Origin of the sequence: Roseovarius sp. AK1035, from assembly GCF_003288315.1 — a bacterium.
GTDB lineage: Bacteria > Pseudomonadota > Alphaproteobacteria > Rhodobacterales > Rhodobacteraceae > Roseovarius > Roseovarius mucosus_A.
Genome location: NZ_CP030099.1, coordinates 623,464 through 681,134, shown reverse-complemented (window position 1 = coordinate 681,134; position 57,671 = coordinate 623,464). Strand labels below are relative to the sequence as shown.

48 protein-coding genes and 1 pseudogene (2 of these 49 only partly in view) are annotated in these 57,671 nt (G+C 62.5%); 26 read left to right on the top strand and 23 right to left on the bottom strand.

The genetic code is table 11. The annotated features are described in order from the left end of the window. Window positions 1–248, bottom strand: the start of a protein-coding gene (locus tag RAK1035_RS03265; protein ID WP_008279488.1) for a sulfite exporter TauE/SafE family protein. 499 nt of this gene lie to the left of the window's left edge; 248 of the gene's 747 nt are visible here — the first part of the coding sequence; it begins with the start codon at window positions 246–248; its stop codon lies beyond the left edge, outside the window. A 157-nt stretch (window positions 249–405) separates the two neighbouring features. On the opposite strand from RAK1035_RS03265, the gene mdh reads away from it, so the two are divergent. From mdh to RAK1035_RS03220, 9 genes are all read left to right on the top strand, one after another. After that, entirely contained in the window at window positions 406–1,368 is a 963-nt protein-coding gene (mdh, locus tag RAK1035_RS03260; protein WP_008279487.1) for a malate dehydrogenase, read from the top strand. A gap of 225 nt (window positions 1,369–1,593) precedes the next feature. Next, window positions 1,594–2,787, top strand: coding sequence for an ADP-forming succinate--CoA ligase subunit beta (gene sucC, locus RAK1035_RS03255; protein ID WP_008279486.1), 1,194 nt, complete (start codon window positions 1,594–1,596; stop codon window positions 2,785–2,787). Between the two features lie 4 nt (window positions 2,788–2,791). Next, window positions 2,792–3,175: a hypothetical protein gene (locus tag RAK1035_RS03250; protein ID WP_037296776.1), complete on the top strand. Its 384-nt coding sequence runs from the start codon at window positions 2,792–2,794 to the stop codon at window positions 3,173–3,175. Between the two features lie 40 nt (window positions 3,176–3,215). Continuing rightward, window positions 3,216–4,097, top strand: a complete 882-nt coding sequence (gene sucD / locus RAK1035_RS03245; RefSeq protein ID WP_008279485.1) for a succinate--CoA ligase subunit alpha — start codon at window positions 3,216–3,218, stop codon at window positions 4,095–4,097. 98 nt (window positions 4,098–4,195) lie between these two features. Beyond that, window positions 4,196–7,156: a 2-oxoglutarate dehydrogenase E1 component gene (locus tag RAK1035_RS03240; RefSeq protein ID WP_008279484.1), complete on the top strand. Its 2,961-nt coding sequence runs from the start codon at window positions 4,196–4,198 to the stop codon at window positions 7,154–7,156. Between the two features lie 3 nt (window positions 7,157–7,159). Further along, the gene (gene odhB, locus RAK1035_RS03235) at window positions 7,160–8,674 is read left to right on the top strand and encodes a 2-oxoglutarate dehydrogenase complex dihydrolipoyllysine-residue succinyltransferase (RefSeq protein WP_008279483.1); all 1,515 of its coding nucleotides are present in this window, start codon (window positions 7,160–7,162) and stop codon (window positions 8,672–8,674) included. Between the two features lie 73 nt (window positions 8,675–8,747). After that, on the top strand, window positions 8,748–9,143 hold the full coding sequence (locus tag RAK1035_RS03230) for an MAPEG family protein (RefSeq protein WP_008279482.1): 396 nt from the start codon (window positions 8,748–8,750) through the stop codon (window positions 9,141–9,143). A gap of 142 nt (window positions 9,144–9,285) precedes the next feature. Further along, complete coding sequence (gene lpdA, locus RAK1035_RS03225) at window positions 9,286–10,674, top strand: dihydrolipoyl dehydrogenase (RefSeq protein WP_008279481.1); 1,389 nt, start codon at window positions 9,286–9,288, stop codon at window positions 10,672–10,674. A gap of 13 nt (window positions 10,675–10,687) precedes the next feature. Next, the gene (locus tag RAK1035_RS03220; protein ID WP_008279480.1) at window positions 10,688–11,491 is read left to right on the top strand and encodes a glycosyltransferase family 2 protein; all 804 of its coding nucleotides are present in this window, start codon (window positions 10,688–10,690) and stop codon (window positions 11,489–11,491) included. A gap of 27 nt (window positions 11,492–11,518) precedes the next feature. Here RAK1035_RS03220 and RAK1035_RS03215 read toward each other — a convergent pair whose 3' ends face one another. The 3 genes from RAK1035_RS03215 to RAK1035_RS03205 are packed head-to-tail and all read right to left on the bottom strand — an operon-like array spanning window position 11,519 to window position 13,841. Next, a complete protein-coding gene (locus RAK1035_RS03215) occupies window positions 11,519–12,265 on the bottom strand; it encodes a lysophospholipid acyltransferase family protein (protein ID WP_008279479.1) in 747 nt (248 codons plus the stop codon). Then, on the bottom strand, window positions 12,262–13,167 hold the full coding sequence (locus tag RAK1035_RS03210) for a cell division protein FtsX (RefSeq protein ID WP_008279478.1): 906 nt from the start codon (window positions 13,165–13,167) through the stop codon (window positions 12,262–12,264). The genes RAK1035_RS03215 and RAK1035_RS03210 overlap by 4 nt, the downstream gene beginning before the upstream one ends. Continuing rightward, window positions 13,164–13,841: a cell division ATP-binding protein FtsE gene (locus RAK1035_RS03205; RefSeq protein ID WP_037296773.1), complete on the bottom strand. Its 678-nt coding sequence runs from the start codon at window positions 13,839–13,841 to the stop codon at window positions 13,164–13,166. The genes RAK1035_RS03210 and RAK1035_RS03205 overlap by 4 nt, the downstream gene beginning before the upstream one ends. 162 nt (window positions 13,842–14,003) lie before the next feature. Here RAK1035_RS03205 and RAK1035_RS03200 point away from each other — a divergent pair, with 162 nt between their 5' ends. The 5 genes from RAK1035_RS03200 (at window position 14,004) to RAK1035_RS03180 (ending at window position 18,546) form a co-directional block, all read left to right on the top strand. Then, a complete protein-coding gene (locus RAK1035_RS03200; protein WP_037296770.1) occupies window positions 14,004–14,858 on the top strand; it encodes a zinc-ribbon domain-containing protein in 855 nt (284 codons plus the stop codon). Between the two features lie 63 nt (window positions 14,859–14,921). After that, window positions 14,922–15,623: a ribulose-phosphate 3-epimerase gene (gene rpe, locus RAK1035_RS03195; RefSeq protein WP_008279475.1), complete on the top strand. Its 702-nt coding sequence runs from the start codon at window positions 14,922–14,924 to the stop codon at window positions 15,621–15,623. After that, complete coding sequence (gene gph, locus RAK1035_RS03190) at window positions 15,620–16,276, top strand: phosphoglycolate phosphatase (protein WP_008279474.1); 657 nt, start codon at window positions 15,620–15,622, stop codon at window positions 16,274–16,276. The genes rpe and gph overlap by 4 nt, the downstream gene beginning before the upstream one ends. A gap of 27 nt (window positions 16,277–16,303) precedes the next feature. Further along, window positions 16,304–17,269 carry an NAD(P)H-dependent flavin oxidoreductase gene (locus tag RAK1035_RS03185; protein WP_008279473.1) on the top strand — a complete coding sequence of 322 codons (966 nt, stop codon included), beginning with the start codon at window positions 16,304–16,306 and terminating at the stop codon, window positions 17,267–17,269. Continuing rightward, the gene (locus RAK1035_RS03180) at window positions 17,266–18,546 is read left to right on the top strand and encodes an acetylornithine deacetylase/succinyl-diaminopimelate desuccinylase family protein (protein ID WP_008279472.1); all 1,281 of its coding nucleotides are present in this window, start codon (window positions 17,266–17,268) and stop codon (window positions 18,544–18,546) included. Before RAK1035_RS03185 ends, RAK1035_RS03180 begins: the two co-directional genes overlap by 4 nt. An 81-nt stretch (window positions 18,547–18,627) precedes the next feature. Here the strand turns inward: RAK1035_RS03180 and panC are convergent, their stop codons facing one another. Further along, window positions 18,628–19,476, bottom strand: a complete 849-nt coding sequence (gene panC / locus RAK1035_RS03175) for a pantoate--beta-alanine ligase (protein WP_008279471.1) — start codon at window positions 19,474–19,476, stop codon at window positions 18,628–18,630. Further along, the gene (gene panB / locus RAK1035_RS03170; protein WP_008279470.1) at window positions 19,473–20,300 is read right to left on the bottom strand and encodes a 3-methyl-2-oxobutanoate hydroxymethyltransferase; all 828 of its coding nucleotides are present in this window, start codon (window positions 20,298–20,300) and stop codon (window positions 19,473–19,475) included. The genes panC and panB overlap by 4 nt, the downstream gene beginning before the upstream one ends. 194 nt (window positions 20,301–20,494) lie before the next feature. Between panB and RAK1035_RS03165 the strand changes: the two genes are divergently transcribed. Beyond that, a complete protein-coding gene (locus tag RAK1035_RS03165; RefSeq protein ID WP_008279469.1) occupies window positions 20,495–23,002 on the top strand; it encodes a GcvT family protein in 2,508 nt (835 codons plus the stop codon). Window positions 23,003–23,030: 28 nt separating this feature from the next. Here RAK1035_RS03165 and RAK1035_RS03160 read toward each other — a convergent pair whose 3' ends face one another. The 4 genes from RAK1035_RS03160 to RAK1035_RS03145 form a co-directional block, all read right to left on the bottom strand. Continuing rightward, window positions 23,031–23,771, bottom strand: a complete 741-nt coding sequence (locus RAK1035_RS03160; protein WP_008279468.1) for a glycoside hydrolase family 25 protein — start codon at window positions 23,769–23,771, stop codon at window positions 23,031–23,033. A gap of 76 nt (window positions 23,772–23,847) precedes the next feature. Continuing rightward, on the bottom strand, window positions 23,848–24,189 hold the full coding sequence (locus tag RAK1035_RS03155) for a carboxymuconolactone decarboxylase family protein (protein WP_037296980.1): 342 nt from the start codon (window positions 24,187–24,189) through the stop codon (window positions 23,848–23,850). Window positions 24,190–24,259: 70 nt separating this feature from the next. Then, complete coding sequence (locus RAK1035_RS03150; protein WP_008279466.1) at window positions 24,260–24,916, bottom strand: DUF938 domain-containing protein; 657 nt, start codon at window positions 24,914–24,916, stop codon at window positions 24,260–24,262. 4 nt (window positions 24,917–24,920) lie between these two features. Then, window positions 24,921–25,856: an aldo/keto reductase gene (locus tag RAK1035_RS03145; RefSeq protein ID WP_037296976.1), complete on the bottom strand. Its 936-nt coding sequence runs from the start codon at window positions 25,854–25,856 to the stop codon at window positions 24,921–24,923. Between the two features lie 115 nt (window positions 25,857–25,971). On the opposite strand from RAK1035_RS03145, the gene RAK1035_RS03140 reads away from it, so the two are divergent. Both RAK1035_RS03140 and RAK1035_RS03135 read left to right on the top strand, forming a co-directional pair. Then, window positions 25,972–26,634 carry a phosphatidylserine decarboxylase gene (locus tag RAK1035_RS03140; protein WP_008279464.1) on the top strand — a complete coding sequence of 221 codons (663 nt, stop codon included), beginning with the start codon at window positions 25,972–25,974 and terminating at the stop codon, window positions 26,632–26,634. Next, window positions 26,631–27,380: a CDP-alcohol phosphatidyltransferase family protein gene (locus tag RAK1035_RS03135; protein ID WP_037296766.1), complete on the top strand. Its 750-nt coding sequence runs from the start codon at window positions 26,631–26,633 to the stop codon at window positions 27,378–27,380. The genes RAK1035_RS03140 and RAK1035_RS03135 overlap by 4 nt, the downstream gene beginning before the upstream one ends. Here the strand turns inward: RAK1035_RS03135 and RAK1035_RS03130 are convergent. From RAK1035_RS03130 to xdhA, 8 genes and pseudogenes are all read right to left on the bottom strand, one after another. Beyond that, a complete protein-coding gene (locus RAK1035_RS03130; RefSeq protein ID WP_008279462.1) occupies window positions 27,377–28,216 on the bottom strand; it encodes a HalD/BesD family halogenase in 840 nt (279 codons plus the stop codon). The two genes, RAK1035_RS03135 and RAK1035_RS03130, sit on opposite strands and share 4 nt — an antisense overlap. 163 nt (window positions 28,217–28,379) lie before the next feature. After that, a complete protein-coding gene (locus tag RAK1035_RS03125) occupies window positions 28,380–29,453 on the bottom strand; it encodes a BMP family ABC transporter substrate-binding protein (protein WP_008279461.1) in 1,074 nt (357 codons plus the stop codon). 34 nt (window positions 29,454–29,487) lie between these two features. Beyond that, window positions 29,488–30,408, bottom strand: a complete 921-nt coding sequence (locus RAK1035_RS03120) for an ABC transporter permease (protein WP_008279460.1) — start codon at window positions 30,406–30,408, stop codon at window positions 29,488–29,490. Next, entirely contained in the window at window positions 30,408–31,490 is a 1,083-nt protein-coding gene (locus RAK1035_RS03115) for an ABC transporter permease (protein ID WP_008279459.1), read from the bottom strand. Before RAK1035_RS03115 ends, RAK1035_RS03120 begins: the two co-directional genes overlap by 1 nt. A 60-nt stretch (window positions 31,491–31,550) precedes the next feature. Beyond that, entirely contained in the window at window positions 31,551–33,068 is a 1,518-nt protein-coding gene (locus RAK1035_RS03110; protein WP_008279458.1) for an ABC transporter ATP-binding protein, read from the bottom strand. After that, the gene (gene xdhC, locus RAK1035_RS03105; protein ID WP_008279457.1) at window positions 33,065–33,988 is read right to left on the bottom strand and encodes a xanthine dehydrogenase accessory protein XdhC; all 924 of its coding nucleotides are present in this window, start codon (window positions 33,986–33,988) and stop codon (window positions 33,065–33,067) included. The genes RAK1035_RS03110 and xdhC overlap by 4 nt, the downstream gene beginning before the upstream one ends. Continuing rightward, window positions 33,981–36,331 (bottom strand): annotated as a pseudogene (gene xdhB, locus RAK1035_RS03100) (xanthine dehydrogenase molybdopterin binding subunit). Before xdhB ends, xdhC begins: the two are co-directional and overlap by 8 nt. After that, window positions 36,328–37,734 carry a xanthine dehydrogenase small subunit gene (gene xdhA, locus RAK1035_RS03095; RefSeq protein WP_008279454.1) on the bottom strand — a complete coding sequence of 469 codons (1,407 nt, stop codon included), beginning with the start codon at window positions 37,732–37,734 and terminating at the stop codon, window positions 36,328–36,330. The pseudogene xdhB and the gene xdhA overlap by 4 nt, the downstream one beginning before the upstream one ends. A 159-nt stretch (window positions 37,735–37,893) precedes the next feature. Between xdhA and dnaE the strand changes: the two genes are divergently transcribed. Further along, window positions 37,894–41,394 (top strand): DNA polymerase III subunit alpha, encoded by a 3,501-nt coding sequence (gene dnaE, locus RAK1035_RS03090; protein WP_008279453.1) that lies wholly within the window; start codon window positions 37,894–37,896, stop codon window positions 41,392–41,394. Between the two features lie 61 nt (window positions 41,395–41,455). Here the strand turns inward: dnaE and RAK1035_RS03085 are convergent, their stop codons facing one another. Beyond that, window positions 41,456–41,650, bottom strand: a complete 195-nt coding sequence (locus RAK1035_RS03085) for a SlyX family protein (protein WP_008279452.1) — start codon at window positions 41,648–41,650, stop codon at window positions 41,456–41,458. A gap of 121 nt (window positions 41,651–41,771) precedes the next feature. Here RAK1035_RS03085 and hisS point away from each other — a divergent pair, with 121 nt between their 5' ends. The 3 genes from hisS to hisG are packed head-to-tail and all read left to right on the top strand — an operon-like array spanning window position 41,772 to window position 45,081. Next, window positions 41,772–43,304, top strand: coding sequence for a histidine--tRNA ligase (hisS, locus tag RAK1035_RS03080; RefSeq protein ID WP_037296763.1), 1,533 nt, complete (start codon window positions 41,772–41,774; stop codon window positions 43,302–43,304). After that, window positions 43,304–44,389: an ATP phosphoribosyltransferase regulatory subunit gene (locus RAK1035_RS03075; RefSeq protein ID WP_008279450.1), complete on the top strand. Its 1,086-nt coding sequence runs from the start codon at window positions 43,304–43,306 to the stop codon at window positions 44,387–44,389. The genes hisS and RAK1035_RS03075 overlap by 1 nt, the downstream gene beginning before the upstream one ends. After that, window positions 44,386–45,081, top strand: coding sequence for an ATP phosphoribosyltransferase (gene hisG / locus RAK1035_RS03070; protein WP_008279449.1), 696 nt, complete (start codon window positions 44,386–44,388; stop codon window positions 45,079–45,081). Before RAK1035_RS03075 ends, hisG begins: the two co-directional genes overlap by 4 nt. A gap of 45 nt (window positions 45,082–45,126) precedes the next feature. Here the strand turns inward: hisG and RAK1035_RS03065 are convergent, their stop codons facing one another. Together RAK1035_RS03065 and RAK1035_RS03060 are read right to left on the bottom strand one after the other, a co-directional pair. Further along, window positions 45,127–45,720 carry an outer membrane protein gene (locus RAK1035_RS03065; protein WP_008279448.1) on the bottom strand — a complete coding sequence of 198 codons (594 nt, stop codon included), beginning with the start codon at window positions 45,718–45,720 and terminating at the stop codon, window positions 45,127–45,129. A gap of 408 nt (window positions 45,721–46,128) precedes the next feature. Next, window positions 46,129–46,554, bottom strand: a complete 426-nt coding sequence (locus tag RAK1035_RS03060) for a DUF1489 family protein (RefSeq protein ID WP_008279447.1) — start codon at window positions 46,552–46,554, stop codon at window positions 46,129–46,131. A gap of 91 nt (window positions 46,555–46,645) precedes the next feature. Here RAK1035_RS03060 and RAK1035_RS03055 point away from each other — a divergent pair, with 91 nt between their 5' ends. Further along, window positions 46,646–48,922, top strand: a complete 2,277-nt coding sequence (locus tag RAK1035_RS03055) for an adenosylcobalamin-dependent ribonucleoside-diphosphate reductase (protein ID WP_037296973.1) — start codon at window positions 46,646–46,648, stop codon at window positions 48,920–48,922. A 102-nt stretch (window positions 48,923–49,024) separates the two neighbouring features. Here the strand turns inward: RAK1035_RS03055 and RAK1035_RS03050 are convergent, their stop codons facing one another. Together RAK1035_RS03050 and RAK1035_RS03045 are read right to left on the bottom strand one after the other, a co-directional pair. Next, window positions 49,025–49,996, bottom strand: a complete 972-nt coding sequence (locus RAK1035_RS03050; protein WP_050775718.1) for a pyridoxal-phosphate dependent enzyme — start codon at window positions 49,994–49,996, stop codon at window positions 49,025–49,027. Between the two features lie 250 nt (window positions 49,997–50,246). Next, window positions 50,247–52,085 (bottom strand): PHA/PHB synthase family protein, encoded by a 1,839-nt coding sequence (locus RAK1035_RS03045; protein WP_008279444.1) that lies wholly within the window; start codon window positions 52,083–52,085, stop codon window positions 50,247–50,249. Between the two features lie 393 nt (window positions 52,086–52,478). Between RAK1035_RS03045 and RAK1035_RS03040 the strand changes: the two genes are divergently transcribed. The 4 genes from RAK1035_RS03040 to RAK1035_RS03025 all read left to right on the top strand — a co-directional run. Continuing rightward, window positions 52,479–55,196, top strand: a complete 2,718-nt coding sequence (locus RAK1035_RS03040) for an HAD-IC family P-type ATPase (protein WP_008279443.1) — start codon at window positions 52,479–52,481, stop codon at window positions 55,194–55,196. A gap of 291 nt (window positions 55,197–55,487) precedes the next feature. Next, the gene (locus tag RAK1035_RS03035; protein ID WP_008279442.1) at window positions 55,488–56,063 is read left to right on the top strand and encodes an ANTAR domain-containing response regulator; all 576 of its coding nucleotides are present in this window, start codon (window positions 55,488–55,490) and stop codon (window positions 56,061–56,063) included. Further along, window positions 56,060–57,229: a CmpA/NrtA family ABC transporter substrate-binding protein gene (locus RAK1035_RS03030; RefSeq protein ID WP_008279441.1), complete on the top strand. Its 1,170-nt coding sequence runs from the start codon at window positions 56,060–56,062 to the stop codon at window positions 57,227–57,229. The genes RAK1035_RS03035 and RAK1035_RS03030 overlap by 4 nt, the downstream gene beginning before the upstream one ends. A 249-nt stretch (window positions 57,230–57,478) precedes the next feature. Beyond that, window positions 57,479–57,671: the start of a CmpA/NrtA family ABC transporter substrate-binding protein gene (locus tag RAK1035_RS03025; protein ID WP_008279439.1), read on the top strand. It continues 1,172 nt past the right edge of the window; the window shows 193 of its 1,365 coding nt (coding positions 1–193); it begins with the start codon at window positions 57,479–57,481; its stop codon lies beyond the right edge, outside the window.

Genomic DNA, 57,671 nt, shown 5'->3' with positions numbered 1-57,671 from the left:
ATCCCCGGCACCCCGCCAAGGATCAGCATGGTCACCTCAAGCCGTCCCCATTGCCGCCAATAGGGGCGCAGGGTGGCCACATCGATCAGCATCAGGACTGGCAGCATGATGCCCAAAGCCATCGCCGGCGGAACAAAGAGCGCCAGAATCGCCGCCCCCGCAAAGGACGCACCAGAGCCGAAACCGCCCTTGGACACCCCCGCCAACAGCGCCGCGAACACCCCGATTGCCACCACCTCGACGTTCATCGCTTCGGCTCCTAACCTATGTCTCTGTCTGTACTTTCACGGTATACGACCGCATCCCGCTGTCACGCCGAAAATCCGCCGCAGTGCAGCACCCTTGCAAGCGCGCAGATTTCGGACTACGCCCAAGCGCAACTTTTCAACCGATGGAGACTATCCAATGGCCAGACCCAAGATTGCGCTGATCGGCGCCGGACAGATCGGCGGCACCCTCGCCCATCTCGCCGCGCTCAAGGAACTGGGCGATATCGTCCTGTTCGACATCGCCGAAGGCACCCCCGAGGGCAAAGCGCTCGACATCGCGGAATCCGGCCCCTCTGAAGGGTTCGACGCGACGCTCAAAGGCACGCAATCCTATGCTGATATCGCGGGTGCCGATGTCTGCATCGTGACCGCCGGTGTGCCGCGCAAGCCGGGCATGAGCCGCGATGACCTGTTGGGGATCAACCTCAAGGTCATGAAATCCGTGGGCGAGGGCATTGCCGCCAACGCGCCTGACGCCTTTGTGATCTGCATCACCAACCCGCTTGATGCGATGGTCTGGGCACTTCAGAAATTCTCTGGCCTGCCCGCCAACAAGGTCTGTGGCATGGCCGGTGTGCTGGATAGCGCCCGCTTCCGCCATTTCCTCAGCGTGGAATTCAACGTCTCGATGAAGGATGTCACGGCCTTTGTTCTGGGCGGTCATGGCGATACGATGGTGCCCTCGGTGCGCTATTCCACCGTTGCTGGTATTCCCCTGCCGGACCTGATCGAGATGGGCTGGACCACCCAAGAGAAGCTGGATGCCATCGTGCAGCGCACCCGTGACGGCGGCGCGGAAATCGTGGGTCTCTTGAAGACCGGGTCTGCCTTTTACGCGCCCGCGACCTCTGCGATTGAGATGGCCGAGGCCTATCTCAAGGACCAAAAGCGCGTGCTGCCCTGTGCGGCCTATTGCGATGGCGAATTCGGCCTCAAGGACATGTATGTCGGCGTGCCGACCGTGATCGGCGCGGGCGGGATCGAGCGGATCGTCAACATCAAGCTCACCAAGGACGAGCAGGATATGTTCGACAAATCCGTCGATGCGGTCAAAGGTCTGGTCAAGGCCTGCAAGGAAATCGACCCCTCGCTGGTGTGATCGCCTGCTTTTAACGCTTCTGGATCAGGGCCGACATACGTTCGGCCCTGATTCTTTCTGGCACGGCGCTATGGCCAATTTCTGATTTGTGATCACACGATTTAGCCGTGTGATCACAAAATGACGATTTTCGCGCCAAAACCTGTCATTCCGCAAAAAACGATTTATAAATGCGCGGAATATATGCCACACCCTGTCCCAATCGCAGCAAAACGGGACAGTTTGATGAATATCCATGAGTATCAGGCGAAAGCCCTGCTTCGCTCTTACGGCGCCCCGGTGTCGGATGGCCGTGTGGTTCTGCGCGCCGAAGAGGCCAAGACCGCCGCTGGTGCGCTCGATGGCCCGATCTGGGTGGTCAAGGCGCAGATTCACGCTGGTGGCCGTGGCAAGGGCAAGTTCAAAGAGGCAGGTGCCGGTGAAGCCGGTGGTGTGCGTCTGGCCCGTTCCGTGGAAGACGCCGCCGAAGAGGCCAAGTGCATGCTTGGCCGCACTCTTGTTACCAAACAGACCGGCCCGGCGGGCAAGCAAGTGAACCGCATCTATATCGAGGATGGTTCCGGAATTCAGACAGAGATGTATCTGGCCCTCTTGGTGGATCGTCAGACCAGCCGCGTGTCTTTTGTCTGCTCGACCGAGGGCGGCATGGATATCGAGGAAGTCGCCGAAAAGACGCCTGAGAAAATCCTGTCCTTCAGCGTTGATCCCGCGACCGGCTATCAGCCGTTCCATGGTCGCCGCATCGCGTTCAACCTTGGTCTCACCGGCGGTCAGGTCAAGCAATGCGTCAACCTCATGGGTATCCTCTACAAGCTCTTTCTCGACAAAGATATGGAGATGCTCGAGATCAACCCGCTGATCGTGTCGGACAAGGGCGATCTGAAATGCCTCGACGCCAAGATGGGGTTTGATTCCAACGCCATTTACCGCCACGCCGATATCGCCGAGTTGCGCGACACGACCGAAGAAGACCCCAAAGAGCTTGAGGCCTCGAAATACGACCTCAACTATATCGCGCTCGATGGCGAGATCGGCTGCATGGTCAATGGCGCGGGTCTGGCGATGGCGACGATGGATATCATCAAGCTCTATGGGGCCGAGCCCGCCAATTTCCTCGACGTGGGCGGCGGGGCGACCAAGGAAAAGGTCACCGAGGCCTTCAAGATCATCACCTCTGATCCGCAAGTGAAGGGCATCCTCGTCAACATCTTTGGCGGCATCATGCGCTGCGATGTGATCGCCGAGGGCGTGGTGGCTGCGGTCAAAGAGGTAGGGCTGAAAGTGCCGCTCGTGGTCCGTCTCGAAGGCACAAACGTGGAAAAGGGTAAGGAGATCATCAACACCTCCGGCCTCGACGTGATTGCCGCCGATGATCTGAAGGACGGCGCGCAGAAGATCGTCAAGGCCGTCAAGGGGTAAACTGATGGGCGAAATGTTCGCGATATTGGTGTTCAGTTGTCTGGTAATAGGCGCTTTGGTTGTAGGGCAAAAAAAGCTTGAAAACCCAAACAATTCAGAAATCATTTACACGATGCAAATGGCTTCTGTTTGTCAACTCGGGGATGGACCCGTTGAAGCGGCTTTGGTCAGGCAGTCAGGCAATCTTTATCGCGAACTCGGTGTTTTTGACGACTGGCGCGATGCTATTGCCGAGATTGAGAAAGCATTCAATCGGGCGAAAATTGACTCAGTGGCAGTACAAAGCAACACCCCATTAAAATTCGAATGCACAAGGTTAGTCTATAATCATCGTGGACGGGCCGAAGGTAAAAAACTTGGAGGCGCAATAGTCGTCGCAGCAAGTTAACGTGAGACTATTCCGTCAATTAACTTAGGAGAACGCCAAAATGGCAGTCCTCGTCGACAAACATACCCGCGTGATCTGTCAGGGCCTTACCGGCTCGCAGGGCACATTCCACTCTGAACAGGCCATCGCCTATGGCACCCAGATGGTCGGCGGCGTGACCCCCGGCAAGGGTGGCACGACGCATCTCGACCTGCCCGTATTCAACTCAGTACATGAGGCCAAGCATGTGACAGAGGCCAATGCGAGCGTCATCTACGTGCCGCCGCCCTTTGCTGCGGATTCCATTCTCGAGGCGATTGATGCCGAGATGGAGCTGATTGTCTGCATCACCGAAGGCATCCCGGTTTTGGACATGATGCGCGTCAAGCGCGCGCTCGAAGGGTCGAAATCGCGCCTCATCGGCCCGAACTGCCCCGGCATCATCACGCCCGACGCCTGCAAGATCGGCATCATGCCCGGCCATATCCACCGGCGCGGCAGCGTCGGCGTGGTCAGCCGCTCGGGCACGCTGACCTATGAGGCGGTCAAGCAGACCTCGGATGTGGGCCTTGGCCAGTCGACTTGCGTCGGCATCGGCGGCGACCCGATCAAGGGCACCGAACATATCGACGTGCTGGAATGGTTCCTGGCCGATGACGAAACGCAGTCGATCATCATGATCGGCGAAATCGGCGGTAGCGCGGAAGAAGAGGCGGCGCAGTTCCTGAAAGACGAAGCCAAACGCGGGCGTAAAAAACCTGTCGCAGGCTTTATCGCCGGGCGCACAGCCCCGCCGGGCCGCCGCATGGGCCACGCCGGCGCCATCGTCGCGGGCGGCAAAGGCGACGCCGAGAGCAAGATCGAAGCCATGAAATCCGCCGGCATCACCGTGGCCGAAAGCCCCGCTGGCCTCGGCGAGGCCGTGCTCAAGGCGATTGGGTAAAGGCCGTTTCGCGCGCGCCCCGGGCCTGACCCGGGGCCGCCGCGCGGCTGGGTGGCTCCGGGTCAGGCCCGGAGCATGTTGCGAAAAGGACATCTGAAATGACCGACCAATCCCCCAACGACCTCTTTCATGCCTCCTCCTTCATGCAGGGGCATAATGCCGAGTATCTCGAGCAGCTTTATGCGCGCTATGCCAATGACCCGAACGCGGTCGATGCAGCGTGGAAGAGCTTTTTCGACGCGCTGGGCGATGGTGATGACGATGTAAAGGCCGAGGCCGCTGGCCCCTCTTGGGCGCGGGCCGATTGGCCCCCCATGCCGTCGGATGACCTGACCGCAGCCCTTACGGGCGAATGGCCTGCCGAGCCCGAGTTGAAGGATGCGGGCAAGAAGATCGCCGCCAAGGCCGCTGAGACGGGTGTGAACGTCAGCGACGAAGACGTGAAACGCGCCGTGCTTGATTCCGTGCGCGCGCTGATGCTCATTCGCGCCTACCGGATCCGGGGGCATCTGGCCGCCGATCTTGATCCGCTGGGCCTGCGCGAGACGCCGAACCGCCCCGAGCTTGACCCGAAATCCTACGGGTTTACCGAGATCGACATGGATCGCCCGATCTTTATCGACAATGTTCTGGGGCTTCAGATTGCCAGCCTGCGCGAGATTCTCGCCATTGTGAAACGCACCTATTGCGGCACTTTCGCGCTGCAATACATGCATATTTCCGATCCCGAGCAGTCTGCTTGGCTGAAAGAGCGGATCGAAGGCTATGACAAGGAAATCAGCTTTACCCGCAACGGGCGCAAGGCGATCCTGAACAAGCTGGTCGAGGCCGAAGGTTTCGAGAAATACCTGCATGTCAAATACATGGGCACCAAGCGCTTTGGTCTGGATGGCGGCGAGAGCCTCATTCCCGCGATGGAGCAGATCATCAAGCGCGGTGGGCAATTGGGCGTGCAGGATATCGTGATCGGCATGCCGCATCGTGGCCGCCTGTCGGTGTTGGCCAATGTGATGGGCAAGCCCTATCGCGCGATTTTCAACGAATTTCAGGGCGGCAGTTTCAAGCCCGAAGAGGTCGATGGCTCGGGCGATGTGAAATACCATCTTGGCGCGTCATCGGACCGTGAATTCGACGGCAACAAGGTGCACCTGTCGCTGACCGCCAACCCCAGTCACCTGGAGGCGGTCAATCCGGTGGTTCTGGGCAAGGTCCGCGCCAAGCAGGATCAGTTGAACGACATCGACCGCATCAAGGTGTTGCCGATCCTCCTGCATGGCGATGCGGCCTTTGCCGGTCAGGGCGTTGTGGCTGAGTGTTTCGGCCTGTCGGGCCTCAAGGGGCATCGCACCGGCGGCACCATTCATATCGTGGTGAACAATCAGATCGGTTTCACCACCGCGCCGCATTTCAGCCGCTCGTCGCCCTATCCCACGGATATCGCGCTGATGGTCGAGGCGCCGATTTTCCATGTCAACGGGGACGATCCCGAGGCTTGTGTGCATGCCGCCCGCGTCGCCACGGAATACCGCCAGAAATTCCACAAGGACGTGGTGATCGACATGATCTGCTATCGTCGGTTCGGGCATAACGAGGGCGACGAGCCCATGTTCACCAACCCGGTGATGTATAAGAAGATCAAACAGCAAAAAACCACGCTCAGCCTCTATACCGAGCGGCTGGTAAAGGATGGCCTCATCCCCGAGGGCGAGATCGAGGATATGAAGACCGCCTTTCAGGCCTATCTCGCGGATGAGTTCGAGGCGGGCAAGGATTACCGCCCGAACAAGGCCGACTGGCTGGATGGCAAATGGGCCGATCTTAATGCCCATCGCGGCAAGTATGAGCGCGGCGAGACCGCGATCAAGCCCGAGACCATGGCCGAAGTGGGCCGTGCGCTCAGCACGGCACCCGAAGGCGTACCGCTTCATAAAACGGTTGAGCGGCTGCTTGAATCCAAGGCAAACATGTTCGAGACCGGCAGCGGCTTTGACTGGGCCACCGCCGAGGCGCTGGCCTTTGGCTCGCTCCTGACCGAAGGCTACCGCGTCCGCCTCTCGGGGCAGGACTGTACGCGCGGCACCTTTAGCCAGCGGCATTCCGGCCTGATCAATCAGGACAACGAAGACCGCTATTACCCGCTGAACCATATCCGTGAAGGGCAGGCGCAATACGAGGTCATCGACTCGATGCTGTCGGAATATGCGGTGCTTGGTTTTGAATATGGCTACTCTCTGGCAGAACCCAACGCGCTGACCCTGTGGGAGGCACAGTTTGGCGATTTCGCCAATGGCGCGCAGATCATGTTTGATCAGTTCATCTCGTCGGGGGAATCGAAATGGTTGCGGATGTCCGGTCTCGTCTGCCTCTTGCCGCATGGCTATGAGGGGCAGGGGCCGGAACATTCCTCGGCCCGGCTCGAGCGGTTCCTGACCATGTGTGGCGGGGATAACTGGATCGTGGCCAATTGCACCACGCCGGCCAATTACTTCCACATTCTGCGCCGCCAGATGTATCGCACCTTCCGCAAGCCGCTCATCCTGATGACGCCGAAATCGCTTTTGCGGCACAAGATGGCGGTCAGCAAGGCCGAAGAGTTCACCACCGGGTCGTCCTTTCACCGGGTGCTCTGGGATGATGCGCAATACGGCAATTCCGAAACAAAACTGGTGGCGGATGACAAGATCCGTCGCGTCGTCATGTGCTCGGGCAAGGTCTATTACGACTTGCTCGAGGAACGCGATGCGCGCGGGATCAACGATGTCTATCTTCTGCGGCTCGAACAGTTCTACCCGTTCCCGGCCATGTCCATGGTCAAGGAGTTGGAGCGCTTCAAAGGTGCGGAAATGGTCTGGTGTCAGGAAGAGCCCAAGAACCAGGGGGCCTGGTCCTTTATCGAGCCCAATATCGAATGGGTTTTGACCCGCATCAAGGCCAAGCATCTGCGGCCCACCTATGCCGGGCGTCCAGCCTCGGCCTCGCCCGCCACGGGCCTCGCCAAACAGCACAAAGCACAACAAGAAGCGCTGGTTGATGCCGCGCTGACCATCGAAGGGAACTAACCCATGACCACCGAAGTCCGCGTCCCCACCCTTGGCGAATCCGTGACCGAGGCGACCGTCGCCACATGGTTCAAGAAACCCGGCGATCCCGTCGCCGCAGACGAGATGCTGTGCGAATTGGAAACCGACAAGGTAACGGTCGAGGTGCCAAGCCCCGCCGCTGGCACCATGGGCGAGATCGTGGCCCAAGAGGGCACGACCGTCGGCGTCGATGCACTGCTTGCCACCATTTCCGCAGGCGAGGCCAAAGCCGCCCCGGCCAAGGCCGACAAGGCCGAGAAACCCGCCAAGAGTGACAGCGCCGACACCGGCAGCAGTGTTGACGTGATGGTGCCCACCTTGGGCGAGAGCGTGACCGAGGCGACCGTGTCGACATGGTTCAAGAAGGTCGGCGATCAGGTGGCCGCCGACGAGATGCTCTGCGAGCTGGAAACCGACAAGGTGTCGGTCGAGGTGCCCGCCCCCGCCGCGGGCACGCTGACCGAAATCCTCGCCGCTGAGGGCACGACCGTGCAGGCTGGTGGCAAACTTGCGATCCTGTCGTCCGGGGCCGGTGCCGCCGCCCCTGCCGCCGCCCCCAAGACTGAAGAGGCCGCAGCGCCCGCCGCTGCAAGTGGCAAGGATGTCGAGGACGCCCCCGCCGCGAAAAAGGCCATGGCCGAGGCCGGTCTTAGCCGCGATCAGGTGCAGGGTTCGGGCCGTGATGGCCGCGTGATGAAAGAGGATGTGGCCCGCGCCGCAGCCGCTGCCACACAGGCCCCCGCCGCTGCTGCCGCCCCCGCCCAAGCGCCGCGCGCCCCCGCCCCGGCCGAGGATGTGGCCCGCGAAGAGCGCGTCAAGATGACCCGCCTGCGCCAGACCATTGCCCGCCGCCTCAAGGACAGCCAGAACACCGCCGCCATGCTCACCACCTATAATGAGGTGGACATGACCGAGGTGATGGCGCTGCGCAACCAGTACAAAGACGAGTTCTACAAGAAGCACGGCGTGCGCCTTGGCTTCATGTCGTTCTTTACCAAGGCCTGTGTGCATGCCCTCAAAGAAGTGCCCGAGGTCAATGCCGAGATCGACGGCACCGACATCGTTTACAAGAACTTCGTGCATATGGGCGTCGCCGCAGGCACGCCCACCGGCCTTGTCGTGCCGGTGATCCGAGATGTGGATCAGATGGGCTTTGCCGCGATTGAAAAGGCCATCGCCGAAAAAGGCGCCCGCGCCCGTGATGGCAAGCTCAGCATGGCGGAAATGCAGGGCGGCACGTTCACCATCTCGAATGGTGGCGTCTATGGCTCGCTGATGTCCTCGCCCATCCTCAACCCGCCGCAATCTGGCATTCTGGGTATGCACAAGATTCAGGACCGCCCCATGGCGATCAACGGTCAGGTGGTGATCCGCCCGATGATGTATCTGGCGCTCAGCTATGATCACCGCATCGTCGACGGCAAAGGCGCTGTCACCTTCCTCGTGCGCGTCAAAGAGGCGCTCGAAGATCCCCGCCGGTTGCTGATGGATTTGTGATCGGTGCGCAACACATGCGCACCCTTCCCGTAGGGCGCGCATTCATTGCGCGCCTTATCACATGAGGCTCTTCATGACCCCCGAACTCACCGCCCTCACCCTCGCTGCTCTGCTGCAAGCCGTGCAGTTCGTGCTTTACGCCATCCCGGCCAATCTCGAGCTTGGGCCGGGCTACACCATGTCCGCGCGCGACCGCGAGCCGTCCAAACAACTCTCGCCGAAAACCGCCCGCCTTGGCCGCGCGCTTTCCAACCATTTCGAGGGGCTGATCCTCTTTACCATCGCGGTTGTGGTCGTCACGCTCGGTGCAACATCGAGCCCCGTCACCGCCGCCTGCGCCTATACCTACCTTGCCGCCCGTGTGGCCTATATTCCCGCCTATTATTTCGGCCTGCGCCCGTGGCGCTCGCTCATTTGGGCGGTGGGCTTTGGGGCCACGCTGCTCATGCTGCTGGCGGCGGTCGTATGATGTTTCATCTGGCTCAAAATACCTCGGGGGAGGCGCGCGCAGCGCGACGGGGGCAGCGCCCCCTCTCTGCCCGGCCCGCACCGACGCAAGACCGATAGAATACCGACGCGGCCCCGCCGCGCAAAACGAAAGGATCTGACCCATGGCCTCTTACGACGTAATCATCATCGGCGCCGGCCCCGGCGGCTATGTCTGTGCCATCCGCTGCGCGCAACTGGGGCTGAAAACCGCCGTGGTCGAAGGGCGGGCCACTTTGGGCGGCACCTGTCTCAACGTGGGCTGCATCCCGTCCAAGGCGCTCTTGCACGCGAGCCACATGCTGCACGAGGCCGAGCATAATTTCGCCGCCATGGGCCTCAAGGGCAAGTCCCCCTCGGTTGATTGGAAACAGATGCTGGCCTATAAGGATGACGTCATCGGCCAGAATACCAAGGGCATCGAATTTCTGTTCAAAAAGAACAAGGTAGACTGGCTCAAGGGCTGGGGATCGATCCCCGAGGCGGGCAAGGTGAAGGTGGGTGATGATGTCCACGAGGCCAAGAAGATCGTCATCGCCTCCGGCTCTGTGCCTGCGTCCCTGCCGGGTGTCGAGGTTGATGAAAAGATCGTTGTCACCTCCACCGGCGCGCTGGAACTTGGCAAGATCCCGAAATCGCTGGTGGTGATCGGGGCAGGTGTGATTGGGCTTGAAATGGGGTCGGTCTATGCCCGTCTTGGGGCCGAGGTGACGGTGGTTGAATATCTTGACGCGATCACCCCCGGCATGGATGCTGAAGTGCAAAAGACCTTCCAGAGAATACTGAAAAAACAAGGCATTAACTTTGTCATGGGGGCCGCCGTGCAATCGGTCGAGACGCTCAAGACCAAGGCCAAGGTGCATTACAAGCTGCGCAAGGACGACAGCGCGCATCAGTTGGATGCCGACACCGTTCTGCTGGCTACGGGCCGCAAACCCTATACCGACGGGCTGGGGCTGGCGGATCTCGGCGTCGAGATAACCAAGCGCGGCCAGATCGCCACGGATGACCATTGGCAGACCTCGGTCAAGGGCATCTACGCCATTGGCGACGCCATCGAAGGCCCGATGCTGGCCCACAAGGCCGAGGATGAGGGCATGGCCGTGGCCGAGGTGCTGGCGGGCAAGCATGGGCATGTGAATTACGGCGTCATTCCCGGCGTGATCTACACGCACCCCGAGGTTGCCAATGTCGGCGCAACCGAAGAAAGCCTGAAAGACCAAGGGCGTGCCTACAAGGTTGGCAAATTCTCGTTCATGGGCAATGGCCGCGCCAAGGCGGTTTTTGCGGGCGATGGTTTCGTGAAAATCCTCGCTGACAAAGACACCGACCGCATCTTGGGCGCGCATATCATCGGGCCAGCGGCGGGCGATCTCATTCACGAGATTTGCGTGGCGATGGAATTCGGGGCCTCGGCGCAGGATCTGGCACTCACATGCCACGCGCATCCCACCTATTCCGAGGCGGTGCGCGAGGCAGCACTTGCCTGCGGCGACGGGGCGATCCACGCGTGAGCGGGGCGGCGCGATGACGCCCCTCGTTTCGGTCGTCATCCCCGCTTTTCAGGCGGGCGGCAGTTTGCCCGCCGCCCTTGCATCCATCGCGGCCTCTGGCCTGCCGCCAGAGCGTATAGAGGTAGTGATCGCCCCGGATGATGGGCAGGGCTATGACGATCTGCCTGATCTGGGGCTGCGCATCACCCGCTGCGCCACGCATCACATGGCCACCGGGGCGGGGCCTGCGCGCAATCGTGCTATCGCTTGCGCAACCGCGCCGATGATTGCCTTTCTCGATGCGGATGACACATGGGAGCCGGGCTATCTGGCGGCCCTGATGCCCTTGGCCTGGTCGCATGGGGCCGCCTTTGGGCGGACCCGTATTCTGCTTGGGACTGAGGCGCTGCTGCATTTGCCCGGCGGGGGGCAGACCGCCCTTGGCTTTGCCGATCTGGGGCGCACGGGGGCCAGTTTTCATCCGGTGGCGCGGCGCGGGTTGGTGGGACCGTTTCGCAATCGGCCCGCGCAGGATGTACTGCACGCCATGGAAATCCTCTCGCTGGTCGGCGGGCGCGCGCCCTTGGGCCAAACCAGCTATAATCTGCATCTCAGCGCGCAGAGTGCCACGGCGCAGGCCGCCTTTGCCCGCCGGGTTGAACAGGCGTACCGCGACCATATGCGCGCGATCGAGACGGGGCGCACCCGGATTGCGCCGCAGCATGGCCGCGCCGCGCACCACGCCTTTGAGGCCAAGTCGCGCCTCAACCGGGCCTATGCGCAGGCCGGCAAGGCCGAGTTCTTTTACCAGTTCATGAAGACCCGGTTGGCGGTCTAGAGGTCGGGCGCGCCGACCCGGAACGCCTTACTTGCGCGCGGGCTGTTCTGGATCAAATCCCGCCTCGCGCATCAGCGCGTTTGACGCACCTTCGATATCGTGCTCCAGCCGCGCCATAAAGCTGTTGCGGTCCAGACCCTGCGGGATAGGAGGCAGGAATTCCACCACCGCCAGCCCCGGCTTGCGATAAATGCCGCGCTTGGGCCAGAGCACGCCGACATTGGTCGCGGCGGGCACACAGGACACTCCCATCTGCTCATAAAGCACGGCAGTGCCGATCTTGTAGGGCATTTTGACCCCCGGTGCCACGCGGGTGCCTTGGGCGTAGATGATCAACTGGCCGGGGGTCTGCGCCCCGCGCGCCACATCCTCGACCATCTTCTTGATCGCAGCGCCCCGCTTGCCGCGATCCACAGCCACACAGCCGATCCGCATTCCGTAAAGGCCGATCACCGGCGTCCAGAGAATTTCGCGCTTCATGATGAAGCGGCCAGTGGGCAATTCGCTGAAAATCAACAGAATATCGAGAAAGGATTGATGTTTTGAGGCGATCAAAACTTGGCCATCCGGCGGCGTGCCGCGCACTTCGGTGCGCAGGCCCACCATCCAGGCTGCGGTCCACCGGACCCAGCGGCAATAGGCCTTGCATCCAGCCAGAGCCCCCTTGCGGCTGACAATCGCGGCGGGCATGTAAACCAGCCCGACCACGGGCAGCATCACATACATCTGCGTCACAAATAGCAGCGACCGCACCCATTGAACGGCAAACCTCATGGCATATCCTTCAAGGTACGCTGCGCGGCAAGCCGGGTGGCGGCAAAGGCCACTGCCGCCGCCAGCAGCGGAATGATCAAGGGCCAGACCCAGTGCCAGCCCTGAAATCCGAGACCAGTCAAAAAACCGCCCTCAATCTGCGCACTGGGTAAAAGCAGGATCGCGCCGCAGCCCAGAACCACGCCGACGCAGGCGCCGCTGAGTGCCCGAAGCGTGAAACGACGCACGAAGGCATGGGCGATATAGGTATCCTGCGCGCCCACAAGGCGCAGCACGCTGATCACCTGCGCATTGGCTGCAAGGGCCGCGTTGGCCGCCAGCGTGATCATCGCCCCGACCGCCGCCCCGATCAGGATCAGCGACACCCACCCCAAGAGGCGCAACCGGCTGGCCGCGCGCACCAGAGGTTGCCGCCAGCGGGTGTGATCGTCGAGCATGGCCCCCGGCACCTCGGCGCTCAGGCGCAGGCGCAGGCCCTCGGCGTCAAACCCATCGGAGGTTTCGATCACTTCGATCAGGCGTGGGATCGGAAGATCGGAAATAGGCAAGCCGGGGCCAAACCACGGTGCTAAAAGCGCCGCCTGCTCTTCATCGCTGAGGGCGCGGGCACGGTCCACCCCGGCGGTGGTTTCAAGCACGCGCAGCGCCGCTGCGGTCTGCGCTGCCATCTGGCCTTCGGGGGCCGAAATCCGCACCGTTGCTGTGCGCGCCAACTCGTCGCCCCAGCGATCCGCCAGCCGCCCGGTTGCCAGTGACAAGGCAAGGGCGAAAACTGCGAGAAAGGCCATGACGCCCGCGCTGAACAGCGTGAGCCAAGCGGTAAAGCCGGTCGGCGGCACCACGCGGTCGGCCTGTCCATCGCTGCGCAGCAGGGTCTTGACCTGCGTAAGATCGAGCTTCATAGATCCGCCCCCGCCAATTGCAGCTTGCGCGATGCAATCCGCAGGACGCGGGCCTGAACATGGCTTTTGGCGGCGCGGATCAGGGCAAGGTCGTGGGTGGCGATCAGGATCGTCTTGCCCATCCGGTTCAGCTCGATCAACAGGCGCAAGAGGCGCTGCGACATTTCCCAATCGACATTGCCGGTCGGTTCATCCGCCAGCACCACATCGGGCGACATGATGACCGCGCGCGCAAGGGCGGCGCGCTGGCGTTCGCCCCCCGACAATTCCGGCGGCAGGGCATTGGCGCGTTCCTTAAGACCGACCCAGCCGGTCAATTCGCGCAGATTGGCATCCTCAGCCAAAAGATCACGCCCCGATACGGCCAGCGGCAAGGCGATGTTCTCGGACACGCTCAGATGATCGAGAAACTGGCAATCCTGATGCACCACGCCGATCCGTCGCCGGATCATCGCGATATCGTCGCGCTCCATCGTGCGCCGTTCCTGTCCGAACAGGCGCACCTGTCCCGCCGTGGGCACAAGCGCCCCATAACACAGCTTGAGCAGCGTCGTTTTGCCCGATCCCGACGGTCCGGTCAGGAAATGAAACGAACCGGGGCTGAGCGCCAGCGATACATCTGCCAGCAATTCCCCGCCACCATAACTATAGGCCACATTTTCCAGCTCGATCACGGCTGTCCCCTTGTCACTCACAGCCCCTAAATGCCCCAGAGGCCACACATGTGCAATGATCCTGCGCGTGATTCGCTTTGGCCTTTTCCGAAAGCCGCGAACCGCCTATGCTGACGGCTAACGAGAGGGGCCGGACAACGGCGGCAAGAAGCAGGTGGCAGAATGAGGCTGATTTGCCCGAATTGCGGCGCACAATACGAGGTGCCCGACGAAGTGATCCCGTTGAGCGGGCGCGATGTGCAATGCTCCAACTGCGGGGACACGTGGTTTCAGCATCATGCGTCGCATGCGCCCGACGCCTCGGGCGACGATGATCTGGGGCCTCCGCCGCGTGAGGAAGATGTGCCGCCCCCCGCGCCGCCGGTCACTGAGGACCTATCCGACGCGCCCTATGAGGACGACGAGTACGACGACGATCTGTTGGACGAAGATTTTGCAGAGCCGGAGCCTGCGCCCGCCCGTCCTGCGCGGCGTGGCATTGATCCGGGCGTTGCCGATATCCTGAGGCAAGAGGCAGAGCGCGAGCGCCAGGTGCGCAGCGCGCCGGGGGGCATTGAAATGCAGCCCGACCTTGGCCTGACAGAGCCGGAGTTGACCGAGGATGAACGCACGCGTCAGGCCCGTGCCCGGATGGAGCGTCTGCGCGGCACCTCTGGCCCTTCGGCACCGACCGCGCCCGAGATGCCCGATGCCCATGCCAGCATAGATCCCTCATCCCGGCGCAATCTCTTGCCTGATATCGAAGAGATCAACTCGTCGCTCACCTCGACCGGCGACCGCGCAGACCCCGCGCAAAGCCCGATGCCCGAGGATATCGAATTGCCGGTTGGGCGTGGCGGTTTTCGCAGCGGCTTTCGGCTGGCGATCATTACCTTTGGCTTGGCGGCGCTTGTCTATGCTCTGGCGCCGCGTTTGGCCGCATCCATTCCCGCCGCCGAGGCACCGCTGACGCAATACGTCAGCGCGGTCAATATGGCGCGGGTTTGGCTTGATCAGTTGGTCGGGGGCTGGTTCTAGGGGTCTTGACCTCTGGCTATGGGCGGCGCATGTCCCGTGCATGCGCCCTAGTGGAGACCTGCCATGAGCTTTACTCGTTCGATCAAGATCGCCCCGTCCATCCTATCGGCGGATTTCGCCAACTTTGGCGCTGAAATCCGCGCCATCGAGGCCGAGGGCTGTGATTGGGTGCATGTCGATGTGATGGACGGGCATTTCGTGCCCAATCTGACCTTTGGTCCGCCGCTCTGTGCCGCCATCCGCCCGCATATCAAGACGGTGATGGACGTGCATCTGATGATCTCGCCGGTCGATCCCTATATCGACGCCTTTGCACAGGCGGGGGCTGATGTGCTGACCGCGCATCTTGAGGCGGGGCCGCATATCCACCGCACCTTGCAGGCCATTCGTGGGGCTGGATGCAAGGCGGGTCTGGCGCTTAATCCCGGCACGGGGATCGACGCGGTCGAGCATCTGCTTGATATGGTGGATCTCATTTGTGTGATGACGGTCAACCCCGGCTTTGGCGGGCAAAAGTTCATCCATAGCCAGATCGACAAAGTCAAACGGCTGCGCGCGATGATTGGCGACCGACCCATCCATATCGAGATTGACGGTGGCATCACCACGCAAACCGCCCCCCTGATGGCGGCGGCAGGGGCCGATGTGCTGGTGGCGGGCTCTGCGGTGTTCAAGGGCGGCAGCGTCGACAATCCGGGCGTCTATGGTGAGAATATCCGCGCGATCCGTCGCGCGGCAGAGGCGGCGACCGGTGCCATGGCATGAGCCGTGCGGTCATTTTTGATCTCGACGGCACGCTGATCGACAGCGCGCCGGATATCCATGCCGCCGCCAACCGCCTGATGGCACAACATGGGTTTGCGGCGTTCACGCCCGACGAAACCCGCAGTTTCATCGGCAGCGGCGTGCCGCATTTCATCACCTGTTGCCTGACGGCGCGTGGGCGGGCAGGGGATGGCGCGCTGCGCGCCCGAATGATCGAAGAGTTCATCGCCGATTACGAAACCGCCGTGACCCTGACACAGGTTTATCCGGGTGTCATGGGCGCGCTCGATGGGCTGGCGGAGGCCGGTCTTGCCCTTGGCCTCTGCACCAACAAGCCCAAAGGTCCTGCTCATGCGGTCTTGGCGCATCTGGGGCTGGATGGCTATTTCCCGGTGATCATCGGGGGTGACAGCCTGACCGTACGCAAGCCGGACCCGGCTCCGCTTCAGGCCACCGCCGCAGCGCTTGGTGCGCGGGACATGGTTTTTGTCGGCGATAGCGAGGTTGATGCGGAAACCGCAGCGCGGGCGGGCGTGCCTTTTGTTCTGTACACCGAGGGCTATCGCAAAGGGCCGGTCGAGCGGATCACCCATGACCGGGCGTTTTCGGATTTCACCGACCTGCCGGGGCTGATCACAGACCTCTTGTCCTGAGGGGGATTGCGCGGGCATACTCGCCCCATGCGAACCCGTTTGACCGAGGCCTTTGGCCTGACCCATCCCATTCTTTGCGCGCCAATGGCCTTTGCGGCCGGGGGGCGGCTTGCGGCTGCTGTGACCCATGCGGGCGGGTTGGGCCTGATTGGCGGGGGCTATGGCAAGGCCGACTGGCTGGATAGTGCCTTTGCCGAGGCTGGGAATGCGCGGGTTGGATGCGGGTTCATCACGTGGAAAATGGCCGAGAATCCAGCTGTTCTGGATCAGGTTCTGGCGCGCAAACCGGCGGCGCTCTGCCTGTCGTTTGGCGATCCAGCCCCCTTTGCGCCACGGATTGCCGATGCTGGCGTGCCGCTTGTCTGTCAGGTTCAGACCCTGCGTGATGCGCAACGCGCTGCGGACTGCGGCGCGCAGGTGATCGTGGCGCAGGGGGCCGAGGCCGGGGGCCATGGCGAGCGGCGCGGCACGATCACACTTGTGCCCGAGGTGGCCGATTGGCTGGCGGTTCACGCCCCCGAGGTGCTGCTCGTGGCGGCGGGGGGCATTGCCGATGGGCGGGGATTGGCCGCCGCCCTCATGCTGGGGGCAGAGGGCGTTCTGATCGGCTCACGCCTCTGGGCCTCGGCCGAGGCGCAGGTGTCTGAGGCGATGACCGATGCTGCGATTGCCGCCACCGGCGATCAGACGATCCGCTCCACGGTGATGGATGCCGCGCGCGATCTGCGGTGGCCCGCGCGTTATACGGCGCGGGTGCTGCGCAATGCGGTGACAGAGCGGTGGCATGATGATCCCGACGGTTTGCGCAAGGATGGGCCTGCGCGTGCCGATTGGGCGACGGGCTGGGCAGCGGGTGATCCTGACCGCGCCAATACCTTTGTCGGCGAGGCAACGGGGTTGATCCATGACCGCCCGCCGGTGGCCGAGATCATCGCACGCATGGTCGAGGATGCCGAAGCGCTGTTCCGGCGCGCGCCGGGCTGGGCACAATGACCCTGCCAGATCGCCTGCGCCAAGAAATCACTGCGCGGCGCGCCGACCTGATCGCGCTGACCCAAGACCTGATCCGTATTCCGACGCGCAATCCGCCGGGCGAGAATTATCGCGAGATTTGTGATTATCTCGACCGTCGTTTGCGTGCATCGGGGTTCACGACCGAATTGATCCGCGCCACAGGGGCCCCCGGCGACAGTGACCGGCACCCACGTTGGAACATCGTGGCGCGGCGTGAGGGCGCGCGCCCCGGCGCTTGCGTGCATTTCAACAGCCATATCGACGTGGTCGAGGTCGGCCATGGCTGGAGCGTGGACCCCTTTGGCGGGGCGGTGATCGACGGGAAAATCTATGGTCGCGGCGCCTGTGACATGAAGGGCGGACTTGCGGCAAGCATCATCGCCGCAGAGGCGTTCATCGCCACCTGCCCCGATTACGCCGGGGCCATCGAGATCAGCGGCACGGCGGATGAAGAATCGGGCGGCTTTGGCGGCGTGGCCTATCTGGCCGAGCGCGGCTATTTCAGCCCCGGCCGGGTGGATCACGTCATCATTCCGGAACCTTTGGGCAAGGATCGGATTTGCCTTGGGCATCGCGGTGTCTGGTGGGCCGAGATCGAGACCCACGGCGAGATTGCCCATGGCTCTATGCCGTTTCTGGGGGATTGCGCCGTGCGCCACATGGGCGCGGTCATCGCGCGGATGGAGGAACAGCTTTTCCCGGCACTGGCGGCCCGGCGCACCGAGATGCCCGTGGTTCCCGAGGGCGCGCGGCAATCGACGCTCAACATCAATTCCATCCATGGCGGAGAGCCAGAGCAAGACGCCGATTACACCGGCCTGCCCAGCCCTTGCGTGCCCGACCGTTGCCGGATGGTGATCGACCGGCGGTTCCTGATCGAAGAGGATATCGGCGCGGTCGAAACAGAAATTCGCGACCTGTTAGAGGCGTTGCGCCAAGGCAGGCCGGGGTTTGACTATACGATCCGGGAATTGCACCGCGTCCTGCCCACAATGACCGACCGCGATGCGCCGGTGGTAGGGGCGGTGGCGCGGGCGGTGGATCAGGTGTTCGGCCATGCCGCCGATTACGTGGTCAGCCCCGGCACCTATGACCAGAAACACATCGACCGGATCGGGCGGCTGAAGAACTGCATCGCCTATGGTCCGGGCATCCTCGATCTGGCGCATAAGCCGGATGAATATGTGGGGATCGACGATATGGAACACTCTGCACGCGTGATGGCGCTTGCCCTTGCAGAGTTGCTGGGGGTTTGAGTTCGCTGTTCTGCAAATACTCAAAGAGCGGCGCGTGTTGCGGGCGCCGGACTTTGAGGGTTTAGACACCGGTGAAACCGCTCAGCTTCCGATCGCGATATTGTCGATCAGGCGCACGCCCGCAAGCCATGCGGCCGCAAAAAGACGGGCCGGGCGCGTGGGGGCCGCCAAGGCCGATAGATCGTCCTGCGCGCGCAGATCAAGGTAATCGACCCCGGTAAAGCCCGCGCGTTCCAGCCGCGCCAGGGCCTTGGTGTGCAGCGCTTGGAACTCCGTGCCGGCGCGCAGCCCGTCGGCGATCTGCTCCATCACCTCATGCAGCACGGGGGCCGTGGTGCGGGCGCGGTCCGACAGCAAAAGGTTGCGCGAGGACATGGCCAGACCGTCGATTTCCCGGATCGTCGGGCAGCCATGCACGGTGATCGGAATATCGAGGTCCGCCGCCATCCGGCGCACGACCATCAGTTGCTGATAGTCCTTTTCGCCGAAAAAGGCGTCGGTGGCCGCCGTCTGGGTAAAAAGCTTGGTCACGACAGTGGCCATCCCGTCGAAATGGCCCGGTCGATAGACACCCTCCATCACATCGGTGAGGCCCGCGACAGAAACGGTGGTGGCGAAATGTGGCGGATACATCTGATCGCCCTCCGGCACCCAGAGGGCGTCTACCGCAAAGCGTTCCAGCTTGCGCGCATCCTCGGTCTCGGTGCGGGGATAGTTCTTGAGGTCTTCGGGATTGTTGAACTGCTTGGGATTGACAAAGATAGTCACGATCACCCGGTCGCAGATGGCCTTGGCTGCCGCTGCGAGTGACAGATGCCCGTCATGCAGTGCGCCCATGGTGGGCACGACGCCAATCGTCTCGCCCGCAAGAATCCAAGGCCGGGTGGCGGCACGCAGCGCGTCAAGGTCGCGCAGAATGGGCGCGCTCATCCGCGCGGGGCCTTGTCGGCAAAGGTATGTTCGGGTGCGGGGAATGTCCGGGCGCGCACCTCGGCGGCATAGGCGGCAATGGCCGCCTCTCCTTCTGCGCCCAAGCTGGCGTAGCGCTTGACGAATTTCGGTTTGAAGGCGGTGAAAAGCCCCAGCATGTCATCGACCACGAGGATTTGCCCGTCGCAGCCCACCGAGGCACCGATGCCGATGGTGGGAATGGGGATTTCAGCGGTGATCCGGTCGGCCAGCGTGGCTGTGACCTTTTCCAGCACCACCGAAAAGGCCCCTGCCGCGCTGACGGCGCGGGCATCGGCCAAGAGCGTCTCGGCGGCATCGCCGCGCCCCTGCACCTTATAACCGCCAAGCGTGTTGATGGACTGAGGGGTAAGGCCGATATGCGCCATCACCGGCACGCCACGCGCCACGAGAAAGGCGATGGTGTCGGCCATGTGCCGCCCACCTTCGAGCTTGACCGCCGCAGCGCCCGTTTCGCGCATGATGCGCGCGGCATTACGGAACGCCTGTTCCGGGCTTTCCTCGTACGAGCCAAAGGGCATGTCGATCACCAGCATGGCATGGCTCAGGCCGCGCGCGACCGCCTGACCGTGCAGGATCATCATCTCCATCGTGACCCCAAGGGTCGAGGGTAGGCCATGCACCACCATGCCCACGCTGTCGCCCACCAGCACGAAATCACAGGCGGCGTCCATCATTCGCGCCATCGGTGTTGTATAGGCCGTGAGGCTGACGATGGGCGTGCCGCCTTTCATCGCGCGGATATCCTCCGGCAGGGGGGCGGTCTTGTTGGCGGTGGCGCTCATAGGCTGAATTCCGGTCATTTCTGCATTGCGGCGCACGCTATCAATCCTCGCCAGAGAAATCCACACCTCTGTTTTCGCATACGATCCGGCGCGACGTCGCTTTCGTGCGGCGTTGCGTCGGATGGGCTGCGCGCGAATTGGCAGGATTGATAAACATCGCCCCAACTCAAGTCACCCTAAGGGAGTCGCTCGTCATGAAAACCCAGGTCAAAGCCCTCGTCGTTGGCGGTGGTGCCGTTGGCACCTCGATCGCCTATCATCTGGCCAAGGCCGGTTGGGAGGATGTCATGCTGCTGGAGCGGGACGAGCTGACCTCTGGCTCGACCTGGCATGCGGCGGGGCTGCTGCCGCTCTTCAACATGTCCTTTGCCACCACGCATATCCACAAGTATTCGGTGGAGTTCTACAAGACGCTGGAGGCCGAGACCGGGCTGAATGCGGGCTTTGCCGTCGTGGGGAACCTGCGCATGGCGCAGACCGACGAGCGGATGGACGAGTATATGCTCTATGCCTCGACCGCCGAAACCTGCGGCGTGCCCTATCAGTGGCTGACCCCCGACGAGATCAAAGAACGCTGGCCGTTGATCAATACGTCCGACCTCAAGGGTGCGCTTTATCACAACACCGACGGCTATATTAACCCCGCCGATGTGACGCAGGCCATGGCCAAGGGGGCGCGTCAGCGCGGCGTGATGATCGAGCGCAAGTGGCAGGCGGATGCGTTCCACTGGACCGGCACCGCGTGGGAGGTGACCTGCACCAAGATGGTGGAAAAGGGCGGCAATCTGGTGCCCTCGGACGAGCAGATCGTGATCACCGCCGAGCATGTCGTGACGGCGAGCGGCAACCATGCGCAAACCACCGCCAAGAAGCTGGGCATCAAGATCCCGGCAATCCCCGTCGAGCATCAGTTCGTCGTGATGGATCAGGACCCGGCGCTGGTCGAATTCCGCAGACAGGGCGGCAAAGAACACCCCGTCGTGCGCGACGCCGATGCGCAAAGCTACGTGCGCGAAGAGCGCGGCGGCTGGATTCTGGGTGTCTATGAGAAAAACGCGCCTGCCTGCTTTGAATATGGCGTGCCGGACAGTTTCCGTGCTGATCTCTTCCCGCTGGCGCTGGAGCGGATCGAAGAACAGTATATGGCGATGATCCACCGCATCCCGTCCTGCGAGGAATCGGGTCTCAAGGATGATTTCAACGGGCCGATCTGCTATACGCCCGATGGCAACCCGCTGGTCGGCCCCGCACCGGGGCTGCGCAACATGTGGCTGGCCGAGGGCTTTAGCTTTGGCATTACCGCCGCGGGCGGCACGGGCTATTACCTCGCGCAGTTGATGGTGAATGGCGAGGCCGAGATCGACATGGCAAGCCTTGATCCCAAGCGCTATTCCTCGAACTGGATGACGACCGAGTTTGCCGCGCGCAAGAACGAAGAATGCTACGATCACGTCTATATCCTGCACCACCCGGATGAAGAGCGCCCCGCGTGCCGCCCGCTGCGCACCTCGCCCGCCTATGACCGGCAAAAGAAGCGCGGCGCGCAGTTCGGGTTCGTCAATGGCTGGGAACGCCCCAACTATTACGGGCCACTCGACGCGCCGGAAAACTTTGACCATGACGCGCGCAGCTTCCGCCGGGGCGGTTGGTGGCAATATGCGGTGGAAGAGGCGCGCGCGATCCGTGAAGGCGTAGGCCTGATCGACGCCACGGCGTTTTCCAAGCATATGGTCAAAGGGCCGGGGGCGACCGCCTTCCTCGATTGGTTCACCTGCAACAAGCTGCCAAAAGTGGGCCGCATCAACCTGACCTATGCGCTGACCGATCATGGCACAACGCGTACGGAATACACCATCGTGCGCCTCAAAGAGCATGAATATTACCTCGTCTCTGCCGGGGCCTGGACCGAGTATGACGCCGATTATCTGCGCAAATCAGCCGAGGATATGGCGGGCGAATTCGGCTATATCGAGATTCAGGACGTGACCACGCAATGGGGTGTCTTTGCCATCGCCGGGCCGAAATCGCGCGACGTGCTGAACGCCGTCATCAAGGATGCCGATCCGGCAACTGCGCTCAGCAACAAGCGGTTCCCGTGGCTTTCGGCGCAGCGGATCGAACTGGGCATGTGCCCGGTCAATGCCATCCGCGTGGCCTATACCGGCGAATTGGGCTGGGAATTGCATCACCCGATCGAGATGCAGAATTACCTGTTCGATCTGCTGGAAAAGGCCGGCGAAAAGCATGGGATGAAGCTGGTCGGCGCCCGCGCGCAAAACTGGCTGCGGCAAGAGAAAAGCTATCGCGCCTTTGGCAATGAGCTAGGCCGCGACGCGACCCCGCTCGAGGCCGATCTGCCGCGCTTTGTCGATCTGGACAAGGAATTCCGCGGCAAGGCCCGGATGGTCGAGACTGGTGTGCGCGTGAAATGCTGCACGCTTCTAATCGACGGACCCGCCGATGCCGATCCCTGGGGGCGTGAGGTGCTCTATACGCCCGCAGGCGAGCGGGTTGGTCGCCTGACCTCGGGTGGCTATTCGGTGGCCTTCGGGAAATCCATCGGTATGGGCTATGTCAAACCCGAACAGGCGGTTGAGGGCACCAAGCTCAAGGTCAAGATGCTCGATCAGCTTTGGGATGCGGTCGTGACCTGCGACAGCCCCTATGACCCCAAGAACGAGACCATCCGCAAGGATGGGTGAACATAACAGGGGGCACCAATTGGTGCCCCTATTTCCAATGCGTGCCCAGCCAGTCTTTCCACTGTCTCTCAGACCCGGCAAAGACGTTGATATCGACGCCGCCCTCGACCCCCGGCACGATGCCGGTGCCGGTATATTGCCAAAAGGTCCAGCGTTTGCCGGGGTAGACCTGATCGGGCGTCTTTGCCACCGCGCGCAGCCAGAATTCCACCCCCTCGATCTGTCCGATGCCGGTTTGTTCGTAGAATTCCGGTGTGGTGTAGATGATCGGGCGTTGGCCGTAATACCGCTCGACGATATCAAGGAAAATCTGCGCTTGCCTGCGCACCTCTGCCCCCGGTGGGCGCACCACGCAGGTGGGGGAAAACGGGTTCCACTCCATGTCAAGCACGGGCGGCAACGCGCGGCCCCGACGTGGCACATTCTGGATGAACCATTGCGCCTGCACCTCGGGTGGGGTGCAGAAATAGTAGAAATGATAGGCCCCGCGCGGGATGCCCTCGCGCGCCGCCAATTGCCAGTTGCGGTCGAATTGCGCGTCCTTGAGATCGCCGCCCTCGGTCGCCTTGATAAAGGCAAAGGCCACACCCGAAAGCGCCACGCGCCGCCAGTCGATTTCGTTCTGGAACCGGGCCACATCAAGGCCATGCACCGGATAGCTAGACGGCCCGCGCGGGCCGAAATCGACCGGGGCATAATCGCCATACCGCTCGGTTGCCAGAGCGGGCCCGCATATGAGGGCGAGGCAGAGTAAAAAAGGACGCAGCATCTGAAAACCCGTTACAGTGATACCTGTTGCGAGCCTAACGCAAAGACTGCCGCCCGGTCAGCCGTTTTTGTGCGGCCTACCCTTTTTCCGCCAATTCATCGTAACAGGCGAGCGCCTTGGCGGCATACATCATCGCCGGGCCGCCGCCCATCTGGATTGACATGGCCAGCACATCGCCCACCTCTTCGCGGGTGGCCCCAGTGCGAATAAGCGCCTCCATATGCAGGGCGATGCAGGGCTCGCATTTGGTGGCGACCGCAATGCCGAGGGCCACGAATTCCTTGACCTTGAACTCAAGCGTGCCGCCTTCCTTGACGGCCTTGCCCAAGCCGCCAAAGGCGCGGGCGGTGTCGGGGATAAGCGCATTCAGCGCGCGCAATTCCTGTCGGGTGGTGTCGATCTTGTCTGGCCAACGCATTTGCGGGATCTCCATACCTGTCTCTGCCTCGGCAGAAACCATGCCACGCCTCTCGTGGCCTTGATCCAGATCAGGCGGAACGCTCAGCAATCAGCAGCACATTGTTGGCAGGCATCGCACGGCTTTCGATCAGGATGAGCCCCGCGTCGCGCAGCCAATGCTGGACCTCTTCCAGATCCTTGTAGCCGATGGCGGGGTCCTGCGCGATGAGGCTGGCATGAAACCGGGCGTCACCCTCGGAGGTGGCCTCGCCTGACCGCAGGAACGGCCCGTAAAGGGCAAAGCGCCCGCCGGGGGCGAGGGCATCGGCCCCCTCTTGCACCAGCGTTTGCGCTTCGGGTGTCGAGATGAGGTGCAAGAGGTTGATCAGCACGATCAGGGCGCGGTTGCCGTGCTCTGCGCCCCAACCGGCTTGGGTGGCGTTCAGGGGCAGGGCGGCGCGCAGATTGGGCAACCCGGCCTCTGCCGCCCAAGCGTTGATGCTGGCGCGCCGCGCGGGGTCAATCTCGGTTGGTTGCCAGTCAAGGCCGGGCATCGCGCGGGCAAAGCTCACGATATGCTGCCCCGTGCCGCTGGCAATCTCAAGCGCACGGCCTGTTGCGGGGGCAATCGAGGCAAGCGCCTCGGTGATGGCTGCTGCGTTGCGTTCGGCAGAAGGCGCGTGCAGTTTGGCCCCGTCGCCCGCATGTGCGATCGACGCCGTGGGCGGCAGGGGGCGTTGCTCCATCGGCTCAGGCCTCTTCGGTGCGGTCAGTGGCGGGGGGCGGGGCCGGGCTCAGGGCCGCCATCCGCGCATAGAGCGCCGCGTCCATATCGAATTCCAGAGCGGCCAGCGACGGCGCAATCTGCGCGGCAGAGCGCCCGGAAATGATTGGCACAGGCCGTGCCGGGTGCTGTGCTGCCCATGCCACCGCAAGGGTCGCTGGATCGGTGCCCAGCTCTTGCGCGATCTGGCTCAGGTGAACGGCAGCCTCTTGCATCCAGCCCTGACCATAGCGCACGGCGTAGCGTTCATTGCCCGTGAGCCGCCCGGTTTCGCCCCGTGCATATTTGCCGGTGAGCAACCCCCCGGCCAACGGCGAATACCCCGCAACCACCATCCCTTCAGAGGCGGCCATCGGCAGGATTTCAACCTCGGCCTGCCGCTTGATGAGGCTATACATCGGTTGCAGGATCGAAATCGTCAGATCAAACCGCGCCGCGATGCACGCGGCCTTCATCACCTGCCAAGCGGCGAAATTCGACAGGCCGACATGGTCGATCTGCCCGCGCGCGCGCAAATCGGCAAAGGTTTCCAGGGTCTCTTCAAGGGGCGTGTCGGGATCAAAGCGATGAAGATAGAGGATCTCGACCTTGTCCATACCAAGACGTTGGCGGGAAATATCGAACTGCGCGAGGATATTTGCCCGCCCCGCCCCGCCGGAATATCCGGCCTTGGTGGCAATCGTCAGCCGGTCGCGATGCGGTGCGGCGAATTGGCCCAAAAGCGTTTCCGCCGCCCCATCGGTGTACAGATGCGCCGTGTCGAAATGCGTGATGCCCGCCGCAAGGCACGCATCGAACATCGCGCGCGAGGCGGCTTCATCAGCGGCATCGCCGAATTGCATGGTGCCAAAGGCAAAGCGGCTGGCCGGGGTTCCATCGGGGGAGGTGATCACTGTTCTCATGGTGCACAGAGTGCCACGCGCAAGCCGCAAAGAAAAGCTGTCACCTTGCATGTTGAGAGGCATGAGCTTAGGCGGATAGAAAGAGACCTGAACCTGCCGCAAGGAGTGCCCGCGCATGAAAATGCATGAAACCTTCATCAAGCCGATGCATCCGGAGGGGCGCAAGTTTGTGGCGATCTTTGCGCTGATCACCTTTGGGCTTTTCATGCTCTGGGATGTTTTGGGCTGGATCGGTGTGGGCCTCACGGTCTGGTGTTACTATTTCTTTCGTGACCCAGAGCGTGTGACCCCCGAACGCCCCGGTCTGATCATCAGCCCCGCCGACGGCATGGTGTCGCTGATCGAGCCGGCGGTGCCGCCTGCCGAACTGGGCCTGCCCGCCACGCCGCTCACGCGCGTCAGCGTGTTCATGAGCGTGTTCAACTGCCATGTGAACCGTGCGCCAGTCGCAGGGCGGGTCAGCGCGGTTGCCTATCGCCCCGGCAAGTTCTTCAATGCGTCGCTCGACAAGGCCAGCGCGGATAACGAGCGCAATGGCGTGGTGATCGAAATGGCCGATGGGCGGCTCTTGCCGGTCGTGCAGATCGCGGGGCTGGTGGCGCGGCGGATCGTGTGTTTCGTAAAACCGGGGGATGCCCTTGGGCGTGGTGAGCGCTTTGGCCTTATCCGCTTTGGGTCTCGGCTTGATATTTATCTGCCCGAAGGTGTGGTCCCAAGCGTGCGCGTGGGACAAACCATGGTGGCAGGGGAAACCGTGATCGCGGAGTTGGGCCAGTGACACCAGAGCCAGAGCCGCCAGCGCGCCGCGAGGTCACGCTCGCACAGCTTTTGCCAAATATGCTGACCGTTGCCGCGATCTGTGCCGGGGTCACGGCGATCCGGCTGGGCGTGCAGGGGGATTATGTGCGCGCCGTGCAACTCCTGCTGATCGCCGGGGTGCTGGACGGGCTGGATGGGCGTTTGGCGCGGCTCTTGCGCAGTTCAAGCGCGATGGGCGCCGAGCTTGATTCGCTCGCGGATTTCGTGAATTTCGGCGTCGCGGCCCCGCTGGTGATCTACTATTGGGGCCTTCAGGACGCACGACAAGCAGGCTGGATTGCGGTTCTCTTCTTTGCCGTGTGCTGCGTCATGCGTCTGGCGCGGTTCAATGTCAGTGCGCGCGAAGAGGGCGGCAAGGGCGGATCGGGGGCCTATTTCCAAGGCCTGCCCTCGCCCGCAGGCGCGCTTTTGGCGATGCTGCCGATGTTCGTGACCTTTGCCCTGCCGGATATGTCCCCGCCGCCTGCGTTCCTCACCGGGCTTTATATGGCCGGTGTCGGCCTTTTGATGATTTCGCCGGTGCCGATCTGGTCGTTCAAGAAAACCCGCATCTCGCGCGAGAACGTCAAGTTCTTCCTCTTGGCCTTTGCCTGTGTCGCCGCGGCGCTGGTGATCTTTACTTGGGCGGCGTTGATCGTGATGTGTCTGGCCTATGTCGGTATGGTGATCTGGGCCGCGCTCTTCTGGTATCCCAACGAGGGTTAATCGAGATAGGCGTCGGCCCTCTGACCTGCGCGCTCGTGATGGATCGGCAAGGTGCGCCCGTAAAGCTGGCGACAGCGTTCAGGCGTGCCCACCATCCCCGTCTCTTCCACATAGGACAGGATCGCGACGTAACGCGGGGTCTTGCCGCGCAAGGGGGCGACCCGGTGAATCGAATAGCGACCCCGGAAAATCTGAAGATCGCCCGGTTCCAGCACAAGCGTTCTGACCGTGTCAGAGGTACCATCCAGCACCTTTTCCACCTCGGCAAAATTCTCGCCCCCGGCGCGGATATTGGGCGCATATTCAAACGCGCCCCCCTCTTCGGCATTCTGAATGGCGATGGTGACAGTGAAATTATTGGTGTCGAAATGCCATGGAAATCCATTGCCTTCGTCGGCGGCATTCACGATCACATCGGCCAGCGGATCGGCGTAGGGATAGAAATTCTCTTCCTCCAGACAGTCCTGAATAAAGGCGCTGAGCGCTGGATATTCATAAAGCGCGCGCAGCGGGCTTGCGGGCGGAAAGTTATCCGCCGGAATAAAGCTGTTGGAACGCTCGAAAAACCGACGACGCGGATCGTGTGCGGGCAGGGTCGGGTCGTCCTTGGTGAAATAGGGATTGGTGCGATTAAAGGAGCGAAAGGCCCTGTCGGCGACGCTCTCAGCCTGCGCACGCAGGATATCCACCCCCGCCGGGGTAAGGAACCCTTTGAGCACCGCACAGCCATCGCGGCCAAGATCGGCGCGGACGCGGCCTAGGATGATGTCGCGCGCGTGCCCCGTTTGATGGACCGGGTAGCGGGCAAGATCAATCAGGGTGTCGGGGGTGCCCATGGGCGGTCTCCTGGCGGTGCGTTTGCCCAAGAGTATGGCCTGCGGCGCGCGCGTCTGTTCTGAAACCGACCGGCGGTTATGTCGTGCTCCAGGCCTGCGGTGTAAAAACAAACAGCCGCCGGTTCCCCGGCGGCTGTCGTTTTTCAAACCCTGTCAATTCGGCTTAGTTGGGGATCTCTCCGGTCAGCCCTTCGACATAGAAATCCATGCCCAAGAGCGTGCCGTCATCGGCAACCTCGCCCTCGGCCAGCCAATCCGACCCGTCCTGCTTTTTCAGCGGCCCGGTGAACGGGTGATAGCTGCCGTCCGCCATGGCAGCCTTGAGGGCCAGCGCCTCTGCCTTGACATCCGCAGGCACCGCATCGGAAATCTCGCCAATGCCGACCATGCCCGGCCCGATGCCGTCCCATGTCTGCGTGCTCTCCCAGGTGCCATCAATCACCGCCTGCGTGCGGTCAATGTAATAGGGGGCCCAGTTGTCGATGATCGATGACACGCGCGGGAAGGGGGCGTATTCGGCCATATCCGACGCCTGTCCAAAGGTCACGACATTGCCCGCCTTTTCGGCAGCGGCCTGCGGCGCGGTGGAATCGGTATGTTGCAGGATCACGTCCGCGCCCTGCTCGATCAGGGCAGTGGCGGCGTCTGCCTCTTTCGCGGGGTCAAACCAAGTGTAGGCCCAGATGATCTTGAACTCGACATCGGGGTTGACCTTTTTCGCGTGAATATAGGCCGAGTTGATGCCGCGAATGACCTCTGGGATCGGATAAGAGGCGATGTAGCCCACGATATTCGATTTGGTCATCTTGCCCGCAATATGGCCCTGCACCGCGCGCCCCTCGTAGAAACGGGCGGAATAGGTCGAGACATTGGGCAGGGTCTTGTAGCCGGTGGCGTGTTCGAATTTCACATTGGGGAACTTTTCGGCCACCGCCAGCGTCGGCTCCATAAAGCCAAACGAGGTGGTAAAGATCAGATCCGCCCCTTGCAGCGCCATTTGCGTGATGGCGCGTTCGGCATCGGCGCCCTCGGGCACGCTTTCTTGATAGACGGTTTCGACGGCATCGCCGAAATGCGCCTCAACCGCGAGCCTGCCTTTGTCATGCTCATAGGTCCAGCCGCCATCGCCGATGGGGCCGACGTAGATAAAGCCGACTTTGGTCTTGTCCTGCGCCACGGCGGCGCTTGCCAGACCAAGCGCCAAGGCGGCTGAGGTCAGTAGATGCGTGAGTTTCATTCGGGATCTCCCTGTTGTGATCTGTGATGTGATCTTATTGCGAGGCGTGAAAAATGCGGCCCAAAGAGCCGGGCGCGCGGGATTTGTCAGACGACATGATGACCAGCACGAGGATGGTGATCAAGTAGGGCGACATGGAAAGATATTCGACCGGGATCGCAACGCCTGCCGCCTGAAGATTAAGCTGCAATACCGAAACCCCGCCAAAGAGCCACGCGCCAAGCAGAACGCGCCCCACTTTCCACGAGGCAAAAACCACAAGGGCAAGCGCGATCCAGCCCCCCCCAGAGGTCATGCCTTCGGTCCATTGCGGCACCCGCACAAGGCTGAGATAGGCCCCGCCCAACCCGGCGCAAGCCCCGCCAAACAGGATCGCCAGAACGCGGATGCGCACCACCTTGTAGCCAAGCGCATGCGCGGCCTCATGGTTTTCACCCACCGCCCGCAGGATCAGCCCGGCGCGCGAATATTTCAGCAGCGCCCAGACCAAAGCCACAAGCGCTAGGGCGAAGTAAACCATCAGATCATGGGAAAACAACACACGCCCGACAAAAGGCAGATCGCTCAGCACAGGCAGGTCAAGCCGCGTGGTCGGCGGCGGCTTGATCCCGACATAGCCCTGTCCGATCAGCGACGAGAGGCCAAGTCCAAAGAGCGTCAGCGCGAGGCCGCTTGCCACCTGATTGGCAAGGGCAAATTGGGTCAGAAGCGCGAAGAGAAGCGCCAGAACAGCGCCCCCGGCGGCGGCGGCCACAAACCCCACGACCGGCGAGCCGGAATTGACAGCCATGGCAAAGCCGCAGATTGCGCCGGTGATCATCATCCCCTCGACCCCGAGGTTGAGCACGCCCGCCCGCTCGACAACCAACTCGCCCAATGCCGCCAGCAGAATGGGCGTAGAGGCGACGATGAGCGAGGCCAGAAGCAGCGCCGGATCAATCGAGGACAAAAGCATCACGCCACCTCCCGTGTCACCAACCGGACGCGGTAATTGGTCAGCAGGTCCACGGCCAAAAGGAAAAACAACAGCATCCCCTGAAAGAGTTGGATCGCGGCCGCAGGTAGCCCCATGTTGGATTGCGCCAATTCGCCGCCAATATAGGTGAGCGCCATCAAAAGCCCCGCAAGCAGGATGCCGACCGGGTGCAGCCGGCCCAAAAAGGCCACGATGATCGCCGTAAACCCATAGCCCACGTTGAAATCAATGCTGACCTGCCCGGCGGGGCCTGCGACCTCGAACAGCCCCGCCAATCCCGCCAGAGCGCCCGATGTCCCCAGACAAAACAGAACCAACCGCGCCGGGCGCACGCCGGCAAAACGGGCGGCGCGTGGCGCCTGACCCGCAAGCCGGATATGATAGCCAAGGATATGGCGGCTGAGCAGCACATAGGCGAAGATGACCGCGATCAGCGCCGCCACCACTCCCCAATGCATGCCCGTGCCGGTAATAAGCTCTGCATTATGCGCGCTGTCATATTGGCGCAGGTTGCGCGAGCCGGGAAATCCGCGCCCCTCGGGGTTCTTCATCAACCCAAGGGCCATGGCCGCCAGCAATTGCTCTGCCACATAGACGAGCATGAGCGACACGAGGATTTCATTGGTGCCGAACCGCAGCTTGAGCACCGCCGGGATCATGCCCCAGGCCCAGCCCCCTAGCGCGCCAGCAAGGATCATCAGCGGAAAGATCAGCGCGCTCTCCGCTGGATAAAACGCAAGCGCCACCCCGGCCCCTGCCAGTGCGCCGACGATATATTGCCCCTCGGCCCCGATGTTCCAGATACCGGCACGAAACCCAAGGCTAAGCCCGATGGCGATCAGCACCAGAGGCGCACCCTTGATCAGCAATTGCGGCCGGTAATAAAACGCGAACTCGCCAAAAAGCGGTTGCCAGAAAATCGTCGAGATGGCCGCTACCGGGTCTTCGCCAAGTGCCGCAAAAAGCGCCCCACCCGCCAACATGGTGATCAGCACCGCCAGAACCGGCGTGGCCCAAGTCCAGAGCCGTGAGGGTTGAGGGCGCTTTTCCAGCTTCAGCATGGCGCGCGCCCATGTTTCTTTATGCGTTTCTTTGTGGCTAAAATACTCAAAAACGACAGGTCACACATGCGCCACCTCCATGCCATGTGCGCCGCCCATCATCAATCCGATCTCTTCGACACTCAGGCCCTGGGTCGGCCTGATGTCCGAAAGCCGTCCTTCGCTCAACGCGCCGAACCGGTCGGAAATCTCGATCAACTCGTCAAGGTCCTGACTGATGCAGATCACCGCCGCCCCCCCAGTGGCCAGATCAAGCAGGGCTTGGCGGATCGCGGCAGCGGCGGCGGCATCGACACCCCAGGTGGGCTGGTTGACCACCAGAACCTCGGGCCGTTGCAGCACTTCGCGGCCAATCACGAATTTTTGCAGATTGCCCCCCGACAGCGCCCGTGCGGCGGTGCCCGGGCCGGGCGTGCGCACGTCAAAGCCGGTGATGATCCGGCGGGCAAAGGCCTCGGCCGCCTCCCATCTCAGAAACCCGCGATTGAGCAGGCTTTCCCGCGCTGCCCCGGTCAGGATGGCATTCTCTGTCAGGCTCATGTCGGGGGCGGCGGCATGGCCCAGCCGTTCCTCAGGCGCGGTAAGCAGGCCCATCGCACGGCGGTTGCCGGGGCCGTGCTGACCGATGGCCATGCCCTTCAGGCGCACAGCCTCTGCCGTCACCGGCATTTCGCCCGACAACGCGGCCAAAAGCTCATCCTGCCCATTGCCCGCAACCCCACCGATGCCCAGCACCTCTCCGGCCTGCACGGCAAAGGAAATCGCGTGAAGCGCGGTGCCGAACTGCCCCTGCGCCGCGACCGACAGGTCAGACACCTCCAGCACCACACCCGCCTTGGCACGCCCGGCGCGTTCCGGCGCGGCAAAGGTTGTGCCCACCATCATTTCCGCCATCGCGCGGGCCGAAGTGTCGCGCGGTGTGCAGGTGCCCACGTTGCGGCCCTGCCGCAGGATCGTGGCATGATCGCAGAGGGCGCGGATTTCCTCGAGCTTGTGCGAGATGTAAAGGATCGCCACGCCTTCGCCCGTCAGCTTGCGCAGGGTCTGAAACAGGATATCCACCTCTTGCGGCGTGAGCACCGATGTCGGCTCGTCCATGATCAAAAGGCGGGGTTCCTGCAAGAGACAGCGGATGATCTCGACGCGCTGCCGCTCTCCTGCCGAAAGATCACCAACGGTCCGGTCGGGATCAAGCGGCAGGCCATAGGTTTCCGAGACGGCACGGATGCGCGCGGCCAGATCGCGCAGCGCTGGCGGGCGTTCCATCCCGAGGGCCACGTTCTCGGCCACGCTCATCGCATCAAAAAGCGAGAAATGCTGAAACACCATCGCCACCCCCGCCAGGCGCGCGGCATGGGGGTCTGGTGGGGCATAGGGGGTGCCGCGCAGCGTCATGGCGCCGCTGTCGGGCTTGACCAGCCCATAGATCATCTTGACGAGGGTTGATTTCCCGGCGCCATTCTCGCCCAGCAGGGCATGCACCTCGCCCTCGCGGATGGCAAAGGATACGGCGTCATTGGCGACAACTCCCGGATAGGCCTTGGTCAGACCCGAGACGGTCAGCAAATCGCCTGTCACGCGGTTCTCCTTCGGTCTGCGGCCTTGATACCCGGCTCTTTCAGTAACGCAGCCGCCACGCCAAGCGCAATGGCTTGCGGGTGTTTGCCAAGGTTTGGATCGCCAATGGGGCAGGAAATGCGCGAAATCTGCGCGTCCGTATGCCCAAGTGCTGTCAATCTCTGCCGAAACCGCGCCCATTTGGTCGCGGAGCCGATGACACCCGCGCACCCAAAGGGCCGTTGCAACAGCCGGTGGCACAGCTCCAGATCCAGCGCATGATCGTGGGTCACAATGATATGTGCGGCGGTATCAGGCGCTTGGCCGAGGGCGCGTAGGGGATCAACGCCGGCGGTGATCCCTTGGGGCAGCCCGCGCAGCATCTCGGCCCGCGTATCGGCCAGCGTCACTGCCAGATCGGGCAATGGGGCAAGCAGGGCGGCCAAGGCGCGGCCCACATGGCCAGCCCCGTGGATCACCACCGCAAGGCGCGGGCAAAGTGGCTCGATCAACCAGCCGTTTGCCCATGTAACACCCGTACCGGCGCTGGGCCGGGCGGCAGGCGGGGGGGTGATGTGCCCTTCAATCTGCCGTGCCCAACGGCCCGATAGTTCAAGCGCCTCAATCGCTGCGCCAAGTCTGTGCTGGTCGAACCGCTCGATCACCAATACCACCGACCCGCCACAGCATTGGCCAAGGGCCGGACCAAGCGCTTGGCGCAGCACGCGGGCATTCCCGCCCTCTGCCAAAAACCGTCGTGCCGCACCTGCCGCCTCATGCTCCAGCCGCCCACCACCGATGCTGCCCGATTGCCCTCCGGGCCAGACCTGCATCGCGGCCCCGGCGGCGCGTGGCGCAGAACCACGGGTGGCGGCGATCACCACCCGTGCGATCTGTCCCTCCCGCGCGACGGCTGTGCGCAGATCGTCGAGGTCACGCATCGCGGCGCGCTTTCTGACGCGCGATAGCGCTCAGCAGCCGCTCGGGTGTGGCCGGGGCGTCAAGCGCCGGATAGCCCGAACCAAACGCCGCCACCGCAGCGCTGAGCGCCATCAGCGCTGAAATCCCCAGCATAAAGGGCGGCTCGCCGACAGCCTTGGAGCGATAGATCGTTGGGCGCGGATTCTGCGCCTCCCACAGCGCCACGTTGAACAGCGCTGGCCGGTCTGAACAGGCGGGGATCTTGTAGGTCGAGGGCGCGTGGGTGCTGAGCCGTCCGGCCTTGTCCCACACCAGTTCCTCGAGCGTCAGCCAGCCCGCCCCCTGCACATAGCCGCCCTCGATCTGGCCGATGTCGAGCGCGGGATTAAGCGAGGCCCCGCAATCATGCACGATATCGGCGCGCAGGATGCGGTTCTCGCCGGTCAGGCCGTCGACGATCACCTCGGTCACGGCCGCCCCATAGGCAAAGTAATAAAATGGCCGCCCCTCCCCCTTGATCCGGTCCCACGCAAGGTCGGGCGTCTTGTAAAATCCGGTGGCGGATAGGCTCACGCGCTGTTCGTAGCAGAACCGGGCGGCCTCTGCGAAGCTCAGGTGGGCCGTTCCCACCCGCAGGCGACCGCCGTCAAATTGCACCTCCTCGGGCGGCACAGCGTGATGCGCCGCCAGACAGGCAGCCATCCGGTCGCGGATCGTATCGCAGGCTGCCTGAACCGCCATGCCGTTGAGATCGCTGCCGGAACTTGCCGCTGTGGCCGAGGTATTGGGCACTTTGGCGGTATCGGTCGCGGTGATCTTGATGGCCTCTAGCGGCAGGCCAAAGCACGCGGCGGCCACTTGTGCCACCTTCTGAAACAGGCCCTGTCCCATTTCCGTGCCCCCGTGATTGAGATGCACAGACCCATCCTGATAGACATGCACCAAAGCGCCCGCCTGATTGAGATGGCTGAGCGTAAAGGAAATCCCGAACTTGACCGGCGTCAGCGCTAGGCCCTTTTTCAGCACGGGATTGCGGGCGTTCCACGCCGCCACCGCTGCCCGCCGCGCGGCATAGTCCGAGGTTTGCATCAGCCGTTCGGTCATCTCGTGCAGGATGAAATCCTCGACCTTCTGCCCATAGGGCGTGACCTGCTCTTTCATCTGGCCCGAAATACCTTCGGGGGGGCGCGCAGCGCGGGGGGCAGACAGCCCCCCTCCGACGGCTGCGGCATAGTAATTGCGTTGCCGCACCACGACAGGATCAAGGCCCAAATGATGCGCCACATGATCCATAACCCGCTCGATGCCCAGCATGCCCTGCGGCCCGCCAAAGCCCCGGAACGCGGTGGCAGAGGCGGTGTTGGTGCGCAGCCGATGGCTCTCGATCCGCACGGCGGGCAGGAAATAGGCGTTATCGGCATGCAGCATGGCGCGGTCGGCCACCGGCAGCGACAGATCCTGCGACCAGCCGCAGCGGGCGTAGTGCACGAAATCCACCCCTGTCAGCCGCCCGGTGGCGTCGAACCCGGCCTGATAGGTGATGCGGAAATCGTGGCGCTTGCCGGTGATCACCATGTCATCGTCGCGGTCATAGCGCATCTTGCAGGGCGTCCCCGTGTGCCGCGCTGCGACGGCGCAGGCGATGGCGGGGGCGTTGGCTTGGCTCTCCTTACCGCCAAAGCCGCCGCCCATGCGCCGCGTCTCGACCCGGACGGCATGCATGGGCCGGCCAAGGGCCTCGGCCACCTTGTGCTGCACTTCGCTCGGATGCTGGGTCGAGGCGTGGATCACCATGTCGCCCCCCTCTTGCGGCAGCGCAAGGGCCGCCTGACCTTCAAGATAGAAATGCTCTTGCCCGCCCATCTCGATCACGCCACCCACCCGGTGGGCCGCCTTGGCGATGGCCGCCTTGGTATCGCCCCTTTGCCAGATGCGCGGGCCGTCTTCGAAGCGGCTATTGGCGGCCAATGCGGCGTCGATGGTCAAAAGGGGCGTCGTTTCTTCGTAACATACCTGTCCCCGGCGCGCGGCGCGGCGTGCGGCCAGATGGCTGGTGGCGATACCAGAAAAAGCGGCTGGCCGTGATAATGCACATCGCCCGTGCACAAGAGCGGCTCGTCATGGGCCGAAGGCGAGCAATCGGCCCCCTGCGGCAAGTCAGCGGCGGTCAGCACGGCGACGACCCCGGCGCATTGGCGCACCGGCGCAAGGTCCATTTCGGTCACGCGCCCCGCCGCGATGGTGCTGAGGCCAAAGGCCAGATGCAGCGTGCCGCGTGGGCTGGGGATATCATCGACATAGCGCGCGGTGCCCGTCACATGCAGGCGTGCGGCGTCATGGGGCAGAGGGCGCGCCACGCTCATGGCTGCACCTCAAGAACCGATGTGGCGATGCCCTGATCCTCTAGAAAATAGCGCATCAAGAGGTTGCGCGCGACGCAGAGGCGATAGTCGGCAGAGGCGCGCATGTCTGACAGCGGCGCAAAATCCTGCGCCCACGCTGCATCGCTGCCGGTAATCGTCGCCTCGGTCCAAGGCTGGCCAATCAGTGCCGCTTCGACATGGGCGGCACGCTTGGGAATGCCCGCCATGCCGCCAAAGGCGATCCGCGCGTCAGTGATCCGGCCCGCCTCAATGGTCAGGTTGAAACAGCCCAGCACCGCCGAAATATCCTGATCAAAGCGCTTCGAGACTTTGTAACAGCGCAGGCGGTCTGGCTGGCGGGGCAGGGTGATGGCCTCGATCATCTCGCCCGGCGCGCGGTCCTGCTGGCCGTAGCCCAGAAAGAACGCCTCGAGCGGCATCTGGCGGCGCGTGTCTCCGTGGCGCAGATGCAGGGTGGCCCCAAGGGCGATGAGCGCGGGCGCGTTGTCGCCGATGGGCGAGCCATTGGCGATATTACCCCCAAGCGTCGCCGCCGCACGCACCTGTTCCGAGCCATAGCGCCGCAGCATCGCGGCATAGGAGGGGTGATAGGGGGCAATCGTCTGCATCAGCCGGGCAATGGTCAAGCCCGCGCCAAGGCGCATATCCCTGTCTGTCACCTCTGCGGTGCTCAGGTCCGTGCAGCCCCCCAGAAAGATTGGCAGGTTGATGTCGCGCAACTGTTTGGTGATCCACAGGCCCACATCGGTTGCGCCCGAGATCAGCGTCGCCTCAGGATGAGCGGCATAGAGGCGCGCCGCCTCATCGGCGCTCTGGGGTTTCAGCAACGCAGGGGGGCTGTCTGCCCCCCGCCCTTCGGGCCCCCCCGAAGGTATTTCGGGCCAGATGATATTGCGATCTTGCGTCATCCACGCGGGAATGGCGGCAGGTTCGGCGGCGCGGGCGGCGGTCAGGATGGGGGCATAGCCGGTGCATCGGCAAAGATTGCCCGCCAGAACCCGGTCGTGATCCCGCTCGCCATTAAGATGCGCGCAGGCCATCGAGGCGATAAAGCCCGGCGTGCAAAACCCGCATTGCGAGCCGTGATGCGCAATCATCGCCGCTTGAACCGGGTGCAATTGCCCCTCGGGGCCGCTGATCCCCTCGACCGTGCGCAGGGCCTTGCCCTGAAGCTGTGGCATGAGGAGAATACAGGCGTTGAGGGGCCGCGTGCCGGTCTCGTCACTGACGATCACGGTACAGGCCCCACAATCGCCCTCGTTGCAGCCTTCCTTGGTGCCGGTCAGGCCGCGCGCCTCTCGCAGCCAGTCAAGCAGAGTTGTGGTCGGGGTCACATCCCCAAGTGCCACGCTCTCTCCATTCAGAAGAAACGTGAGGGTCATGAGCCGCTGCCCGCCGCGTTACCATGCCTGCCCTCGCGTGCCTGACCTTCGATGCGGCGTAGAAGGTGGCGGGCTTTGCCTATCGTGACCCGATGAAAGCCGGGGGCAGGCGGTTTGGCAAGTCTTTTGTTCAGCCGCAACCGGGGCTAGGGTGCGGATATGAGCGCTGATCCCCGATTCATTCACCTGCGGGTGCATACCGAATATTCCCTGCTGGAGGGGGCGATGCGGCTCAAGAAGCTGCCCGGCCTCTGCGTGGCCGCAGGCATGCCCGCCGTCGCCGTGACCGACACCAACAACATGTTTGCCGCGCTAGAGTTTTCCGTGAGCGCGCAGGGCGCGGGCGTGCAGCCGATCATGGGCTGTCAGGTCGATCTGGCCTATCTCAGCCTGGCACCCGGAGAGCGCGCGAAGCCGCCCGCGCCCCTCGTCCTCTTGGCGCAGAGTGAGTGCGGGTATGAGAACCTGATGAAGCTCAACTCGTGCCTTTATCTGCGGGGCGATGGCAGCCTGCCGCATGTGACGCTGACCGAGTTGGCGCATCATGCCGAGGGGGTGATCTGCCTGACGGGTGGGCCGGATGGGCCGGTGGGTCGGCTCTTGCAGGGGGGGCAGCGCCCGGCGGCGGAGGCGTTGATGCAGCGTCTGGCGCAGGCGTTTGGCGACCGGCTCTATGTCGAATTGCAGCGTCATCCCGGTGACGGGGGCGCGCCCGAGGCCGAGCGCCTGACCGAGCGTGGTCTGATTGAGATGGCCTATGCCATGGGCCTGCCGCTGGTGGCGACCAACGATGTCTACTTTCCCAAATCCGATATGTATGAGGCGCATGATGCCATGCTCTGCGTGGCCGAGGGGGCCTATGTCGATCAAAGCGCGCCGCGCCGCCGCCTGACCCCGCAGCACTATTTCAAAAGCCAAGAAGAGATGGCCGCGCTTTTTGCCGATTTGCCCGAGGCACTGGAAAACACGGTCGAAATCGCGCGCCGCTGCGCCTTTGGGGCCTATAAGCGCAATCCGATCTTGCCGAAATTCGCGGATGACGAGGTTGAGGAACTGCGCCGTCAGGCGCGGGCGGGGCTTGCCGCGCGCCTGGCGGTTATCCCCCATGCCGCGCCGGTGGAAGACTATGACAAGCGCCTCGAATTCGAGCTGGGCATCATCGAGGGTATGGGCTTTCCCGGCTATTTTCTGATCGTGGCCGATTTCATCAAATGGGCCAAGGATCACGATATTCCGGTGGGGCCGGGGCGTGGCTCGGGGGCGGGCAGTCTGGTGGCCTATGCGCTGACCATCACCGATCTTGATCCGCTGCGCTACAGCCTGCTTTTTGAACGGTTCCTGAACCCAGAGCGGGTCAGCATGCCCGACTTTGACATCGACTTTTGCATGGATCGCCGCGAGGAGGTGATCCAATATGTGCAAGAGAAATATGGCCGTGACCGGGTGGGCCAGATCATCACCTTTGGCGCGCTCTTGTCCAAGGCGGCTGTGCGTGACATCGGGCGCGTGTTGCAAATGCCCTATGGGCAGGTGGACCGCCTGTCCAAGATGATCCCGGTCGAAGGCGTCAAGCCGGTGAGCATCGAAAAGGCGCTGGCCGACGAGCCGCGCCTGCGCGAAGAGGCCAAGAATGAAGAGGTCGTGGATCGGCTTTTGACCTATGCGCAACAGGTTGAGGGGCTGTTGCGCAATGCCTCGACCCATGCCGCCGGGGTGGTGATCGGCGACCGGCCGCTTGATGCGCTCGTGCCTGTCTACCAAGACCCGCGCTCCGATATGCCCGCAACCCAGTTCAACATGAAATGGGTGGAACAGGCGGGGCTGGTCAAGTTTGACTTTCTCGGCCTCAAGACGCTGACGGTCATTCAGAACGCGGTCGACATGATCCGCAAGGCGGGCCGCCCGCTGAATGTGGCGGCGGATGGCACCGTGCTCTATGATCCCCCCGAGGGGTTTGAGTATGACATCGGGGCGATCCCGCTCGATGACGAGAAATCCTATAGGCTCTATGCGAGTGCCAAGACAGTCGCCGTGTTCCAGGTGGAATCGAGCGGCATGATGGATGCGCTCAAGCGCATGAAACCCACCTGCATCGAGGATATCGTGGCGCTTGTGGCGCTCTACCGTCCCGGCCCGATGGAGAATATCCCGACCTATTGCGAGGTGAAGAACGGCCTGCGTGAGCTCGAGTCGATTCACCCCTCGATTGACCATATCCTAGAGGAAACCCAAGGCATCATCGTCTATCAGGAACAGGTGATGCAAATCGCGCAGGTGATGGCGGGCTATTCCTTGGGCGGTGCTGACCTGTTGCGCCGCGCCATGGGCAAGAAAATCGCCGAAGAAATGGCCAAGGAGCGCCCGAAATTCGAGAAAGGCGCCATGGAAAATGGTGTCGACAAGAAAAAGGCCAGCGAGGTCTTTGACCTGCTCGAGAAATTCGCCAACTACGGCTTCAACAAATCCCACGCGGCGGCCTATGCGGTGGTCAGCTATCAAACCGCCTGGCTCAAGGCCAATCACCCGGTCGAATTCATGGCTGGGGTGATGAATTGCGATATTCACCTCACGGATAAGCTGGCGGTCTATTTCCAAGAGGTGAAAAAGGGGCTGAGCCTGCCTTGGGCCGCGCCTTGCGTCAATCGCTCTGAGGCGACGTTCGATGTGCAGGGCGGCGTGCTGCACTATGCGCTGGGCGCGCTCAAGAACGTGGGCGTCGAGGCGATGAAGCTGATCACCGTGGGGCGGGGCAACCGGCCCTTTGCCACGCTCTATGATGTGGCGCAGCGGGTCGATCTCAAGCGGGTGGGCAAGCGCCCGCTGGAAATGCTGGCCCGCGCCGGGGCGTTTGACGCGCTGGACCGCAACCGCCGCCGCGTGTTCGAGAGCATCGAGGCGCTGATGAGCTATTCAGCGGCGATCCATGAGCAAAAGAATTCCAGTCAGGTCTCGCTCTTTGGCGAGGCGGGCGATGACCTGCCCGAGCCGCGATTGGCCCCGGTTGATGATTGGCTGCCCGCCGAGCGGCTGACCGAGGAATTCAAGGCTGTTGGGTTCTACCTCTCGGGGCATCCGCTTGACGATTATATGACCGTGTTGCGGCGTCAGGATGTGAAAACGCTGGACGAGGTGACAGCACAGGCCGAACGCGGCCCGGCGCTGGTCAAGATGGCCGGGGTCGTGGCCGGGCGGCAAGAGCGGAAATCGGCACGTGGCAACCGCTTTGCCTTTGCGCAGCTCAGCGATACGACCGGCGGCTACGAGGTGACATTGTTTTCCGACACGCTCGAGAAATGCCGCGAATTTCTGGAAACTGGCGCGCAGGTGGTGATCACCGCCGAGGCGACGCTGGAGGCGGATCAGTTGAAACTGCTCTGCCGCGCGGTGCAGCCGATTGACGGGATGGTGGCCGGGGCGGGCGCGGTGGGCCTGCGGATCTTTGTGGATCAGCCGGGGGCAATCGGATCGGTTGCTGCGGTGCTGCAAGGGGCCAGCCAAGCGGCGCGCGGTGCGCGCCCCGGCCCGATCCATTTCTGCCTGATGGGCGCGGGCCTGCTCGGCGAGGTCGAGATTGACAGCGGCGCGGAATATCCCGTGACGCCACAGATCAAGGGCGCGATCAAGAGCCTGACCGGCGTGGTGATGGTCGAGGAAATCTGACGACGTCTTCGCAGTCGTCCCGGGCCTGCCCCGGGACCTCTGGTTGTAAGATAACCCCGTGTCAGTAATGCGGCGGGCGCTCGTCGCCAAGGATCACGCCACCATCGCTCTCGCCGTGCCGGGCCGCTTCGCGCGCGAGCAGCATCTCGACTCGGGTGCGCAGGCGGTCAAGCTCGCGGTCTTGGCGCGCGATAACATCCGACAGGTCATCGACCGTGCGGATCAGGTGGGCCAGTTTTTCTTCGATCTCGGTCATGGCATGGGATTACGCGCGGATGCGCCTGCGGTCAATCGCGCAGCCGCCTTGCCCCGGCGCGGCCCTTGGGCTAGACCGCGCCACGACAGATGCCGCAAGAGTTGCCGCAAGGACGCATGCCATGGCCAAGCCCAAAAAAGAGCCCCGCCCCAAGGCCGAAACGCCCAAAGGGTTCCGCGATTATTTCGGCGCCGAGGTGACGACGCGCGCCGCGATGCTGAACGCGATTGCCGGGGTCTATCATCGCTATGGCTTTGACGCGCTGGAATCGAGCGCGGTCGAGACGGTCGAGGCGCTGGGCAAGTTTCTGCCCGATGTCGACCGGCCCAATGAGGGGGTCTTTGCCTGGCAGGATGAAGACGAGAAATGGCTGGCGCTGCGCTATGACCTGACCGCGCCCTTGGCCCGCGTTTATGCCCAACACCGCAACGATCTGCCGACACCCTATCGGCGCTATGCGATGGGGCCTGTCTGGCGCAATGAAAAGCCGGGCCCAGGGCGGTTTCGCCAGTTCTATCAATGCGATGCAGATACGGTGGGCACGGCCTCAATGGCAGCGGATGCCGAGATTTGCATGATGTTGGCCGATGCGCTTGAGGCAGTGGGAATAGAGCGTGGGGATTACGTAGTTCGCGTGAATAACCGTAAGGTTCTGAACGGAGTGTTGGAGGTTGCTGGTCTATCGGGTGACGAGAGCGAATTCGCGCGTGGGGTTGTGCTACGAGCAATAGATAAGCTCGATCGCCTTGGCTTTGAGGGGGTCGAGCAACTCCTTGGTTCTGGAAGGCGAGACGCGAGTGGTGACTTTACCCAAGGCGCTAACCTTGCGGATGAGCAGAAGCAGCGCATAATGTCGTTTCTATACGGTAATGATGAAGTGATCGGTGACTTGGGGGACTATGAGGTTGCCATGGGCGGCCAAGCCAACACCACTGCTAACGCGCTCGACTATCTCAGAGAGCTAGTGCACGGTTCGTTCGTAGGCCTCGAGGGAGTGAACGATCTAGAAGCGATATCCGAGATGGTTGCCGCCCAAGGTTATGGCCCTGACCGGATCGTCATTGACCCTTCTGTCGTGCGTGGCCTCGGCTACTATACCGGCCCGGTGTTCGAGGCGGAATTGACCTTTGAAATCCTTGATGAAAAAGGCCGCCCGCGCCAATTCGGCAGCGTGGCGGGCGGTGGGCGCTATGATGATCTTGTCGCGCGCTTCACCGGGCAGCAGGTGCCCGCCGTCGGGGTCAGCATCGGCGTGGATCGCCTGCTTGCCGCGCTGCATGCCAAGGGCAAGATCGGCAGCGCAGAGCGTGGCCCGGTGGTTGTCACCGTGATGGACCGCGACCGGATGGCCGACTATCAGGCGATGGTCGGTGAGTTGCGCCAAGCGGGCATTCGCGCCGAAGTCTACCTTGGCAACCCCAAGAACTTTGGCAATCAGATGAAATACGCCGACCGGCGCGGCAGCCCTATCGCGGTGATCTGTGGCGGCGACGAGTTTGCCAAGGGCGTGGTGCAGATCAAGGACCTGATCCTTGGGGCGCAGATCGCCGAAAATGCGACGGTTGAAGAATGGAAAGAACGGCCCAGCCAATATGAGGTGCCGCGCGCCGCACTTGTGGACAAAGTCCGAGACATCCTCGCGGAGCAAAGCTGATGCCGGAACGTGCCGCGATCCGGGCCGAGGCTGCGCGCTTGCGGGCGCTCTTTGAGGCGGCAGGCGCGCTGCCGGTGGAAACCTCTGTGTTGCAACCCGCCGAAGTGCTCTTGGACCTATACGGCGAGGATATCCGCGCACGCGCCTATGTGACGTCGGATGCCTTGCGCGGCGAACAGATGCTGCGCCCCGATTTCACCGTGCCGGTGGTGCAGATGCATATGGAACATGGCGCGGAACCTGCCCGCTATACCTATTCCGGCGAGGTGTTTCGCCGTCAGGAAGAGGATGCGCAGCGCGCCAACGAATACACCCAAGTGGGGTTTGAAATCTTTGAACGCGCCGCACCAGAGGCGGCGGATGCAGAGGTTTTCGCAATGTTCTTTGACATTCTGCGCCCGCTTGGCCTGCGTGCGGCGACGGGGGATATCGGCATCCTGATGGCGGCCGTTGAGGGGCTGCGCACGACCGAGCGCCGCAAGGCCGCACTGCGGCGGCATATCTGGCGGCCCCGGCGGTTTCGCGCGTTGATTGACCGGTTTTCGGGGCGCGCCGTGGTCCCTGAGGCACGGGCCGCCCTTTTGGCGATGGCAGACCCGATGGCGGGGGCCGAGCCCCTGATAGGGCTGCGTGGCCCGGATGAAATCGCAGGCCGGATCACCGCGCTGCGTGAAGACGCAGAGGCAGGGCCGATTTCCACCTCTGAGGTGCAGTTGCTGGATGCCATCCTCGCGGTGCGCGAAACCAGCGACAACGCGCTGGAACGGTTGCGCGATATCGCCGTGGACATGCCCGCCATTCATGGCGCGGTGGACCGTCTGGCACGACGTCTTTCGGCGATGTCCGAACGCGGGCTCGACATCACCAAACTGGATTTCGAGGCCAGCTATGGGCGCACGCAGATGGAATATTACGATGGCTTCGTCTTTGGCTTTTATGCCGAGAGCCGTCCCGACCTGCCGCCCATTGCCACCGGCGGGCGCTATGATGCGCTAACCCGACAGTTGGGGCGGGGGCGGGAAATTCCGGCGGTGGGCGGCGTGATCCGGCCCGGTCTGGTGCTGGGCCTTGGGGGTGCGACATGACCCTGAAACTGGGGGTGCCGTCCAAAGGGCGGCTGATGGAGAAAACCTTTGATTGGTTCGCCAAGCACGGGATCACGCTGGGGCGCTCGGGATCCGAGCGTGAATATGCGGGTTTTGTGCAGGGCATCGACAACGTCGAACTGATCCTGCTCTCCGCCGGGGAAATCCCGCGTGAATTGGCCGCCGGGCGCATCCATCTGGGTGTGACTGGCACCGACCTGATCCGCGAAAAGCTGGGGCAGTGGCAAAATCAGGTGGCAGAGCTGGCGGAACTGGGCTTTGGGCAGGCCGATCTGGTGCTGGCGGTGCCACGTTGCTGGGTGGATGTCAGCCATCTTGACGATCTTGATGCCGCCGCTGCGGCATTCCGGCTCAAGCATGGGTTCCGCATGCGCATCGCCACCAAATATCACCGATTGGTGCGGGATTTCCTCCGCGAGAATGGCGTTGCGGATTATCAACTGATGGACAGTCAGGGTGCCACCGAAGGCACGGTCAAGAACGAAACCGCCGAGGCGATTGCCGATATCACCTCAACCGGCGATACGCTGCGGGCCAATCATCTCAAGGTGTTGGAGGATGGGTTAATCCTGAAATCTCAGGCAACGCTTTTCAAATCGCGGGTGGCCCCGATGGAGCCTGCCGATAGGCTTACGCTCAAGGCGCTGAAGCAAAGGCTTGATCTGGAATAAAAAAATGGGGCGGTCCGTTAGGACCACCCCACTGCTTGCGCCTTATCAGAAGCGGAAAGCAGCCCGCGCCTGTACCGTGGTGGCATCGACATCAACACCAGCGGTGCCGAAATTTTCGAACTTGTGATAGAGCACTTCACCGCCCAGAGACAGGTTCTGGCTGATCATATGCTCATAGCCCGCGCCGAAGAAATAGCCGTTGTCATCACCAAGCGTGTCGGTGTCGGCCCAAGCATACCCGCCGGTGCCGTAAAGCAGGCCGTTGCCGACCTTGTAACCGAGACGCGATTTGATCCGAAACACGTCTTCCAGCGAAGCAGCGGCCCCAAGGTCAATATCAGCAAAGTCGTAATCGAGACCCAGACCAACAACCCAGTTGTTGCCATAGTCGTAATCATACCCGGCGATCAGACCGCCGATCAGGCCGTCTCCGTCCACGCCAGCAGCGCCGGTGTCAACATCGCCATAGCCAAGCTGGCCACCCGCGTAAAAGCCAGTCCAATTCGGGCCAACAGGTGCCGGCGGTGCAACCGGGGCTGCGATCACCGGCTCCGGCGTTGGCTCTTGCACATTGCCAGCAAAGGCAGGGGCGGCCATCAGGGCGGTTGCGGTCATCAGCGCTGTGGTTGTTTTCAGCATCTTGTTTCCTTTCAGTCAGTTTATGTCGCTCAGGTCGGGGAGGAGGATCGCCCCTTCGACACACGGTTCGCACCGTTGCTGGATATATCGGGCGACCGTCCCATCAAGACAAGCACCTGACCCAGCCATTTCGATCACACACCCGTGAGTGGCAGGGAAATGCCCAGAATATACTTTTTTCGGCGGATTTTCGCAAGTCGCCGTGTGAAATGCGCAACCCTATGGCGAAAACTGCCTCAGGAGAGTTGAAGCGCAGGGCGCATGGTTTTTCGCGCGCAGTGGCGTTGGACAGCGGCATTTGTGTTGGGTTTGCGCTCAGCGTTACCCACACCGATCCGCAAGTTCAAGCGCAGACGGCGCGCCGGTTGTCAGGGTGTTCTTACCCCGTCAGCGCCATGGCGCATCCGCTCACAGAACGCCAATATCCGCCAGAGCGGCCGAGAGGGCAGGCGGAAGCGTATCATCCTTGGCGCGCGCTGATCCAAGGTCGGGCGGCGCATCAGAACCGGGCAAATACCGCCAGCCTTGAAAGGGGCGCTTTTGCGCTGTGGCGGTGCGGATCAATCCCGGTTCAAGCACGATGGCACAGCGGCGGATGCCGTCACCACCAGTCACCTCATCCAGCCGCAGGATCGGTTGGCGGCATTGCACCAGCCCCTGAATGACCCAATAGATCGAGCCACCGTCCAACAATTCGCCTTCGCGCTTGGGCCACATGCGGGTGACGTGGCGCGGCAGGCCGTCCGGCCCTTTGGCGCGGGGGTCTTTATGCCACTCCTCCAGATCCTCGATAGAGGTGGTGCCGACGCTCAGTTTGATCAGGTGCAAGGCCACGATAAAGAATCTCCCATCCGGGCAGATAGGGTAGTGGAAATACCGGCAGCTTCAAGCTATTGTGGTTCTCTGCCCGTGGATGGAGACCGCCGTGACCCGATTTGCCGCCCCGATTTCCGAACAGATATGGAACATGAAATACCGGTTCCGGAATGGGGACGCTGGCGATGCAAGTGTCGAGGACAGCTGGCGGCGGATCGCGCGCGCTTTGGCAGTGGCCGAGGCAGAGCCGGCGCTCTGGGAAGAGCGGTTCTATCACGCGCTTGAGGATTTCAAATTCCTGCCCGCAGGTCGGATCACCGCCGGGGCTGGCACCGCACGCAAGGTGACGCTCTTTAACTGTTTCGTCATGGGCACCGTGCCTGACGATATGGGCGGCATCTTTGACGGGCTGCGCGAGGCGGCGTTGACCATGCAGCAGGGCGGCGGCATTGGCTATGATTTCAGCACGATCCGGCCCAAGGGGGCCGAGGTCAAGGGCGTGTCGGCGGATGCAAGCGGCCCACTCAGCTTTATGGATGTGTGGGACGCGATGTGCCGCACGATCATGTCGGCAGGCAGCAGGCGCGGTGCGATGATGGCCACAATGCGCTGTGACCATCCAGATATCGAGGCCTTCATCGCCGCGAAATCCGATCCGGCGCGGCTGCGGATGTTCAACCTGTCGGTCTTGATCACCGATGCTTTCATGGAGGCGGTCAAGGCTGACGGCCCGTGGGACCTTCAGTTTGGCGGCAAGGTCTATCATACCGTGCAAGCGCGGGATCTGTGGAACCGGATCATGCAGGCCACCTATGATTATGCCGAACCGGGCGTGATCTTTATCGACCGCATCAACGCGGCCAACAATCTGGCCTATTGCGAAACGATTGCGGCGACCAACCCATGCGGCGAACAGCCCCTGCCGCCCTATGGTGCCTGCCTCTTGGGCTCGATCAATCTGGCGCGGTTGGTGGCAGAGCCGTTTGCAGCGGGCGCGCGGGTGGATGAGGCCGCACTTGACGATCTGGTGCGCGTGGCTGTGCGCATGATGGACAATGTCGTGGATGTCAGCGGTTTTCCCTTACCTGCGCAGGCCGCCGAGGCGCAGGCCAAACGGCGGATCGGGCTGGGCGTGACGGGGCTTGCCGATGCGCTCTTGATGGTCGGGCTGCGCTATGGATCAGACGCCGCCGTGCAACAGACCGAGGCGTGGTTGCATGCCATCGCGCGGGCGGCCTATCTTGCAAGCGTTGACTTGGCCCGCGAAAAGGGCGCGTTCCCGCTCTTTGACCGCGACGCCTATCTGGCCTCTGGCACGATGCAGACGATGGATGCCGATGTGCGCGCCGCCGTGGCCGAACATGGCATTCGCAACGCGCTTCTGACCAGCATCGCGCCCACCGGCACCATCAGCCTTTATGCGGGCAATGTCAGCAGCGGAATCGAGCCTGTCTTTGCCTATAGCTACACCCGCAAGGTGCTGCAAAAGGATGGCAGCCGCACCGAAGAAGAGGTGATAGATTACGCCGTGCAGATGTGGCGTGACCGGATGGGCGATGCGCCTCTGCCCGAGCATTTCGTCAACGCCCAGACCCTGCCGCCCGAGGATCACGTCAAGATGCAGGCGGCGGCGCAGAAATGGGTGGATAGCAGCATCTCGAAAACCATCAACTGCCCCGAGGACATCTCCTTTGAGGCGTTCAAGAATGTCTATCTTCAGGCTTGGGATTTGGGGTGCAAAGGCTGCACCACCTATCGGCCCAATGCGGTGACAGGCAGCGTCCTGAGCGTGTCCGAGACCACGGACAAGGCCCCGGGTGAAACGCGGGGCGATGTCCCTGCAACCGGCGGCGAGGTGGTCTATATGTCCGAACCGCTCGACCGCCCCAAAGAGCTGGAGGGTGCCACCTACAAGCTGAAATGGCCCGACAGCAACCATGCGATCTATGTCACCGTCAATGACATCGTTCTGGGCGGGCATCGGCGGCCCTTCGAGGTGTTCATCAACTCCAAGAACATGGAGCATTATGCCTGGACGGTGGCCCTGACCCGCATGATCTCGGCGGTGTTCCGGCGTGGGGGCGATGTGTCCTTTGTGGTGGAAGAGCTCAAAGCCGTGTTCGACCCGCGGGGCGGCGCTTGGATGCAGGGCAAATACGTGCCCAGCATTCTGGCCGCCATCGGCGGCGTGCTCGAACAGCACATGGTCCAGATCGGGTTTCTGGCGGGCGAAGGTATGGGCCTCAAAGAGGACCCGCATGCGCAGGTCGCAGGTCAGGACAGCCCCCGCAAATCCCCCGCCTGCCCCGCCTGCGGCCAATACGACATGCGCATGATCGAGGGTTGCATGACCTGTGCAAGCTGCGGACACAGCAAATGTGCCTAAGGCGGCACGGTGACATCGTTTCGGTTTTTCGTTGAAACGCCGAAACGGTTTCACTGCATGATCTGGCGCAATTTCTAGCCCCTAAGGTCCATCAGCCTTATCTCACGCGTCGCCTCTCAGGATCGGCGCGAGTGCGGCCCGATCGAAATTCGCGCCACACAGCAAGACCACGCTTGGTCCTGTTCCGCGTCGGCCCGTGTCTTTTGTCCAAGCCGCCAAGGCCAATGCCGCCGAACCCTCGACCAGCATCTTCTCGGTCCATGCGATCTGCTCGATGCCTGCGGCGATTTCCGCTTCGGTGCAGTCGATCATGTCATCGACCACTTCAGCGGCAAGCGGCAGGGTGATCGTATCCGCGTCGAAACCACCGGCGACACCATCGGCAAGCGTTGGCTTGTGGTCCACTTCGACAGGATGACCGGCACGCAGGCTCGTGGCAAAAGCCGAGGAATTCACGGCGCTGACCCCCACGATACGCGTTCGCGGCGCGTAGGCTTTCAGCACGCAGCCAATGCCGGAAATAAGACCACCCCCGCCCATAGCGATGTAAACGGTGTCAAGCTCTGGCAATTGGTCAATCAATTCAAGCCCGATGGTGCCCTGTCCGGCGATGACATCGGCGTCGTTATAGGGCGACACATAGGTGATCCCCTCTGCGTCGGCCATCTCCCTCGCGTGTCGTTCAGCAAGGCCGGAATCGTTTGAATGCAGGATCGTGCGCACGCCAAGCGCCTGAATGCGCGACAGTTTTTCCTGTGCCACGGTTTCTGGCAGCACAACCGTCAGCGCATGGCCTGTCATCTGCGCCGCCGTGGCAACGGCCAGCCCATGATTGCCCGACGAGGCTGTGATCACCGGTGTGTCCGTGGGCAGTGTGGTCAGTTTGGCCATGGCCCCGCGAAATTTGAACGACCCGGTTCTTTGCAGATTTTCGCATTTATAGGCCAAGCGCGACTGATCGTTCGACCCACCTCGAGAGAAAACACAAGGCGTCTCGTGGATTGCCGCGCGAATTCTCTGTCGGATTTCGACGGATCGCGCCGCCTGTTGGTAGACATTGACCGAAAGACGCATTCAGGGCTTTCCTTTGACATTACTGGCCGGGGCAGGGCCGATGCGGCTGCGCATTTACGCCGACGGCATGCAACGCGCAGGCCCCGCCATTGAAACCATGAATTCATGGCGAAGCTACAGTCAAGGCGTGCTGTGTCGCCGTTGATTTTCCAGCGCCGCCGCAGGCACCACGACAGCGCCAGAGAGATTGCGGGGCACCGCGTCGCGGCGGTCCCGTTCTTTTCAAACCCGGCTACGCCCCTGCACGGCCTCAGGTCCGGTGGATATATGTCCCCGGTGCTGTCGTGATGCTGGGATAGTTCGGATCTGTGCCGGGCTGGCGCGCCGGAACGGTGCCGCTGCTTTGGCGTGCCAGCCATTTTGACCATTCGGGCCACCATGATCCGGGCACAGGATCATGCGCCGCCAACCATGTATCGGGATCGCGGTAAAGCGCCAGCGCCGGGCGATGGCCGATCCGATAGTGCCGCCCTCTATGCCCCGGCTCTGACAGGATGCCGCTGTTATGGCCCCCTTTGGTCAACAGGAAATGCAGGTCGCAATCGGTAAAGAGCGCTGTTTTGTAGACGGAGCGCCAAGGTGCGATATGATCGGTCTCGGTGCCAATGACAAAGACCGGCCCCGAGATATCCTTGAGCGCGATAACCTTGCCATCCACGGCAAATCGCCCCGCCGAGATGCGGTTCTCCAGAAAAATGCCGCGTAGATATTCCGAATGCATCCGGGCTGGCATCCGGGTGGTGTCATTGACCCAAACGGTGACATCGGTGGGCAAGTCCGGCTCTCCGAGGAAATACCGCCGCACCGCGCGCGACCAGATCAAATCCTCAGACCGGATCGCGGCAAAGGCCCCCGACATCTGCGGCCGGTCCAGATAGCCCTGCGACCACATCAGATCCTCCAGAAAGGCGACCTGACTTTCGTCGAGAAAAAGCAGCAATTCGCCCGCTTCGGCGAAATCTACCTGGGCCGCCATCAGGGTGACCGATGCCAATCGGTCCTCACCGTCGCGCGCCATTGCCGCCGCCGCGATAGCCAGCAGCGTCCCACCAAGGCAATAGCCGTTGGCATGCACCTTTTGCCCCGGCACGATGTCGTTGATGACGTCCAGCGCCTGCATGACGCCTTGCTTGCGATACGCCTCTAGCGACAGGTCCGCGTCTTCCGCTCCCGGATTACGCCACGAGATACAAAAGACAGTGAATCCCTGTCCAACCAGCCACCGGACCAAGGAATTCTCGGGCGAGAGATCGAGAATATAGTATTTCATGATCCATGCCGGCACGATCAGCACTGGTTCGGCCTGCACGTCGGATGTGGTGGGCGAATACTGGATCAACTCCATCAGGTCGTTGCGATAGACCACGGCACCCGGCGTGCAGGCCAGAACCTTGCCAAGCGCAAACTCTTTCGGCACAGGCCGATGCTCCTGCGCCAGAATATGCCGGGCGTCGTCAGCACAGCGCGCAGCCCCGTCAATCAAGTTGCGCCCGCCTGTCGCCCGTGTCTTTTCCAGAATTTCCGGATTGCCCAATGGGAAATTGGAAGGCGACACCGTATCAAGAAGCTGTCGCATCATAAAGCCGGTGCGATCCGCATTCTGTCGGCGCAACCCGCGCAGCTCTGATGTTGCCGCATGCCACCAGTCTTGCGTGGCCAGAAACCCCTGCTGCCAGAGGGAAAAGGGCGGCTTGTCCCAGCCTTGATGTGACCAGCGCGTATCATAGGGCCCCGGCTTGAATGGCTTTTCCGCAGGCTGATCCAACGCCTGCGCGGAGGCAAATTGCATCAGCTTCAACGCATTGGCCCGCCACCGTTCCATCAGTTCCAATTGCCGCCCCGGCGCCCGGCCCAGATGCATGGCCCAGTCGCTCCAGGCGTCAATCATCGCGTGTGGCGACAGCCCACCGGTGAATTGCGCAAGACTGGCCATGGCGCTTCGGTCAAGGGCCGCGTGGGGATGTGGATCGCGGCTTGCGTGGGATGGCTCTTCTGCAGGTGTTTGCACCAAGGGCACGACCAAGGGCAGGCGCTCTGCCGCGTCAGTCTTGGAGCGCGGTTTCTGGCTTCGGCTGGGGGTGTGGGCCATGCTGCAATGCTCTCCTGTGATCTGAGGGGGCAACTCAATGCGCGTGTTCGTCTGATGCTCACCGGCTACAGTCTCGCGCGCAGTCCTGCGCGCACCGCCCAAGGTAGCCAAGGCACGCAGGCACACGCTGCCGGGCCATCAGGGCGAAAGACCACTCATGGGCCAAGTATCCTCCTATTCGCGGGGAATGCCCCTGACATGAATCAAATACGCCTCCGATCTGGTGAACTATGCTGGCAGATGTTGCCCCAAGTTTAACCATTCGAGAGTTGCGCGTCGGGGGCATGACCAAGTTTTCATGAGAATGGCACAAACGCTTCGGCAAAACTCTCACGTCACCCTGGACGGCACGCGCGTCCCCGCCGCAGTTTTAACCACGTCAAGGAGAGCAGGATGAACGACGCGCGTCAAACAGCCGCCATGCACGCAACATCCCCCGAAAGCGCCCTTGCCGCGCTCGATGTCACGCGCGACGGGCTGGGATCACAAGACGCCGCTCGCCGTCTGGCGGCCCATGGCCCAAACCGTCTGCCAGAGCCGCCCAAGCGCAATCCGATCCTGCGGTTCCTCGGCCATTTCCACAACGTGCTGATCTACGTTCTCCTTGCCTCTGCGATGGTGACGGCGGCCTTGGGGCATTGGGTCGATACCGGGGTGATCCTTGCTGTGGTTCTGGTCAATGCCCTCATCGGCTTTCTTCAAGAAGGCCGGGCCGAACAGGCGATGGCGGCACTTCGCAAGATGCTTGCACCGAACTGCGCCGTTCTGCGCGATGGTCAAAGGCTCAGTATCGACGCCGCTGATCTGGTGCCGGGCGACATCGTGCTGATCGAGGCGGGTGATCGGGTGCCTGCCGATCTCCGGCTGATCGAGGCGCGCGGCCTCAAGGCCGAAGAGGCGATCCTTACGGGCGAATCCGTGCCCACCGACAAGACAATAGCGCCGGTGCCCCAAGATGCGCCGCTTGGCGATCAATCGTCGATGCTGTTTTCCGGCACGTTCATCGCATCGGGCACGGGGCGCGGTGTGGTCACGGCTACCGGTGGGCACAGCCAGATTGGTCGGATCAGTGGCATGTTGGGCAGCATCGAGACGCTGACCACCCCACTCGTGACGCAGATGGATCTGTTCGCGCGTTGGCTTTCGGTATTCATCCTCATGGTGGCCGCCGCGCTGCTGGCTTACGGATATTTCGTGGGGCATCTGCCATTTCGCGAATTCTTCATGGCGATTGTCGGCCTCTCTGTTGCGGCCATTCCCGAAGGCCTGCCCGCCGTCCTCACGATCACGCTTGCCGTCGGTGTAACGGCGATGGCGCGGCGCAATGCAATCATCCGCCGCTTGCCTGCGATTGAAACGCTGGGGTCAGTGTCTGTGATCTGCTCGGACAAGACCGGCACGCTCACGCGCAACGAAATGATGGTGGTGGCGCTTGCCCCGGCAGGGCACGTGGTCAAGGTCAGTGGCACCGGCTATGCCCCGCACGGCGCATTGCGCGGGCCTGATGCCGATACAGCCCCCGCCGACCAGATGGTTTTGCAGGACTTTGCCCGCGTGGCAGCACTTTGCAACGATGCCATGCTGCACCCCCATGGCGATGCGTGGCACGTTGAGGGGGATCCGATGGAGGGCGCCTTGTCGGCCTTGGCCGGCAAGATCACAGGTCAGGGTCACAGATCCTTTCAAGACTGGAAGCGCAGTGATGCGATCCCCTTCGATGCGGCGCATCGCTACATGGCGACGCTTGATCGTGATCCAGAGGGCCGCTTGTGGATTCATGTCAAAGGCGCCCCCGAGGCGGTGTTGGGCCTTTGCGCCGACCAGCGCATAGCCGAACACAAGACAGAGCCGCTCGACCGTGCCTATTGGCACGCCAGGATCGAAGAACTCGCCTCAGAAGGGCAGCGCGTGATTGCCGTTGCCACAGGCACCGCCCCCGTCACGCAGACTGGCCTCACCTCCTTGGGCCTTGACGGGCATCTCACCCTGATTGGTCTCGTCGGGCTTGTGGATCCCCCCCGACCCGAGGCCATCGCAGCGGTTGCCGAATGTCATGCTGCCGGAATCCGCGTCAAGATGATCACCGGCGATCATGCCGCGACGGCCCGCGCCATTGGCGGAATGATCGGGCTCAGAAACAGCGCGCGCGTGCTGACCGGCGCTGATCTTGCGGCGATGGATGACGCAGAGCTTGCCGAGGCGGCGCTTGCGACCGATATCTTTGCCCGCACCTCTCCTGCGGACAAGCTGCGCCTCGTTACCGCGTTGCAGGCGCGCGGCCTGGCCGTGGCCATGACCGGCGATGGGGTAAACGATGCCCCCGCCCTCAAGCGCGCAGATGCCGGGATCGCCATGGGCCTCAAAGGCAGCGAAGCCGCAAAGGAAGCCGCCGATCTGGTTCTGGCGGATGACAATTTCGCCTCCATCGCCGCCGCAGTGCGCGAGGGCCGGACCGTTTACGACAATATCAAAAAGGTCATTAGCTGGACGCTGCCCACAAATGCGGGCGAGGCGATGACGATCATCGTGGCCTTGTTTGCCGGGATGGCCCTGCCGATCACGGCTGTGCAAATCCTCTGGGTCAACCTCATCACCGGCGTCACCCTTGGTCTGGCGCTCGCGTTTGAGCCGTCAGAGCCCGGCACCATGCGCCGCCCACCCCGCCCACGCGGGGCGCCGCTTTTGACCGGTACGCTGATCTGGCAGATCGCCCTAATCTCAACTCTGATCTCGATGGCGGTTTTCGGGATGTATTTCTATGCAACTGACAGGGGGTATCCGGTTCCTCTCGCCCAGACCATCGCGATGAACACCCTCGTTGTGCTTCAGATTTTCTACCTGTTCTTCATCCGCAACATCTATGGCACCTCCCTCACTTGGGCCGCAGCAAAGGGCACACCGATTGTCTGGGCCTGCGTTGCCGCCGTCACTGTGGCCCAGGTCGCAATCACCTACCTGCCGCCGTTTCAGGCGATCCTCGGCACCCAGGCCGTGCCCCTCTTCGACGGGATGCTGATCCTTGTGATCGGGATCGCTTTCTTTGCGCTGATAGAAACAGAAAAGCAGATGAGGCTTGCCGTCTTGCCACTCAAGCCAGATCGGCACGTCTGAACCGCCTAGGCGCTTCAGATACATCTAAGACAATCGTGCAGATCCCACAGCGCGCCGGGCGTAACGCGATCCTCTGACGGGCCATAAAATCCGTGGTGGGATTGCCCGGCACTCCGCCGAACAAGGGCTCATCGCCCGGCTTTGCAGTTCTGCCTGCCTTATAGGCGGTTTGCCTGCGAAGCACGCGAAACGGGCGATGGTCCGGCCCGGTGCGATGGGTATCCCGCCAAAAGCGATTGCACTTGCCCACCGCCCATGACCTCCAACGGGGCACGGCAGCGAGCGCAGGGCATGAAACTTCACATCGTTATTGTAGAGCCAGACGAAACCCGCGCCAAACTGGTGATCGACAGCCTGCAACCGCTTGGCCACCAGGTGACGGTCATTGCCGAACCGGCAGGCCTCTCCCGGCGTGTATCTGATATTGCCCCCGATATCGTGCTGATAGACATGTCCAACCCATCGCGCGACACGCTCGAGGAAATGGCCCTTGCCTCTGGTCCGATGGAGCGGCCTGTCGCCTTTTTTGTTGACCGCACGGATAGGGATTTGACGAAACAGGCGATCGAGGCTGGCGTATCGGCCTATGTCGTGGACGGGTTGCAGCCCGAGCGTGTGGCCTCTGTGATGGACGCCGCCATTGCCCGTTTCCAGATGTTCCGTCGCATGCGGAGGGAGCTGGAAACCACCCGCCGCGCGCTGGAAGAGCGCAAGCTGATCGACCGTGCCAAGGGTATCTTGATGAAAGCGCGCGGCCTGACCGAAGAAGAGGCCTATGCGCTCTTGCGCAAGACCGCGATGGATCAAGGCCGCAAGGTGGCCGAAGTGGCCAGCGCGCTGGTCACAGCGGCGGGGTTGCTCTCATGACCCTTGCCGTGCTGCGGATTGGTTTTGTTCCGCTTCTGGATATGGCCCCGATTGTCATCGCGCATGAAATGGGATTTGCCGCAGCAGAGGGGCTGGCCTTTGACCTGCGCCGCGCGCCATCATGGTCCAGCCTGCGTGATCTGTTGCTCTGGGGCCAGGTGGATGCGGCGCATATGCTGGCCCCCTTGCCGGTGGCGATGGCCTTGGGGTTGGGCGGCGCTGTGGAACGGCTGGATATCCTTCAGGTTCTCTCCCTGAACGGCGATGTGATCGGGGTTTCGCAGGCGCTTTCTGATCGGCTGCGCGCCACGGGCCATGATTTCGGCTTTGCCGACGCGGCGTGCGCGGCGCGCGATCTCGCTCTGGCGGCGAACGGCGTCTTGCGGATCGGTGTGCCGTTTCCCTTCTCGACCCATGTCGAACTTGTCCGATACTGGCTGCGGGATGCTGGTCTGGAATTCGCGCTGAATACCATTCCGCCGCCGCGCATGGCCGAAGCACTCGCCGCTGGCGAAATCGACGCCTTCTGTGTCGGAGAGCCGTGGGGCTCTGTCGCGGTCGAGCAGGGCGCTGGCACGCTTTTGTTGCCCAGCCGCGCGATATGGGCGGTCGCCCCGGAAAAGGTATTGGCCGCCCGCCATGACTGGGTATGCGAGAATCCCTCTCTGACGGGGCGGCTGATGCGCGCGATCTGGCGCGCGGCGCGGTGGCTCTGCCTGCCCGAAAACCGCGCCATCGCCTCTGAAATTCTGGCACGGTCCGAATATGTAAACGCCCCCGCCGAACTGCTGGATCGCGCCCTGAGGGGCGAGATGGTGATTTCCCCACAGGGCGAATTGCGCCGCGTGCCGGATATGATCCGCTTCTTCGATGGCGCGGCCAGCTTTCCTTGGCGGTCCCAAGCGGCTTGGTTCGCCGACCAGATGGCGGCGCGCCACGGGTTTGATCGCAGCCTCAGCCTTGCCGCCGCCAAGGCGATTTGTCGGACCGATCTCTATCGGCTGAACCTGCGATCCGCCGGCGCAGACCTGCCCGGTGCCTCTGAAAAGCTGGAAGGCAGCCTGCTTCACCCGACCGCCGTCGCCTCTGAACAGGGGGAAATGATCCTCACGCCCGATGTATTTTTCGATGGGCAGATTTTCGACTCCGGCCAGAAATTCGGATGATTTTTTAGGCATCAAAGCGCTCGCGCAGAAAAACGCAGGGCCGCCGCGCGCTTTTTTGCTGCAATGCAGCGCCCGTCTTGCCACATCATAGGGACGGGTTGGCAAGGATGCCGATTCGTTAAATCAGGGTCCAATGAAGGACCCCCATGGGCATAGCCGCCTGACCTGCTTGCGCATTCTGCGCAAACGAGGTCGGCGGCTTTTTCGTTTTCAACCCGGTGTTCCGGGCCATCGCCAGAGGAGACCTTCATGATCCGCAAGCTCATTACATCGACCACCCTGATCGCCGCTCTTGCCGCCACATCGCTGCGTGCCGATACCCTGCCCGAAATCGAGGATCTGACCCTCGGGTTCATCAAACTCACCGATATGGCCCCGCTCGCCATCGCCTATGAAAAGGGCTATTTCGAGGACGAAGGCCTGTTTGTCACCCTCGAGGCAC

Bases quoted from the DNA above. Each gene is read 5' to 3' on its own strand.
- mdh (WP_008279487.1), top strand. From the start codon at position 406: ATGGCCAGACCCAAGATTGCGCTGATCGGCGCCGGACAGATCGGCGGC.
- sucC (WP_008279486.1), top strand. From the start codon at position 1,594: ATGAATATCCATGAGTATCAGGCGAAAGCCCTGCTTCGCTCTTACGGC.
- RAK1035_RS03250 (WP_037296776.1), top strand. From the start codon at position 2,792: ATGGGCGAAATGTTCGCGATATTGGTGTTCAGTTGTCTGGTAATAGGC.
- sucD (WP_008279485.1), top strand. From the start codon at position 3,216: ATGGCAGTCCTCGTCGACAAACATACCCGCGTGATCTGTCAGGGCCTT.
- RAK1035_RS03240 (WP_008279484.1), top strand. From the start codon at position 4,196: ATGACCGACCAATCCCCCAACGACCTCTTTCATGCCTCCTCCTTCATG.
- odhB (WP_008279483.1), top strand. From the start codon at position 7,160: ATGACCACCGAAGTCCGCGTCCCCACCCTTGGCGAATCCGTGACCGAG.
- RAK1035_RS03230 (WP_008279482.1), top strand. From the start codon at position 8,748: ATGACCCCCGAACTCACCGCCCTCACCCTCGCTGCTCTGCTGCAAGCC.
- lpdA (WP_008279481.1), top strand. From the start codon at position 9,286: ATGGCCTCTTACGACGTAATCATCATCGGCGCCGGCCCCGGCGGCTAT.
- RAK1035_RS03220 (WP_008279480.1), top strand. From the start codon at position 10,688: ATGACGCCCCTCGTTTCGGTCGTCATCCCCGCTTTTCAGGCGGGCGGC.
- RAK1035_RS03215 (WP_008279479.1), bottom strand. From the start codon at position 12,265: ATGAGGTTTGCCGTTCAATGGGTGCGGTCGCTGCTATTTGTGACGCAG.
- RAK1035_RS03210 (WP_008279478.1), bottom strand. From the start codon at position 13,167: ATGAAGCTCGATCTTACGCAGGTCAAGACCCTGCTGCGCAGCGATGGA.
- RAK1035_RS03200 (WP_037296770.1), top strand. From the start codon at position 14,004: ATGAGGCTGATTTGCCCGAATTGCGGCGCACAATACGAGGTGCCCGAC.
- rpe (WP_008279475.1), top strand. From the start codon at position 14,922: ATGAGCTTTACTCGTTCGATCAAGATCGCCCCGTCCATCCTATCGGCG.
- gph (WP_008279474.1), top strand. From the start codon at position 15,620: ATGAGCCGTGCGGTCATTTTTGATCTCGACGGCACGCTGATCGACAGC.
- RAK1035_RS03185 (WP_008279473.1), top strand. From the start codon at position 16,304: ATGCGAACCCGTTTGACCGAGGCCTTTGGCCTGACCCATCCCATTCTT.
- RAK1035_RS03180 (WP_008279472.1), top strand. From the start codon at position 17,266: ATGACCCTGCCAGATCGCCTGCGCCAAGAAATCACTGCGCGGCGCGCC.
- panC (WP_008279471.1), bottom strand. From the start codon at position 19,476: ATGAGCGCGCCCATTCTGCGCGACCTTGACGCGCTGCGTGCCGCCACC.
- panB (WP_008279470.1), bottom strand. From the start codon at position 20,300: ATGAGCGCCACCGCCAACAAGACCGCCCCCCTGCCGGAGGATATCCGC.
- RAK1035_RS03165 (WP_008279469.1), top strand. From the start codon at position 20,495: ATGAAAACCCAGGTCAAAGCCCTCGTCGTTGGCGGTGGTGCCGTTGGC.
- RAK1035_RS03160 (WP_008279468.1), bottom strand. From the start codon at position 23,771: ATGCTGCGTCCTTTTTTACTCTGCCTCGCCCTCATATGCGGGCCCGCT.
- RAK1035_RS03155 (WP_037296980.1), bottom strand. From the start codon at position 24,189: ATGCGTTGGCCAGACAAGATCGACACCACCCGACAGGAATTGCGCGCG.
- RAK1035_RS03150 (WP_008279466.1), bottom strand. From the start codon at position 24,916: ATGGAGCAACGCCCCCTGCCGCCCACGGCGTCGATCGCACATGCGGGC.
- RAK1035_RS03145 (WP_037296976.1), bottom strand. From the start codon at position 25,856: ATGAGAACAGTGATCACCTCCCCCGATGGAACCCCGGCCAGCCGCTTT.
- RAK1035_RS03140 (WP_008279464.1), top strand. From the start codon at position 25,972: ATGAAAATGCATGAAACCTTCATCAAGCCGATGCATCCGGAGGGGCGC.
- RAK1035_RS03130 (WP_008279462.1), bottom strand. From the start codon at position 28,216: ATGGGCACCCCCGACACCCTGATTGATCTTGCCCGCTACCCGGTCCAT.
- RAK1035_RS03125 (WP_008279461.1), bottom strand. From the start codon at position 29,453: ATGAAACTCACGCATCTACTGACCTCAGCCGCCTTGGCGCTTGGTCTG.
- RAK1035_RS03120 (WP_008279460.1), bottom strand. From the start codon at position 30,408: ATGCTTTTGTCCTCGATTGATCCGGCGCTGCTTCTGGCCTCGCTCATC.
- RAK1035_RS03115 (WP_008279459.1), bottom strand. From the start codon at position 31,490: ATGCTGAAGCTGGAAAAGCGCCCTCAACCCTCACGGCTCTGGACTTGG.
- xdhC (WP_008279457.1), bottom strand. From the start codon at position 33,988: ATGCGTGACCTCGACGATCTGCGCACAGCCGTCGCGCGGGAGGGACAG.
- xdhA (WP_008279454.1), bottom strand. From the start codon at position 37,734: ATGACCCTCACGTTTCTTCTGAATGGAGAGAGCGTGGCACTTGGGGAT.
- dnaE (WP_008279453.1), top strand. From the start codon at position 37,894: ATGAGCGCTGATCCCCGATTCATTCACCTGCGGGTGCATACCGAATAT.
- RAK1035_RS03085 (WP_008279452.1), bottom strand. From the start codon at position 41,650: ATGACCGAGATCGAAGAAAAACTGGCCCACCTGATCCGCACGGTCGAT.
- hisS (WP_037296763.1), top strand. From the start codon at position 41,772: ATGGCCAAGCCCAAAAAAGAGCCCCGCCCCAAGGCCGAAACGCCCAAA.
- RAK1035_RS03075 (WP_008279450.1), top strand. From the start codon at position 43,304: ATGCCGGAACGTGCCGCGATCCGGGCCGAGGCTGCGCGCTTGCGGGCG.
- hisG (WP_008279449.1), top strand. From the start codon at position 44,386: ATGACCCTGAAACTGGGGGTGCCGTCCAAAGGGCGGCTGATGGAGAAA.
- RAK1035_RS03065 (WP_008279448.1), bottom strand. From the start codon at position 45,720: ATGCTGAAAACAACCACAGCGCTGATGACCGCAACCGCCCTGATGGCC.
- RAK1035_RS03050 (WP_050775718.1), bottom strand. From the start codon at position 49,996: ATGCGTCTTTCGGTCAATGTCTACCAACAGGCGGCGCGATCCGTCGAA.
- RAK1035_RS03045 (WP_008279444.1), bottom strand. From the start codon at position 52,085: ATGGCCCACACCCCCAGCCGAAGCCAGAAACCGCGCTCCAAGACTGAC.
- RAK1035_RS03040 (WP_008279443.1), top strand. From the start codon at position 52,479: ATGAACGACGCGCGTCAAACAGCCGCCATGCACGCAACATCCCCCGAA.
- RAK1035_RS03035 (WP_008279442.1), top strand. From the start codon at position 55,488: ATGAAACTTCACATCGTTATTGTAGAGCCAGACGAAACCCGCGCCAAA.
- RAK1035_RS03030 (WP_008279441.1), top strand. From the start codon at position 56,060: ATGACCCTTGCCGTGCTGCGGATTGGTTTTGTTCCGCTTCTGGATATG.